Genomic DNA, 56,054 nt, shown 5'->3' on the forward strand with positions numbered 1-56,054 from the left:
GACGACAATCTCGCCAACACCGCCGGAATTCGATGCGTCTGTCTGTTGCGCCATGGCGGGCGCGGCGATCGCGATTGCCAGCGCGCCGATGGACGCGCCACTGCAATGCTTGAGCATGTATAACCCCTTGTTCTGCTTCATACGCGGTTCGAGTTGACGCAGATGCGTCAATAGGCGCTCCAGCCGTGCCGAAGCGCCACAATACCGAAGGGCATATTTGAGATATGTTGCCCTTGGGGATAACGCGTAGCAATCGGTGGGCGGGGGTCAAACGGTTTGTGCCCGATATGCGATATATCGATTTGAGACGTTGCATAATCACAACACCATGCATAAGGCGTTTATAGCGTATCCTTGTTCTCCCGGAATTCATTCGTGATAATCCGCGTGTTCAGAATTACTTAAATAATTGTCTATTGTAGTTATTTCCATGCATCAAGAATAAGGAAGTAATTCATAGGCGGAAAACTTGAGGGTCTATCCAGGTGGCAAGTCAACCTGAAAACGTGACAAGTCCCATTGCGGACTTCAAACCAACGGTCTTTTTCGGTGCGATTGCGGCTATCGGCCTGCTTATCGCCTTCGCGCTGTTCGATACGAGCGCCGCTGCAACGCGGTTCCAGGCCATCCAGTCCTGGGCAACGCATAATTTCAGCTGGCTGCTGGTGGGGACGGTGAACATCCTGCTGGTCGCGTGCGGATACCTGGCCTTTTCCCGGCTCGGGCATGTCAGGCTGGGAGGTCCGGACGCGAAGCCCGCTTACAGTGCGCTTAGCTGGTTCTCGATGCTGTTCAGCGCGGGCATGGGCATCGGGCTGCTGTTTTACGGCGTGGCGGAGCCGGTCATGCACTTCGCCAACCCGCCGATCTCCGCATTCTCCGATCCCGGGGCCACGCTGCCGCGAGGGCTAGCCCGCAACGCCCAGCACGCGATGGGGCTGACGTTCCTGCACTGGGGGCTGCACGCATGGGCCGTCTATGCGATCATCGGTCTGGGCCTGGGCTATGTGTCCTATAACAAGCGTCTGCCGCTGAGCATCGGTTCGTTCCTGCAGGCGGCCTTCCCGCGTATTCCGACCCTGCTTGTCGATCTTATCGACGTGCTGGCGATCACGGCAACGGTGTGTGGCGTGGCGGCCTCGCTTGGCTTCGGTGCGTCGCAGATCAATGCCGGGCTTCAGTTGCTGGCGGGCGTGCCGGACAGTGGCATGGTCAAGGCCATCATCATCGTTGTCATCACAGGCCTGGCCACACTGTCGGTGGCGCTGGGGCTCGATGTCGGCATCAAGCGGCTTTCCGAGGCCAATATGCTGCTCGCGCTTGGCCTTGCGCTTTTCGTGTTCCTGCTGGGGCCTACCGTCTACCTGCTTGACAGCTTCATCCAGAACATCGGCTACTACGTTCAGCGGTTCGTCTATTTCTCGACCTGGACAGAGAGCTACACCAACGAGGACTGGCAGAGTGCCTGGACGCTGTTCTACTACGCCTGGTGGATCAGCTGGTCGCCGTTCGTTGGTATTTTCATCGCCCGCATTTCCTATGGCCGCTCCGTGCGCGAGTTCATTGCCGGGGTGCTGCTCGTTCCCAGCCTTTTCACGTTTGCGTGGATGACGATCTTCGGTGACAGCGCGCTGCACATCGAACTGTTCGGGGCTGGAGGGCTTTCCCAAGCGGTCAGCGCGTCGATGCCGGATGCGCTTTTTGCCTTCCTGGGGCACTATCCGTTTAGCCAGATCGCTTCGGGGCTGGCGATCGTGATCGTCGCGACCTTCTTCGTCACGTCCGCCGATTCCGGGGCTCTGGTGACGGCCATGATCGCTTCCGGCGGCCACCACGAAGCCCGCTTCGTGCCGCGTGTGACCTGGGCGATTTCGATCGGAATTCTGGCCGGCGCTCTGCTCTATGCCGGTGGGCTGGGGGCCTTGCAGACGGCCGCGATCGTGACCGGGCTGCCGTTTGCCATCGTCTTGCTGGGGATATGCTTCGGCCTTGTGAAAATGCTGCAGCACGAAGTGGTGAAGGCTGACCATGCCAAGAGGCAGGAATAGAGTTGGGCATAGCTCGATAAAAAGGGCCGGTGGCAGCAAAGCCTCCGGCCCTTTTTACTTCAAAGCTGTCCGCAGGCGCCGTTGTGAAAGGCGCTCCGAGGTCAGCGATCGTGTCTCAGGCAAAGTCCTCGGTGTCGATCGTGTTGCGCATGACTTCCGGATAGCGATGGCCGCTGACAGTCCGCTGATTGATCAGGGCGCCCGCGCGTTCAAGCAGGGCCGGATCTATCTCCAGACCGGCGCTGGCGTTGTTCTCCCGCCAATGCCCGATGGAGCGCGTGCCCGGGATCACGTGCACGTTCTCTCCGCGCGACAGAACCCAGCATAGCGCGAGCTGCGCCGGAGCCACGTTCGCTTCGGCCGCCAGAGCATTGAACTGCCCGATCAGTTCGAGGTTCTTTTCCCAGTTGCCCGGGAGGAAGCGCGGATGCGTGCGCCGCAGATCCCTTTCGGCGAGCGTTCCGGTATCGGTCAGCTCCCCGCCCAGCGCGCCGCGCGCGACCGGGGAGAACGCGACGAGCGCGATGCCCAGTTCCTTCGTGGCTTCCAGCACGCCCAGTTCGACATTGCGCGTCCAGAGCGAATATTCGGTCTGCACCGCGGCCATCGGATGGACTGCATGCGCCTCGCGGATGTGCGCGGCGGACCATTCGGACACGCCATAGGCCCCGATCTTGCCCGCCTCGATCGCGCGGGCCATGGCGCCCACCGAATCCGCGATGGGCACTTTGGGATCGAAGCGGTGCATGTAGAACAGATCGACATGATCGGTGCCCAGCCGCTTCAGGCTGGCATCGAGCGAGGCGGTAATCGCTTCGGGGCTGCAATCGATTCCCCGGCGCGGGCCGTCGACGACGATGCCGGTCTTGGTGGCGAGGAAGAATTCGCCGCGCCGGTCCATGATCGCTTCGCCGAGAATCTCCTCGGAAGTGCCGCCGCCGTAGATATTGGCTGTGTCGAAATGTGCGCAGCCCTGGTCCAGCGCATGCCGGAACAGCGCCACGGCATCCGCGCGCGAAGGGGCATTGCCATAGGCCCAGGCCACATTCATGCAGCCCAGCCCGACGGGATTGAGAGCATGGTTCGCGAGTTGCCGCTTCATCGTCAAGACCAGCCGTCCTGTTGTTCCAGACTGGCGGCGAGTTCGCCGATCACCCGGTAGCAGTCAAGCACCGAGCCGATGGAACTGTTGGGCTCGCGCCCTTCGCGGATGGCGGCGACGAATTCGCGGTCCTGCAGTTCGATGCCGTTCATCGAGACATCGACTTGCGACACGTCGATGGCTTCCTCGCGCCCGGTCACCAGATCGTCGTAGCGGGCGATGTAAGTGCCGGTATCGCCGATGTAGCGGAAGAAGGTGCCGAGCGGCCCGTCGTTGTTGAAGGAGAGGGCCAGCGTCAGGATCTGCCCGGCTTCGGTTTTCATCTGGATCGACATGTCCATGGCGATGCTCAGTTCGGGATGTTTCGGCCCCTGCAGCACGTTGGCGGCCACCACCTTGCTGCCGGTCATGTACTGGAAGATGTCGATGGTGTGGGCCGAGTGGTGCCACAGCAGGTGATCGGTCCAGGAACGCGGCTGGCCCTTGGCGTTCATGTTCTTGCGGCGGAAGAAGAAGGTTTCGACGTCCATCGCCTGCAGCGTGAGATCGCCCGCATCGATCTTCTTCTTCACCCACTGGTGCGAAGGGTTGAAGCGGCGGGTGTGGCCAACCATGCAGGTGAGGCCGGTTTCCTGCTGCTTCTTCACCACGGCCTGCGCATCGGCCCAGCTGTCCGCCAGCGGGATTTCCACCTGAACGTGCTTGCCCGCATCCATGCAGGCGATGGCCTGCTGCGCGTGCATCTGCGTGGGCGTGCACAGGATCACGGCATCGACATCGTCGCGCGCCAGCGCATCGGCGAGTTCGGTGGAGCTGTGCCTCGCACCGTACTTTTCGGCCACGGCCGCGGCCTGTTCGCCCGTGCGGCTGATGATCGAGGTGATTTCCACACCGTCGATGTTCTTCAGGCCGTCAAGGTGCTTTTCGCCAAAGGCGCCGGCGCCGGCAAGGGCAATGCGCATGTCAGTCTCCTGTTCGTGCTGCGGGCGGCCGGCGGGCCGCCTCAGGGTATTTTGTCTTCGTCGGCGCGATAGTGATTGATCAGCGCGCGCACGACGGCTTTGAATTCGGTGGATGCTCTTCGGACCTTGCGAAAGGAATCCACGCAAAGCTCGTCATCCAGATTGATGTTCTCGACCGGCCAGCGTTCCTGGTGCTTCTCGACCCGCCAGCGGAAGGTCTCCGCAACTTCGCGCAGGTTCCGTTCGTCTTCCTCGCTCATGTTCAGATGGTCTTGCGCCAGATTCATCATCTCGATGATGCAAAGCCTTATCTGCCGGCGTGTGGACGTGTAGATTTCCTGCCAGTCCTCGGGCCGTGTCTCGAACAATGTTTCCAGTTTCTTTTCTTGTCTCTCCATTTCTTCCAGGACAGCGATCAGCAGAACTTTCTTGACCATCGAACCCTCTCCTTCTCCATCCGGCAATCAGCCGCTTATACAGTTTTGTTCCTGTTTTAGAGACGGACGAGAGTAATAAATTCTTAGTCTGGTTCTAGAACCAGATGCCCGATGGCGGTGTTGCTGCACGGGACGTGGTAGTGCCGGTGCAGGCACTTGGTTTTCTTGCCCAGCGCGCCGCGCATGATCAGCCACATGACCATTTCGATCCCTTCCGATCCGGTCTCGCGCAAGTATTCGATATGCGGGATCCAGCGGGCCTCGTCGCTGTCTCCGGTCATCATGTCGAGGAACCGGTTGTCCCACTCGGCATTGATCAGCCCCGCGCGTGGCCCCTGAAGCTGGTGGCTCATGCCGCCGGTGCCCCAGATCTGCACATTGAGGTCTTCCCCGAAGGAATCGACGGCCCGCGCGATCGCCTCGCCCAGCGCCCAGCAACGGTTGCCGGAGGGCGGCGGGTAGGTCACGACATTGACGGCAAGCGGGATCACCTTGACCGGCCATGCTTCGGGCGCGCCGAACATCATGGTGAGCGGCACGGTGAGGCCGTGATCGACTTCCATCTCGTTGATCATGGTCATGTCGAATTCGTCGAGGATCAGGCTCTGGGCGATGTGCCAGGCGAGATCGGGATGCCCTTCCACGTCCGGCACCGGGCGCGGGCCCCAGCCTTCGTCGCAAATGCCGAAACGCTCGGCGCAGCCGATTGCGAAAGTCGGGATCACTTTCATGTCGAACGCGCTGGCATGGTCGTTGTAGACCAGAACCACGGCATCGGGCTTGTTTTCGGGCTGCGCGATCCATTCGCGCGTCCAGTCGTACCCGGCGAAGATCGGCTTGAAATACTCTTCCCCGGCCTTGCCCTGATCGGCAGCGACGCCGAGCAGGGGGATATGGCTGGAGGCGATACCGGCTGTGATGCGGGCCATTTCAATAGGCTCCCTTGATCGAACGCTGGCCTTCGGGCGAGCGGCCGCCTGCGTTCATCATCGCCTGATAGTCCTCGACGCTCATGCCCGTCATTGTCGAGACGGCCTGCACGAAGCTGAGCCCGTCGGTCGAAAACACCTTGGCCATGAAATAGATATTGCCGCCCAGATCGAGCAGGCGGTTGTAATCGCGGTCGAGAACGGCCTGCTTCTGCTCTTCGCTCATCGGCCATTCGTCCAGATAGGCACGCTCGTCCGCTTTCCAGCGTTCGCGGTTTTCCGGCTTCATCAGGCTCATCGCGAACTGGTTGAGGTGATAGCCCTTGCGCGCCCGCGCGGCGGTGTAGACGCGCGTGCCGGGGATATCCTCGAAATCGGCGAGGTATTCGTGGATGTCCTTGTGATGTATCACAGCCCGCGCTCCTTCAGCTTTGCATCGAGGCGCGGGAACACGCGGCGGGTATTGCCTTCGAAGATCGCGCGGCGTTCCGCATCCGTGATGTCGAGAGCGTCGATGTAGCGTTTGGTGTCGTCGAAGTAGTGGCCCGTGGTGGGATCGATGCCACGCACCGCGCCGACCATTTCAGAGCCGAACAGGATGTTCTTGTTGTCGATCACGTCGGCCAGCAGGTTGATGCCCGGCTGGTGATAGACGCAGGTATCGAAGAACACGTTGTTCATGATGTATTCGTCGAGCGAGGGCTTCTTCAGCATATCCGCCAGGCCCCGGTAGCGTCCCCAGTGATAAGGCACCGCGCCGCCGCCATGCGGGATGATGAAGCGCAGCTTGGGGAACTGCGCGAAGAGATCGCCCTGCATCAGCTGCATGAAGGCCACAGTATCGGCGGCGAGGTAATAGCCGCCGGTGGCGTGCATCGCCGGATTGCACGATCCCGAGACGTGGATCATCGCGGGCACGTCCAGCTCGCACATCGCTTCATAGAGCGGGAACCAGTATTCGTCGGTCAGCGGCGGATGCTCGAAGTGGCCGCCGCCCGGATCGGGATTGAGGTTGCAGCCGATGAAGCCCATTTCCTCGACGCAGCGGCGCAGTTCCTTCACCGAAGCGGCAAGGTCTGCTTTCGGGCTTTGCGGCAGCATACACACGCCCGCGAAAGTGTCCGGGAAAAGCTGTGTCACCCGGTAGATCAGGTTGTTGCAGTGAAAGGCCCATTCGGCGGCCACGCCCTGATCGCCGATATGCGGGGCCATGGCCGAGGCGCGCGGCGAGAAGATCGTCAGGTCCGCACCGCGCTCCTTGACGAGGCGCAGCTGGTTGTCCTCGATCGTCCGGCGGACTTCTTCGTCCGGGATGTCAGGGTAGGGCGGGGGCGCCTTGCCGTCCTTGAAGGCCGCCTTTTGGGCTTCGCGCCAGTCCTCGTGCGCCTTGGGCAGGACGGTGTAGTGGCCGTGGCAATCGATCACGAGCGTCATGGCTCAGTCTTCTCCCTTGAATGTATCTGCCTTGGCGATGGCGGCAAGTTTGGCCGGAAGCCCCTCGGGCACCGGAGAGACAGCCAGGCTGCCCAGCGTATCCTGCCAGGCGACGGTGCCGCGGCTCATCGACGGCGGCAGGCCGAGCCCTTCCAGAGTCTTGCACACTTCGCGCAGTTCGGCGGCGCGGCGCATCCCGTGCACGAGCATGCGGTCGAAACGGTAGTCGGCGCCGGTGGCCCAGTCGTTGCCGAAGCTGGAAAGGACTTCATCGGTCACGCCCGCCCGCTCGCAAGCGATCAGGCATTCGGCGGTGAGCGCCTCTACGCCCTTGTACATCACCGAGCGCAGCATCTTGATCGTGGAAGCGCGCCCCACATCTTCGCCTGCCTCGCGCAGATCGGTGAAGCCGAGCGCGGTCAGTGCTTCTTGTCCAGCCGCCGCATGGGGGCCGGAAAGCAGCAGCGGCACGGCAAGGCATTTGGGCCGTACTGGCGCCATCACGGCAACATCGGCATAGCGCCCGCCTGCCGCGCCGATCGCTTCGGCCGCCGTGCGCTTGGTGCCGGGGGCGACCGAGTTCATATCGCAGAAGAGAGCGCCTGGCGCGATATGCGCGGCGGTATCGCGAGCCACGTCCAAGGCGGCATCGGCCGTCACCAGCGACAGGATCATGTCCGCCCCGTCCAGCGCCTCGGACAGGCTGTCGCAGGGCGTCACGCCCATGTTTTCCATGACAGCCTTCCGTTCAGGCAGGATGTCGAACGAGCGTGCGGATGAAGCCCAGTTTCCCGCAGAGGCAAAGGTCGATCCTGCTTCACCAAATCCGATCAGCGCAAGTCTCTCCATGACGGCGAGGGGTGCGCCGGGCTGCTCCGAATGGCCAATCGGAACTGCCAGCGAGTGATAAGCACTGACTAATTATGTTGGATGTGGTCTAGGGAAGGGGCCTATTTCAGCTGATCATGGGCGATAAGTTTGTCTGTTGCGTTCCGGGCAGAACGTCGCTGGCTGCCAGCAGATCGTCCATGAAGGCGCGCTGGACTTCGGTCGGGCGCCAGGATACGCGGCAGGTCATGCCGATGGTTCGGCCCAGGCCCGGCGGCAGGCTGGCAAGCTGCACGAGCCAGCCTGCCTCCAGCTCCACGGAAACCTGATCCGGCGAGAGCATCGTCATGAAATCGCTGCCCACCAGCAATTGGCGCACCATCATCACCGATCCGGATTCGATCGGCACGGCCGGGGGGCGGACGCCGGCCCTTTCGAAGAAACGTTCGAAACTGTCCCGCAAGGGTGTGCCGTGCTGCGGCACGACCCAGGGATAGCGGGCCAGTTCTGCGGGGCTTGGATCGCTTCCGGCCAACGGATGACCGGCGCGGGCGAAAACGGCGGGAAGATCCTCGAACAGCGGCGTCTGTACGAGATCTTCCTCCATCAACGGCTCGCGCAACGCGCCGATCATGAGGTCGAGCGCGCCCTGGCGTAAAGGCTCCACCAGTTCGGCGCGCGATCCCTCGGCAATGTGGAGCCGGACCTTCGGATGGCTGCGGATAAAGCGGGTGACGGCGCCCGGCAGCACGCGGGCGCGCGACAGCGGCATGGCCCCCACGGCGATGCGCCGCGTCTCGCGCCCCTTGAGCGCTTCGATCTCGGACAGGCCGGTTTCCAGCTCGATGCGGGCCAGCCGGAAAGTCCGCACCACGCCTTGGCCGGCATCGGTCAGCACGACCGCCTTGCCGCGCCGTTCGGCCAGCCGCCGCCGCATGGCCGTGGCCAGATCGGCAACTGCCCGGTGGATCGAGGGCTGCGCCAGGCCGGATATCTTGCTGGCCGCCGCATAGCTCCCCTGATCAGCCAGCGCGAGCAGCGCGCGCAGGCGGGACATGGTGACATGCGGGCTGTTGAGGTGACCCATCGCCGCTTCGATGCGCGGCGCCAGCAGACGGGCGGCATCGGTTGGCGTCATGCCGTTGAAGCAGCGTTCGAACAGCGGCAGGCCGATCTGCTTTTCCAGCCTGCCCAGCGCCTGCGTTATTGCTGGCTGGCTCAGGTTCACGGCTTCCGCCGCAGCGTTCACCGTTCCCAGTTCCACGATTTTCGCCACGGCTTGCAGGTGGCGCAGATTGAACTGCCAGATTTCCATTTCTGCATTCTTAGCGAAAACCTATAGCTTCTCCAAAGTTTCTCTTTCCGCTTCCCGCGCCCCGGGCCCATCTCGGGCAGAACACGAGAATGGAGCAGGAAGCATGGGTGTCGTCGTCCAGAACATCGAACGGGCCGATCCGGCCGTGATCGACGGGCTTGCCGCTTGCGGCGTGGCCACCGTGCACGAGGCGCAAGGGCGCACCGGCCTGCTCGCCAGCTATATGCGCCCGATCTATTCCGGTGCGCGGATCGCCGGTTCGGCGGTAACGATCAGTTCGGCGCCGGGCGACAACTGGATGGTGCACGTTGCCATCGAGCAGTTGAAGGAAGGAGACATTCTCCTTCTGGCCCCCACGTCACCGTGCGAAGATGGCTATTTCGGAGACCTGCTGGCCACCAGCGCCATCGCGCGCGGCTGCCGGGGGCTTGTGATCGACGCCGGTGTGCGCGACGTGCGCGATCTCACGGAGATGGGCTTTCCCGTCTGGTCGAAGGCGGTCTTCGCGCAAGGCACGGTCAAGAACACGCTGGGCTCGGTCAACGTGCCGGTGGTCTGTGCGGGCGCGGCGGTGCAGCCGGGCGATGTGGTGGTGGCCGATGACGATGGCGTCTGCGTGGTCCCGCGCGCCAAGGCCGCCGATGTGCTTGCCAAGGCGCAGGCGCGTGAAGCCAATGAAGCCGAAAAGCGTGAGAAACTGGCTTCCGGCATCCTGGGGCTGGATATGTACAAGATGCGCGAACGCCTTGAGGCGGCTGGTTTGAAGTACATCTGATGCCTGAAGCACGTTCGATGACTCTGTCGGCACCTGTCATGTGGATGCGGGGAGGCACGTCGAAAGGCGGCTATTTCCTCGCGGACGATCTCCCCCCCGATCCCGCAGAGCGCAATGCGTTTCTGCTGCGGGTGATGGGCTCTCCCGACCCGCGCCAGATAGACGGCATGGGGGGAGCCGATCCGCTCACCAGCAAGGTTGCCGTCGTGCGCAAGTCGGCGCGTAAGGGGATCGATGCCGATTACCTGTTTCTGCAGGTCTTCGTCGATCAGCCTCTGGTGTCGGACGCGCAGAATTGCGGCAATATCCTCGCGGGGATTGGGCCTTTCGCTATAGAGCGCGGCCTTGTCACGCCCACCGGCGATGAGACGCGCGTGACCATCTTCATGGAAAACACCGGGCAGGTTGCCGTCGCGACCGTGCAGACGCCGGGCGGGCAAGTGACATACACGGGTGATGCCGCGATCGATGGCGTGCCCGGAACCCATGCGCCGGTCCCGGTGGAATTCCGCGATACGGCCGGTTCGATGTGCGGCGCGCTGCTTCCCACTGGCAAGGCGGTGGAAGTGGTCAACGGCGTACCGGTTACGCTGATCGACAACGGAATGCCCTGCGTGGTGATGAAGGCGCAGGACGTGGGCGTGACCGGGTACGAGGATCGCGAAAGCCTTGATGCCAACAGCGAACTCAAGGCCCGGATCGAGGCCATCCGCCTGGCTGTGGGCGAGCGCATGAATCTGGGCGATGTGCGTGAGAAGTCCGTGCCCAAGATGATGCTGGTCGCGCCGCCCAGAAGTGGCGGGGCCGTGACGGTGCGCAGTTTCATACCGCACCGGGCTCACGCCACGATCGGCGTGCTTGGCGCCGTTTCGGTCGCCACGGCGTGCCTGATCGAAGGTTCGCCCGCCGCCGAAGTGGCTGCCGTGCCCGACGGCACGCGCAAGATGCTTTCGGTCGAACATCCCACCGGGGAAATGAGCTGCGTGCTGGAAACCGATGGCTCCGGTGCCGTCACCAGCGCGGCTCTCCTGCGCACCGCGCGCAAGCTGATGGATGGAACCGTCTATGTCTGATGCTTTGGCAAGTCCGTCCTGAACGGAGCCTGCCAAGTATGGAAAAACGTTCGTGCTGAGCTTGTCGAAGCGCGTTTTGGCGAGGATGAGATAAATGTCTGAACGGATTACCAGCTGGCATGCCAGCCCATCGAAACCCGCCTTCACCCCGCCGCCCGGTGCGGTGGACGCGCACTGTCACGTCTTCGGGCCGATGGCGCAGTTTCCTTTCAGCCCCAAGGCGAAGTACCTGCCGGAGGATGCCGGGCCGGATAAGCTCTTCGCCCTGCGCGATCATCTGGGCTTTTCGCGCAACGTGATCGTTCAGGCGAGCTGTCACGGCACCGACAATGCCGCCACGCTCGATGCCATTGCGCAGTCGGGCGGCAAGGCGCGCGGCGTCGCCGTTGTCGATCCCGCGATCGGCGAGGCGGAACTGGCTGCCCTGCACGAAGGCGGCATTCGCGGCATCCGCTTCAACTTCCTCAAGCGCCTTGTCGACAATGCGCCCAGGGACAAGTTCCTCGAAGTCAGCCGGCGCCTGCCCGAAGGCTGGCATGTGGTGATCTATTTCGAGGCGGACATTCTGGAGGAGCTGCGCCCGTTCATGGATGCGATCCCCGTGCCGTTGGTGATCGACCACATGGGCCGCCCCGATGTGACGCAGGGCCCGGACGGCGCCGATATGAAGGCCTTCCGCCGCCTGCTCGACAGCCGCGAGGATATCTGGTTCAAGGCCACTTGCCCGGACCGGCTCGATCCGGCAGGCGATCCATGGAACGCTTTCGCCGAAGCCGTGGCGCCGCTGGTGGCGGACTATCAGGACCGCGTGCTCTGGGGCACCGACTGGCCGCATCCCAACATGCAGGATGCGATCCCTGACGATGGCCATCTCGTCGACATGATCCCCTGCATCGCGCCCACGCCGGAGCTTCAGCGCAAGCTGCTCGTCGCCAATCCGATGCGGCTGTACTGGCCCGAAGAGCTGTAGATTTTCACGGAACCCTGACTGTGCAAGAGGGAGAGCGGCCTGGCTGCTCTCCCTCCTTTTTTGCCGGCCGGGGCGGCTTTTTAGACGAGCGGATTGTTCAGCGGCAGGTCCAGGTGCCGCCGTCCCCACAGTTCGCGCGTGACGTCCCAGTCCCAGAACGCATGCGAACACACCGTGTTGAGATCGCGCCAGATACGCTGCAGGGGCTGATCGTTGTGAAAGCTGGAAGAGCCGCAGACGGTCATCATCCGGTTCGCGGTGTCGCGGCAGTGGTTCGATACGAAGGCCACGATCCCTTTCGTGTCCAGCCGGTCTTCCAGCGTGAAGCGCCGCTTGTGCATGATCGCGGCCGAACGGTCATAGACGCCGCGCGCCAGATCCTGTGCCACGCGGGAGGCGATCTGGAATTCGCCAAGCGTTATGTGCACGTGCTGCTGATCCTTGACCACGGTTCCGGTGTGGTTGCGCACCCGCCGCTCCACGATCGCTTCGTATGCCGTCAGCGCGCCTTCCAGGCTGCCTGTCAGGACCGGCAGGATGGTGCAGTAGGCGGCGATGAAAAAGGGGATGGAATAGAACGGGTTGTCATGCAGCTTCGTGCCTTCGCTGACGCCTTCGAAAAACTCGCTCATGGGGACGGTGCGGTGATCGGGCACGAACACGTCATGCGCGGCATAGTCGTTGCTGCCGGTTCCCGACATTCCGGTGAAATGCCAGGTGTCCAGGATCTCCACGTCCTCCACCGGCATCAGGAACGCGCGCTGCCCGTCCTCGGCATTGCCGGACATCATGACCCAGTCCGCATGCACGATGCCCGATCCCCACAGCGCGCGCCCGCTGACCCGCCATCCGCCCTCGGTCTTGCGGGCGGACATGTCGGGCGCCGATGCCGCGGGAAGCAGCACATAGCCGCGTTTCCCGAACAGTTCCTCTTGTGCCTGTCCGGGGAATTTCGTCACATAGATATTGTGCATGATGTAGAACGCGGCGATCCAGCCGGTCGAAGGGCATGCGGCGCTGATCGCCCGGACCACCTCGAACATCGTCTGCAGGTTCGCTTCCGATCCGCCCCAGCGTTTCGGCACGAACATCGGGATGATCTCCGCCTCGACAAGCTCGCGGATGGAATCGTCATGCGGTCTGCGCATTCGGGCAGCCTCGGCCGAGCGCGCCTGAATGGCGGGGGCCAGTGCACGCGCCCGTTCGATGAGTTCTCTGTCAGTTGCCGGCATTCCAATCTCCCACGTTTCCGGTTGTCCTGCGCGTGCACCCGTTTTCGGGGCTGCACGCATGAAAGGCTGCGGGAAGAGGGTATCCGGGGGCGCCGGATACCGGCAGGCGCAAGCAAGCGGCATCGAGCCGGCGCCTGCCGCACATCCTCTCATCCCCATGGCATGCCTGCGCCGAATCCGCCGTTGCAGACATGCCGAATCATAATTTACAGTTTGTATGTTATGAGTATGTGTCTCGGGAGCGTCCTGTCAACATTCAGGGTTCTTCTTGAGTATGTGTCTTTTTCAATAGATTGAAAATAAAGTTTATATTTGTCGATCTTGGTGCGCTTGGGTGTCTGTAAAGAATGAGCTATGTGCATACTTTTATGCTGGATTTGCACGTTGGCCGGGTGGTGCCATAGAAAGTCTGAAAGCGCCGGAGCCGGGCGCGAAAGGATGATTTCCTCCATGCATACGGTGGACCGGGAAATGACAGGGGCGGAGAAAGCCAAGCCGCAGGATCACCGTGTGCGTGTCGCCGGGGAGCGGCGTGAACGCATGCGCGCGCGTTTGCAGGACGCGATCCTGGCATCCTGCACGGCGAACGTGGATTTCAGCATGCCTTCGGTGGAGGATGTGTGCCGCACCGCCGGGGTTTCCCGCGCGACGTTCTACAAGCACTTCGATTCGGTTCAGGATGCCGTTGGGACGCTGGGCGAGGTCTTGCTGGACGAGATGGTCAACAGTCTGGCCGCCATGTTCGATGGAGACAGCGCTCTTGAACGGATCACGATGGGGCTGCAGCTATTCCTGATGCGCAGCGTCACGGACCCGCGCTGGGCCACGTTCGTTTCCCGCGTGGTGCAGCTCGATCCGGATACGGACTTTGCCCGCAATGTCGCGAAGGATCTGAAGGCGGCTTCGGATTCAGGCGAAATCAGCATCGCCAATGCCGATGCGGCGATCAGCATGGCGCTGGGCTCGATGTTCGAGGCCATTCGTCACCTTCACAAGACGGGGGACCGCCGCCGCGAATATGTCGAGAGCCTGAGCGTGATGATCCTGCATGGCCTTGGTGTCCCCGCGGAACGTGCTGCCTCGCTCGTGCGCAAGAAATCGGCCCAGATCAGAGGGCTGGCTCCCGATTTTGCCGATTGGTGGAAGGACCCCTGGATCTGATCGGGCCCGCGGCCCGGCATGATCCGATGCCTTCGGCGGCCAGCGTCCGGTTATTCGGAGGGGAGTTCCTCGCTCTCCCGCGACAGGTCGGCAAAAGCATCCGCAAGGTTTTCCGACATGCGGCGCAGGACGGAGAGGCACAGGTCGATCTCCGCCGGATCGATACCGGCGGCGGCCACGCGATTGATCTGCGCGGCATAGTGCATCAGTTCGCCCTCAAGGGCGCGGCCGCGTTCGGTCAGCCGGATGCAGAACTTGCGCTTGTCCTGCTTGTCGCGCTCGCGGGTGACGAGGCCTTCGTTCACCATGGCGTTGATGATCGATGCGGTCGTGTTTTCGGCCACGTTCGTCATGTCGCTGAGGTATTTCTGGCTGACCCCGTCCTGAATCCACAGGATACGCAGGTAGTACCAGAAGCCCGTCTTCAGATCGTGCCGGGCCAGATAGGAATTCAGCAGGCGGTCGAAGCGCCTGTGGCAGCGGCGAACCTGATATCCGGCGCTTTTTTCCGGGTCCAGCGGGGTGGGCTTCGATGGCAAAGGTATGCTCCCTGAGCGATCGCGGGCAGGCGCGATCCTGTAGCGGGAGCATATTTCGCAGTCGGCGCCAAAACACAATGGGCCCAAACACAATGGAGAGGCGCCGCGGCTCCTTGGAAGGGCACGCGGCGCTTTTGCGAAGAGTCAGATCACGAATTCGGAGAACGTTTCCGGAGCGAACATCTCCTCCACCGTCAACTGGCGGGGGGAGAGGCCCTGTTCGTGATGATAGCGGGTGAAGGTCTCGATCACATGCCGGTTGGGCCCGGCGCCATAGGGCCACCAGTTATGGCCCATGGTCGCGATCGTGTCTTCGACCATGGCGATCTGCCAGGGCAGCATGGTCTTGAGCGAGGCGGACACCTGCAACTGCTCGTAGGTCAGCTTCTGCGCCTCGCAGAAGGCCTTGTAGAGCGCCTGTGCCACCCAGCGGTGCTTTTCGTAAACCTCGCGCCGGATGGCTACGACATGCATGATCGGGAAGATGCCCGTCTTCGCGTAATAGGCCTTCTCGACATCGACGAAATCGGGGAACAGGCGGCGCACCTTGTCCGGCTCGCTGTAGAAGGTGGAGGGCGCGCGGGCGGTGTGCAGCGCGTCGATCTCGCCATCGGCCAGCATGCGGGTGAGCGTCTGCGTGGGGCCGATTGGTTCCACCTTGAACGTGTCCGGCAGGTTGAGCTTGAGCTTTTCCTCGCGCCCCGGCGTCTCCTCGCCGCCGGTCACATAGGTGACCGAGGCGGGATCGATGCCGTATTCGTCCTGCAGGATGCCGCGAATCCAGACCGGCGCGGTCATCTGGTATTCGGGCACGCCGACGCGTTTGCCCACGAGGTCTTGCGGTTTTTCGATCCCGCTCTTCGCCGATACGAAAATGCACGAGTGCCGGAAGAAGCGCGAAGGGAAGACCGGGATCGCGATAAACGGCGGGTCTTCGCGGCCAAGCGTGACGCAGTAGGAGGACATCGAGAGTTCGGCGACATCGAATTCCTTGTTGCGCAGCATGCGGAAGAAGGTTTCCTCGACATCCAGCGCCTGAAAATTGAGATCGATGCCATCCGGACGGACCAGGCCGGTCTGCAGGGCTTCGGTGCGGTCATAGCCCCAGCAGGCAAGCGAAAGATTGAGGCGGGTCATCTGGATGACGTCTCCGATTGTTGATGATCTTGGATGATCCGGCGCGGATCGGCATCGGTGCCGGTCCGGCCGGACTGAATAAGGGCGGCGCAGCAGGCCATCGTTTCCAGGCCCCAGCGCCCGTCATGGCCGGAGGTATCCCCGCTGGCGATGGCGCGGGTGAATTCCTCGATGACAGCGGCTCTGGGAATGGCGGGGGGGGCGATCGGGATGTGTTCGCGCGCGGCATCGGCAAAGACTTCGATCCCGTCCGGCAGGACTTTCAGGTCCGCGCCTTCGCAGCTTACCAGCAGAAAGCCGAAATGTTCGTGATGCGGTGCCGGGTGGACGGGCGTTGCCGACGGGCTGCCGTAAGTGCGGGCGAGCTTCGCCTGCATCTCATCCTCGCCAGAGAGAGAGGCGAGGGCCCGGCGGGCATCGCCATAGCGCAACGGGTCCTTGTCCTGCCCCAGTTCCGAGATCCAGCCCACCAGTTCGTCGCTGTCGTAATGGGCATAGCCGCTGTAGGTCAGCGACGCGGCTGCGCCGTCCGCAAAGGTCATGAGCGCGCTGTAGGCGCCGTCGCTCGGGCGGCCGGGGTCCCAGTTGCCGGTTACGGCGCGGATCGCGGTGGCGGGCTGGCCCACGATCCGGCGCACCACATCGATCTGGTGCGCGGCCTGGCTGTAGACCACGCCGCCGCCGCGCGCCTCGTCCAGTTCCTCGGGGCGGCGGGGGCGGTACATGAAATCGGTGAAATTGAACGAGGTGATCAGGCGCACGCGGCCGAACCGTCCCGATGCCACCATTTGCGCGGCGGTGCGCACGGGTTCGTCGAAGCCATGGCTGGGGCCGGTCATCAGCACTTTTCCGGCCTGCCGTGCCGCATCGGCCATACGCAGGCACTCGCCCACCGTGGTGGCCATGGGCTTTTCGACCAGTACATGCTTGCCCGCTTCCAGAGCCGCGATCGCCTGTTCCGCGTGAAGCCCGTGCGGCGTGGCAATATAAACCGCGCCGATGGCCGGATCGGCAAGCAGCGACTCCAGCGAGAAATGCCCGCTTGCCGCGAATTCCTCCGCGAACTGCCGGACGGCATCTGCACGCAGATCGAATGCACCGGCCAGCCGGATGGAAGGATGGGCACGAAGCGCGGGGAGCGTGAGCATGAACCCGCGCCCCAGCCCCGCGATTCCCAGATTGACGGTACTCATAAGCGCGATCGTGCCTGCCTGACCCAAAATTTCCACTGCCTGTCTTGCAAAACGCATATACTTCTATATAGAAGTAATTGCAACCTGCTGATTTGATGACTTCCAGAGGGCGTTCCCATGCGAATTCGCGGGGGCGTGCATCTGTGACGGTTGGAGGGATGATCCATGACACCTGAACAAAATGATCTTCTGTGCCGCGTTGAGGGCGATGCCCCCATGGGGCAGCTGATGCGGCAGCACTGGATTCCCGCATGCATGATCGAGGAAGTGGCCGAGCCGGACGGCACGCCGCTGCGCGTGCGCCTGCTGGGTGAGAACATGGTGGTGTTCCGCGACAGCGAAGGGCGCGTGGGCGCGCTGGGCGAACTGTGCCCGCACCGCCGCGCCTCGCTGGTGTTCGGCCGTAACGAGGAATGCGGCTTGCGCTGCCTCTATCACGGCTGGAAGTTCGACGTGGAAGGCAATGTGGTCGACATGTCGTCCGAGCCCGCCGATTCCAGCATGCAGGGCAAGACCAAGGCCAAGGCCTATCCGGTGATCGAATCGGCAGGCTTCATCTGGGTCTGGATGGGCGATCCCGATAATGTGGGCGAATTTAACGCGCCCAACTGGTCGTCCGCGCCGGATGACAAGATCGCGATCATGAAGATCCACGGCGCCTGCAACTGGGCACAGATCCTGGAAGGCGCGATCGATTCCTCGCACAGCTCCAGCCTGCACTCGACCAATATGCCGACGGCAACCGATGTCAGTGGCTCGACCGCGACCGACACGGCCTGGCTGCGGCCGTCCGCCGACAAGTCGCCGCGCATCGAAGTGGAAAAGACGCCGTTCGGCTTCCGCTATGCCGCGATCCGCAAGCCGGTCCAGGATGCGGACAAGCAGGACTATGTGCGCACTTCGCTGTTCATTGCGCCGTTCACCGTGATCATCCCGTCGAACGACAAGTATCACCTGAGCCAGCTGCTGATCCCCATCGATGACGAGAACACGTTCTTCTACTGGATCGCCTGGCACACCGAAACGGGCATCACCCGCGATGCCTGGCGCAAGTTCTGCGGCGCGGAAATCGGCAAGGACGTGGAGCCGGTCACGTTCCGCAAGGTCCGCAACTACGAAAACAACTACATGCAGGACCGCGAGGCGATGAAGGCGGGTGATTTCACCGGCATCTACGGCATTCCCTGCCAGGACATGGCGATGTGGGAATCGATGGGCAAGATCGCCGACCGCAGCGAGGATCACCTGGGCACCAGCGACAAGGCGATCTTTACCTTCCGCACCCAGATGTACCGCGCCGCGCAGGCCGTGCAAAAGGGCGAGCCTGCCATCGGCACCACGGGCACGGTCCTGCCGCAGGCCAATCTGATCTCGTTCCAGGGCATGGTGCCCAAGGACAAGGACTGGCGCGAATACAATATTTCGCCCGAGGAACGTGCGCTGCGCGAACAGGGCAAGGCCACCGGCAAGCAGGAAGAGCTTGCGTGAGCGCTGCCGGTACTGTCGCAGGACTTGATGCCGGTGAACTCGACCGGTTCGTAACCTCCGTTCTTGCCGAGGATCTCGGCGAGGGCGGAGACGTCACCAGCGCCATCACGGTTCCGGCCCACGCGCGCCTGAAAGCCGAAATCGCAACCCGGCAACCGATCGTGCTGGCGGGTGTGGTGCTCGCCGAGGCGTTCTTTCGCCATGCCGATCCCGGCGTGCATATCGAACGGCTGCGGGAAGACGGAGACCGGCTGGAAGCCGGCACGCCGATCCTGCGGCTGGAAGGCGCGGGGCGGGCGATGCTGACGGCGGAACGGTCCGCGCTCAACACCTTGCAGCACCTGAGTGGCATCGCCACGCTCACGCGCACTTACGCCGATGCTATCGAGGGCACCGGGTGCCAGCTGCTGGATACGCGCAAGACCGTGCCGGGTCTCCGCGTAGTGGAGAAATACGCGGCGCGCACCGGCGGTGCGCACAATCACCGCATGCGGCTCGACGATGGCATCCTGATCAAGGACAACCATGTCGCCATCGTTGGCAGCATCGAGGAGGCGGTGCGCTCCGCCAAGGCAGCGAACACGGGCCTTGAGCTTCAGGTCGAGGTTGACCGGATCGATCAGATTGAACCGGCACTCGCGGCCGGGGCAGAGCGATTGCTGTGCGACAACATGCCGCCTGCCGTGCTTCGCGAAGCCGTCGCATTGGTCGCGGGCAGGGTGCCGATCGAGGCCTCGGGTGGTGTCCGCCTCGACACGATCCGGGCGATTGCCGAAACCGGTGTCGATTTCGTCTCGGTGGGCCGCATAACCCAGAGCGCTCCCGCCGCCGATATCGGCCTCGACTATGCGATGGCGGAAGTGGTGAGCGAAGCCTGCTGACGCGAAGAAACTCAGTTCAAAATACAATTCGTCGCCCCCGCGCAGGCGGGGGCCCCGCTTTTTCTTCTTGCGAATGCTGGCAGAAGCGGGATCCCCGCCTGCGCGGGGATGACGAAGAATAGTAGTGCGAACTTTGAGCCTGTCATACAGATGGTTGGGGCACACCTTCGTATACTTGAAGCGTATCACGGCCATTCGTGCTGAGGGCTCGACACGAATGGCCGTGATGACCACAGGCAGAGATAGGAAGGCCGGGGGAGAGCGTCCCCCGGCCTCTGTTCATGTGTTCTGATCGCGCAGGACGTTGCGTTGGATCTTGCCGGTCACGGTCTTGGGCAGATCGTCCAGCACTTCGACCATCTTGGGCACTTTGTAGCTGGCCAGCCGTTCCTTGCAGTAGGCCTGGAACTCGGCCGGATCGGCCTTGGCATCGGGTTTGAGCGAGACATAGGCCTTGACCGTCTCGCCCCGGTAGGGGTCGGCTACGCCGATCACGGCGGTCTCGCGCACGGCGGGGTGAGTGTAGAGCACGTCCTCCACCTCGCGCGGCCAGACCTTGAAGCCGGAGGCGATGATCACGTCCTTCTTGCGGTCCACCAGATAGAACCAGCCTGCTTCGTCCATCACCGCGATGTCGCCGCTGTGCAGCCAGCCGTCCACCAGCGCTTCGGCGGTCTGATCGGGCTGGTTCCAGTATCCCATCGTGATCTGCGGGCCCTTCAGGCACAGTTCGCCCGCAACGCCGGGCGGCGCGCGGTGGCCCTGCTCGTCGATCACTTTGGCTTCGGTGTTGTAGACCGGAATGCCGATGGCCAGCGCGCCCGATTCCGGATCGACCGGCGCTTCCACTTCCAGCGGGCACAGATGGGTGGGGGCGGACGTTTCGGTCATGCCATAGCTGGTGTGGATCAGCAGCCCCATGCGCTCCAGAAATTCGGTGCGCAGCGAGGGCGGGATCGGCGCGCCGCCCGAATAGACGCTTTCGAAGCAGCCGAAATCGTCCTTTTGCGCGCCGGGTGTGTTCATCAGCGCGTTGAACACGGTGATCGCGCCGATCGTGTACGTGGGCCGCGCGGAGCGGATTGCATCGAGGACGGAAGCCGCCTCGAACCGGTAGTTGAGGATCATCGAGCACCCGGCGGCAAAGGCCGCGGCGACATGGCAGACGACGCCGGTGATATGGAACAGCGGCGCGATGGCGAGGATACGCGTATCGGCATCCAACTCGCACCATTCGACGATCGTATTGCCGTTGAAAGCCAGCGCATGGTGCCGGGCCATGGCGCCCTTGGGCTTGCCCGTGGTGCCGGAGGTGTAGAGGATCAGCCCGAGATCGCCGCTTGCCGGGGAAACGGCAGGCACGGGCCGGTTCTTTCCGGCCTCGATAGCCTCAGGGAAGGAGATATAGCCGTCCGGCACTGGGCATTCGGGCGGCAGCACGCGCTCGTCATCGCGGGACTGGTAGTTGCGCGGGCTGCACACGACGAGCGCCGACCCGCTGCCCGCCGCATCCACCGCCTTTTGAACGACATCGGCGTCGTTGGCGTAACAGAAGATGAAGCGCGGCGCGCAGTCTCCGAACAGGCCGGTCAGCTCGCTGGTGCGGTACATCGGGTTCATCGGCACTGGCACCGCGCCAGCTTTCCACGCCGCGAGCATGGCGATTACGAACTGCGGATCGTTCTGCAGGACGACCGCGACCCGGTCGCCTGCCTTCGTGCCCTGTTCAAGCAGCCATCCGGCCAGCGCCTCGCTCGCCTCATCCAGTTCGCTGTAAGTCAGGCGCCTGTCGAAATAGATGATCGCCGTGGCACCGGGACTGGTTTTCACCGCGTCTCTGAACAAGTCCAGCACGCTGCCGCGCGCGGGCTGCAATTCGGCAGGGGCATCGCCGTAGAGGGAAAGCCAGGGGTGCGGGGAAAGCGTGTCGCTCATATCAGTACAATCCGTAGTTGAGTTTGAGGCCCGGTTCGTTCCAGCGCACCCGCACGATCCTGCCGCTGGCGGACAGGGTGATGTAGGCTGAGCGCATGTCTTCGCCGCCGAAGGCGATGTTGGTGGTGTATTCGTCCGGCAAGTGCAGGTAATCCATCGTGCCGTCCTCGCGCACGGTGGTAATGCCGCCGCGATAGAGCGTCGCCACACAGACCGCTCCCGATGCCGTCACCGCCAGGCTGTCCACGCCGCAATCGCCTGGAATAGTGGCCATCAGATCGCCCGTCGCAGGGCTGCCTGCGCGCGAGACATCAGGCGCGGGTTCCAGCTGGCCCGGCGCCAGGACCGGGATGCGCCACAGCCGCGATGTGGTAGTGGAAGACGTATAGAGCGTCTTGCCATCGGGGGAGAGCCCCACCCCGTTCAGTGCCACGGCGGGATAGCGCCCGCAGGTGATCAGCGAACCGTCCGGCTTGGCATAGTAGAGGCCGCCATATTCGCGGTGGCGGGCGAAGTCCTTGCCAAGGTCAGTGAACCAGAAGCCTCCGTGGCCGTCGAAAACAAGATCGTCCGGGGCGGAAAGCGGCAGGCCGTCGCAACTGTCGTAGAGCCGTTCGGACTTGCCGGTCGCCAGGTCAACGCGCTCTATGCGCCCTTCGTTGCCGGGGCCATCGAGTGCGTCCATCGTCGCAAAGTCCATGCCGCCGATATTGGCGACATAGACCGCGCCGTCCGGGCCGAGTGCGGCACCGGCAGGGCAGGCGCCCAGTTCGGCGATCGTTTCGACCTTTCCATCGCCCCAGGCGCGGGACAGCCGTCCGGCGATCAGTTCCACAAAGATGATGGAGCCATCGGGCATGACCACCGGCCCTTCCGGAAAATGCAGCCCTTCGGCAATGACATCCAACTCCATGACCTCTTCACTTTCTCTTTTATGATAAAAGGTTAGCCGGACTTGCGGAGGAGGCGCCGCGCTGTGCGTGCGCTTGCGGCATGACGGACTGGACATAGTCCAGCCCATGCCCGGCCGATCGGGGCGGTGGCAGGCGGTCTCTCGTTTCTCCCATGTTGTCCGCTGGAAGTGTCAGTGCACTTCGATATGGAACTATCTTCATTCGGATAGTGCCGATTGCAGCCGAGCGTCAAGAGGCGATCGGCGTCAAATAGCTCTGTTTCCGGAGTGGCTGCGGAAGCGTCAGGAACGGTGAAAACACCAAAAATCAACGGTAATACGTGGGTTTTGTCGCTTTCGATCCTGTAGGGCGATGGTCTTCCTTAAAAAATTTTGTAGGACAATGTGGCAAATAACGCTTGCGGAAACACTTCCATATAGTAGTGTTGATTCCATCGTTGGAGACGGATGCGGAACAGAGTCGCGAAAGAAGCGCCTCGGCTGCATCATGCAACCTGGTGGAGGAGCTTATGGCGATTGCGGCAATGACCAAGGATCAGGGGGCGGCAACGGCAGTAAAGCCTGCCGTTCGTTCGATAGAGCATCTGTCTTTCCGCTGTTTCGATCCGGAAGAGACCCGCCACTTCTATGAGGATATTCTGGGGCTTGAACTTTGCGCCGCCATTCCCACGGAAGTGGATGCCGATGGGCGCAAGGTCAAAGCTCTGCACATGCTCTTTGGCATGACCGGCGGCGGTTTCGTCGGCTTCTATCACGTGCCCGGTGATCCCCGTCCGGACATATACAAGCCCCTCGACGGGATGGATCTCCATGTGGGGATGAAAGTCTCATCGGAAGCCGATTGGAAGCGCTGGCAGGAACGGCTGACCGAAGCCGGTGTCGAATTCGCGGGGCCGCTCGATCACGACTTCGTGATTTCGGTCTACTTCCCCGATCCCAACGGGGTGATGCTCGAATTCACCTATGAGGTGGACCGCCATGAAGAGATCATGGCCGGGGAAGCCGTCAATGCGCACAGCGCTCTGGAGGCCTGGACCGGGCGGACCGGAAGTGCCGCCGCCTGAGGCGGCGCGCGCGTAAACTCCGGTTTTGGCCCTGCATCAGTTTCGAAAGGAAAAACCATGACGAGCACAGCGACAGCAACGAAGGATACCCCGGGTCTGACTTTGCCAGCGCCGCCCGTTCTTTCCATCCATCATCCGGCCTTGCGGGTAACCAATGCGGAAGTGACGCGGCATTTCTACGAAGATGTCCTGGGGCTTCCGCTGACGGCAGCCTGTCACTTCGATGATGACGGCTTCGGCAATCCGGTGGACTTCATGCACATCTTCCACCGCATGGGTGACGGCGATTTCGTGGCGTTTTTCGATATTCCCGCCAAATCCGATCCGGCCCCGCTGGCTCCCTATGCCAGCACCGATCTGCAGATGGCGCTGAAGGTCTCGGACGAGGCGGAGCTTGCCGATATCGAAGGGCGGCTTTCGGCAGATGGCCATGCCTATACCGGCCCTGTCGACAAGGGATTTTCCAGGTCGATCTACTTGCGCGATCCTAGTGGCCTGAATCTCGAAATTACGGCGCCGGTGCCGCAGTATGACGAAATTTTGAAGGCCGAAAAGGCAAAGGCGCACAACGTTCTTGATGCCTGGATTGCGGACAACGCCGCGAACTGATTTCCGGACTGCGGGCCCTTGGGCCGCCGTTTTTTAGCCCCTGCGCTCACGGTCTGCTTCTTGAGAGGCAGGCTTGTGGCCGCGCCGTCCGGCGTTGCGTGGCGGTGCCCGGGGCATAGCGCCTTCCTCTGACGGGCGGGCCCAGAGAGTATGCCGATGAAACTCGAACTCTATACCACGCCGATATCGCCTTATGCGCGCACGGTCGAAATCCAGCTTGCGATCAAGGGGGTGGAATTCACGCGGATCATCCCGGAGCGTGCCTTTGTCCGCGAGGGCGGGTTTGGCGATCTCAATCCCTTGCGCAAGATTCCGGTGCTCATGCTGGATGGGAAAGCCCTTCCGGAAACCCAGGTGATCTGCGAGACGATCGAAGACTTGTTCCCTGAGCCTTCGCTGCTTCCCGGCACGCCCATGGAGCGTTCGCTCATGCGGCTGCTCATGCGCACGGCGGATATCTATATCGCCGCGCCGTCGATCCAGCTTCTGAACATGACGGTGAATCCATACAGCGAGGATGTTGCCGCGCTGGCTGCCGGTACGATTGAGAAAGGGCTGGCGGCGCTTGAAACCTGGATCGCGCCCGGGCCTTATGCTGCCGGAAACGTGCGCAGTCTGGCCGATTGCGCCATTGCGCCTTTCCTGTTCCTGTTCCAGCAGATCCTGCCCGCGCATGGCGTGAAAGGTCTTCCCGAAGCCGGTCCGAAGCTTACCGCCTATCTCGACGCGGTGCGGCAGGACGAGCATGTCGGGGATTGCATGGCAGGCATGGAGGCCGGTCTGCAGGAGCGCATGGCAGCGGCAGGTTGATCTTCCAGGCCTGCTCGGGCAGCAAATATAATTTGATATCTAATAGATTGTAATCTACTCTATTGCGAGATAAGTATAGAACGCGATCAAGGCTCGGAAGCGGCATGAAAAGCCGTATCGATGCGGGAGAAGGAAATGAAAGCGTGAATGGCGCAGCCGGGTGGCTGGAAAACCGAAGTGATATCTAACCATTAGCGTTGAACTCTAGCTGACGCCATTCTGGCGGGTTGCGAATACGTCCTCCAACTGAGTGGTGTGTGCTGTCTTTGCGGCATGAACCGCTGTGCCGGGGGAAGGTGGATTAGCGCCAGGTTCCTAAGGTTAAAATCAATAATATCAATGTTTTGCATGAAATGCAAAACACCCGTGATGATGGCGGAATGCGGTTCTCGGGCGCATTGCGAAAAACCATGGGAGGGGAGAAAAATGCAGAAGTCACTGAAGATATGGATGACGACGAGTGCGCTGGTTGCGCCCGTTTTTGTTAGCCCGGCCGCCGCGCAGGAAGCGCCGCAGGAGTCCGCCAGCGTCGTGTATGACAGCACTACTGGCAAAGGTGCTCCGGCCGATGGGCTGGGCGATATCATCGTGACGGCACAGAAGCGTTCGGAAACATCGCAGAAAACGCCTGCCGCAGTGACTGCGGTCAACAGCGAAACGCTGGTTGCGCGCGGTGTGACAACGCTGTCTTCGGTTGAAAAGCTGGTCCCGTCGGCGAAGTTCGCGGTGCAGGGCAGCGAAACGCAGGTTTTCATCCGCGGCGTCGGGTCGCAGGTCGGCAATCCCAATATCCCGGAATCGGTCGCCACACAGTTGAATGGCGTTTTCCTGCCCCGCTACACGACGGGGGCAGGCCTGTTCGACGTCGCGCAAGTCGAGGTTCTGCCCGGCCCGCAAGGCACGCTTTATGGACGCAGCGCGGTGGGCGGTGTCGTCAACGTCAACACCCGGCGTCCGGGCTGGGACTTCGGTGTTCAGGCATCGCTTGAGAAGGGCAATTACGATTCCACCGTGCTGAACGGCGGCATCGATGTACCGCTGAACGACAGCGTGGCCGTGCGCGGCGCTGTCTATTTCGACAAGCACGATGGCTACAACAACAACGGGACGTATGACAAAAACGCTTTGGCAGGGCGTCTGTCCGTCCTGATCGAACCGACCGGCACCCTGTCCGCGTTCCTGTGGGGCAGCTACTATCGCGGGAGGTCGAAGCCGTCGCCTCTGCAGTACGTGCCCTATCCGGCAGGCGGCCCTTACGACTATCCGGAAACGGACCCCGCCTCTGCCTTCGCCTATCCGCCGGACGGCCTGGCAACGGACTATGGCAAGACCCGCTACCGCTCATGGCAGTTCGGCGGGCAGATCGATCTGGACCTTGGTGCCGTGTCGGTCACGTATATTCCCGGCTACATCTATGCCCGGGACGTGACGGCGCGATCGATCGTGGGCTTCAAGCAGGATTCGGTCATCGGCTACAAGCAGCTCAGCAACGAGGTGCGCGTTTCCAGCAATAATGGCAGCAGGCTGAAGTGGATGGTGGGTTTCTCCCAGTCGCACCAGTCCAGCCCGTTCTACTTCGTCTTCGGCCCCAACTTTGGCGGTGTCGACATGGTTGTGAAGATGGATGCGCTCGCGGGCTATGGCGAAGCGACTTATTCGGTGACGGACAGTGTGCGGCTGACCGCCGGGGCGCGCTATTCGTGGGACAAGCTGGCGGCCGACAATGCCGAGGCTTTCTTCCCGAACCCCGATTTTTCGCGCGGGATCCTGAGCTACGATTATTCCAACAGCTGGAAACGCTTCAACTGGAAGCTGGGCGTGGAGGCGGATGCCGGCCCGCAATCGCTGGTCTATGCGAATGTGCAGACCGGGTTCAATCCGGGCACCTTCCAGGTTTCCGCGCCGCTGCAGGGCGAGAATATCGATCCGCAGAAGATGATCGGTTTCACCCTCGGTTCGAAGAACCGTTTCTTTGACAACCGGTTACAGCTCAATCTTGAGGCGTTCTACTACCGTTATCGCGATCAGATCGTGCAGGCTTACGACGTGGGCACGGGCGGAACCGAGCTCTATAACGCGCCGCACAGCCGCATGTACGGTGTGCAATTGGACGGTGCCTTTGCGGTCACGCCCACGACCAAGCTGAACCTTTCGGCATCCACGCTCAATGCGAAGCTGCGCACGTTCGTCGTCGACCTGCTGAGCGGCGGGACGGCGGACTACAGCGGGCTGGTCCTGCCCTATTCGCCCAAGCTGACGCTGTCCGCCGGACTCGAACAGACCGTTCCGCTTGCCAGCGGGGCGCAGTTCCGGTTCCGGGCCGATACGTCCTACAACAGCGGGTACTGGGATACGTTCAGCCACCAGCCTGATTTGCGCCAGAAGCGCTTCAGCAAGACTGATGTCAGCCTGACGTACACGACGGCGGACAGACGGTTCGATGTAAGCGTCTGGGGCCGCAATCTGGAAAATGAAGCGACGCATGCCGCAGCGGGTGAGACGGGCCGTCCCTATCCCAATGCAGGTGCCGTCTATGTCGAGCCGCCGCGGACTTATGGCGTCACGCTGCGGGCCAACTTGTGACCCCGGCCTGCGAACGGCTTGGAACCGGCCGTTCGCGGCGCATGGCGAGGGCAGGGCGTCTGATGACGGTCCTGCCCTCAGGCCGTTTTGAATATTCGCGTTTTCGTCAGTGACCCCCAGCAGAAGCTAGTGAAAAGGAGAAGTCGCCATGTGCGTATCGGGAGATATCCCCCACGCCCGGGAATTGCTCAAGGATGCCCCCAAGAACTGGGGCAAGTGGGGCCCCGACGATGAAGTGGGCAGCCTCAACTACCTGAACGAGCCCGAAGTGCTGTCCGGCCGCGATTGCATCCGCTCCGGCAAGACCTTCACGCTAGGCCTTGAGATCGGCCGTCCCGAAGGCGATCCGATCTGGCCGGGCCGCCCGCAGCCGCAGCGCGTCCAGATCCGAGACCGGGGCGATTTTCTCGCCGGGGCCGGAAAGAACTATCCCGGCGGTCTCGAAGACTCCGATGACATGATCATCATGATGCTGCAGGGCAGCACCCAGTACGATGCGCTGGGGCATGTCTGGTACGACGATCAGATCTGGAACGGCTATCCGGCGGAAACGACGGCAGGCGGTTTGAAGAAGGCATCGGTCTGCCCGATCGGGGAGCGCGGCGTCGTCGGGCGCGGCGTGCTGATCGATATGGCGCGCCACCGCGGCAAGAAGGTTCTGGGGCGGGGCGAAACCTTCACCCACAAGGACCTGATGGAAGCCGCCGCCGCGCAAGGCGTGGAAATCCGCAAGCGTGACATTCTGGTGATCCGCACCGGCTGGATCGGCTCGTTCTATTACACTCCCGCCGAGGAGTTCTATAAGGACTTCCTGGAGCCGGGCCTGACCTACAGCCCGGAACTGGTGCAGTGGTTCGCAGACATGGAAATCCCCAGCCTGTGCACCGATACGATCGCCAACGAAGTGACGTTCGAGCCCGAGACCGGGGTGCTGCTGCCGCTGCACATGGCGCTGATGCGCAATCTGGGCATCACGCTGGCCGAGATCCTGCTGCTGGACAAGCTGGCGGACGACTGCGCCGCAGATGGCCAGTGGGATTTTCTCTACACGGCGGCGCCGCTCAAAGTGGTGCAGGGAACCGGCGCGCCGGTGAATCCGGTCGTGATTAAGTGAGGGGCTTGGCGGGGCTTTCTGGCGCCGCCAGTCTTGAACGGAAAAAACGGGGCGGAGGTGATCCTCCGCCCCGTTTTAATTTCATCCGGCATTTCGGACGTGAGGCAAAGCGCACGGAGCGTTTTCTCTCAACCTCGTCACCCTGAACTTGTTTCAGGGTCCATCAGGCGTTTTGCTTTGCCGGTCATTGTCACGCGCAAGGCCGCCGGTTAGCTCCCCGGAAGGCAGGCGAAGCGCATCAATCCAAAGGCAGAACGCGCGGCACGATGGATGCTGAAACAAGTTCAGCATGACGAGTGGGGATATGCCGTTTCACTGTCCAGGCCGCAGGTTTCGATCCTGCTGAAGGCTTGTCAGCGGCCCTTCCACACCGGCGCGCGTTTTTCGATGAAGGCCAGCGGGCCTTCCTGGAAATCCTCGGTCAGCATGATGCGGTCTTGCGCTTCCTGGCTCAGGCGCTGAAGCTCGCCATCTTCCAGATCGGCGGAGAGCTTTGCCAGTTTCAGGCTCTCTGCGACAGCGACCGGGGCATTGCTCGCGATCTTTTCCGCAATCGCCAGCGCGGCGGCAACCACTTCGCCAGCAGGGGCCAGATGATTGACCATGCCGAGTTCGGCAGCCCGCTCCGAAGGCAGGCGGTCTGCCGTCAGGATCATCTCGATGGCGATGGCGCGGGGCAGGGCGCGGGGCAGGCGGAACAGGCCGCCCGCTGACGCGATCAGCCCGCGCAGCACTTCGGGCAGACCGAAAGCGCCGCCCTCGCTGGCGACGATCATGTCGCAGGCGAGCGCCAGCTCGCAGCCTCCGGCCAGGGCCAGCCCTTCGACGGCGGCAATCCAGGGCTTGGTTCGCTCATGGAACACGAAACCGGCAAAGCCCGTTTCCGGCCGGATCAGCTTGTTGAGATTGCCTGCGGAGACTTCCTTGAGATCGGCGCCTGCCGAAAACACTTTGCCGCCGCTGCCGGTCAGCACGACGGCGCGAATATCGCCGTCCGCCTCCACGCTCTTCACGATACCCTCGATCGCTTCGGCAACCGCACCGTTCACGGCATTGCGCGCTTCGGGCCGGTTGATCGTGACGAGCGCCACGTGCGCGCCCATTTTCTCATAGAGCACGGCTTCGTGGCTCTGCTGTTCCATAAGGGTCTCCCGTTGTGTGTAAGTGTGTTTTCAGGCGCGGGCGGCGCAGGCGATGTCCCAGCCGATTTCCGCCAGCGGGCGGGCCTTGCGCCCTACTTCCTCGGCATCGGTGGCGCTGGCCTGCCCGGTCTGGGCACGGCTCCACACGCCCTGCAGGATCGCTGCGACGCGAAACAGGCTGAAGGCCAGATAGAAATTCCAGTGCGGCAGGTCCGTGCGCCCGCTGCGCGTCAGATAGCGCTGGATATATTCCTCTTCCGAAGGAATGCCCATGCCCGCGAAATCGAGCCCGGCAAGGCCGCGGAACAGATCGGGCGGAACGCGCCAGACCATCATGTGATAGGCAAAGTCCGCCATCGGATCGCCCAGCGTGGAAAGCTCCCAGTCCAGCAGGGCGATCACGCGCGGTTCGGTGGGGTGGAATACCATGTTGTCGATCCGCAGATCGCCGTGGAAGATCCGGCCCGGCTGTTCGGGCGGAAGGTGTGCGGGCAGCCAGGCGATCAGTTTCTCCATCGCATCGATCGGTTCGCCTTCGGCGGCGCGGTACTGGCGCGTCCAGGTGGCGACCTGCCGTTCCACAAAGCCCTCGCTGCGCCCGAAATCGGCGAGGCCAGCGTCGGCGGGCCGCACCTGATGCAGGTCTGCCACGGCCTGGTTCATGCCGTCGAAGATCGCGGCGCGTTCGGCGGCGGCAAGGCCGGGCATCGTCTGGTCATAGAAGATACGCCCTTCGACGAATTCCATCACATAGAACGGTGCGCCCATGACGGTTGCATCTTCGCACAGGGCGAAGACTTTGGGGGTGGGCACGGGGCTGTCCTGCAATGCGCGCAGCACGCGGAATTCGCGCTCAATCGCATGAGCCTTGGGCAGCAGCGGGCCGAGCGGCTTGCGGCGCAGGATGTACTGCCCCGATGGCGAGGATAGACGGAACGTGGGGTTGGACTGGCCGAAACCGCATTTGCTGAGCGTGCCGGGCCCACGGTATCCGGCGACGGCTTTTTCAAGCCAGCCGTCCAAGGCTGCGGGGGCGGCGTCTTCCGCCGGGGTGAGGGGTGCCTCTGCCATACATCCGTTCCATTGTGATTCGTTTTATAACGTCCTACGATTCTCGACAGAGAGATGCCAGCGATAAAGGCTGTCTGCGAGACTGTTCTGCCAGCATTACCTTCAATTGATGCTATGATTTCCGCAATATCGCGACTGCAATCCAGATGTGTGGCTTGCGCTATCCTTCCTTAAATCGTAGGACAAAAATTCTAGGAGGACATATGCTGGAACAGTCTCAAAGAAGTCAAAAGCTGGCGCAGCGATTGCACGCGTTCATGGAAGAGCACATCTATCCTGCCGAGCGCCAGTTCCAGCTCGAAGCGGAGCGGATGGGGCCCTGGAAGGTCTATCCCACGGTTGAGCGGCTGAAGGTGATCGCCCGCGATGAAGGGCTGTGGAACCTGTTCCTGCCCGCCGCGCATACCGAAGACGGGCTGACCAATCTGGAATACGCCCCGCTGTGCGAAATCATGGGCCGAAGCTTCCTTGCGCCCGAAGTGTTCAATTGCTCCGCGCCCGATACCGGCAACATGGAAACTATCCTGCGCTATGGCACGGATGCGCAGCGGGCCGAGTGGCTGGAGCCGCTGCTGGCGGGCAAGATCCGCTCCGCCTTCGCGATGACGGAGCCCGAGCGGTCCTCTTCGGATGCAAAGCAGGTGGCCAGCGAGATCGTGCCCGATGGCGATGACTACGTGATCAACGGGCGCAAGTGGTACACCACCAACGCCACGCATCCCAATTGCCAGATCATGATCTTCATGGGCCGGGTCCACCCGGAAGCCGAAGATCCCTACCGGCGCCAGTCGATGATCCTTGTTCCGCGCGCGACACCGGGGGTGCGCGTGGTCCGCTCGCTGCCGGTCTTCGGCTTCTATGGCGTGCCGGACCGGGCATCGGAAGTCGTGTTCGAAAATGTGCGCGTGCCCAAGTCCAACGTCCTGCTGGGTGAGGGGCGCGGTTTCGAGATCGCGCAGGGGCGCCTCGGGCCGGGCCGCATCCACCACTGCATGCGTCTGATCGGCCTGTCCGAACGCGTGCTGGAGCGCATGTGCCGCCGCGCCGAGTTCCGCGAACCCTTCGGACGCCCGCTGTCGGAACAGACCACCTCGATGGAACGCATCGCGCAGGCCCGCGTGATGATCGAGCAGGCGCGCCTGCTGACGCTTAAGGCCGCGCACATGATGGATACGGTGGGCAACAAGGCCGCTCGCCAGGAAATCGCCATGATCAAGGTCGTGGCACCCTCGATGGCGCAGCAGATCGTCGACTGGGCGATCCAGATGTTCGGCGGCGGCGGCACCAGCAACGATCATTTTCTGCCGATGGCCTTTGCCAACGCGCGCCTGCTGCGTCTGGCGGACGGGCCGGACGAAGTGCACCGCAACCAGATCGCCAAGCTGGAACTGCGCCGCTATCGCAATGTCTTGCCGGAAACCACGGGCGGTTTCGCCAATGTGCTGCCGCTTCAGGAAGCCGATCTCATGGCCGATGAAGGGCTCTGGCCCCGGCCCGAGGATTTTCCAGCATGAGCGGCCGCGTCGCCGGGAAGAAGGCGCTGATCACCGGCGCCGGGCAGGGCATCGGCGCGGCCGCTGCCCGCCTGCTGGCGCAGGAAGGCGCGCAGGTTCTGGTCACCGATGTGAACGAGCCTGCCGCGCGCGATCAGGCCGCGGCGATCAATGCCGATCTGGGGGAGGGCACGGCCTTTCCCGCGCGGCTCGATGTGACCAGTGAGGAGGAGTGGATCGCCGCCTTGCAGGCCGCGCGGGAGGCGATGGGCGGGCTTTCGGTGCTGGTCAACAACGCCGGGGTGGTGCTCACCGGATCGGTGGAGGATTTCGATCTCGACGAATGGCACCGGGGCATGTCGATCAATGTCGACAGCGTGTTCCTGGGCTGCAAGCATGCCATTCCGCTGCTGCGCGAAAATCAGCCGGGCTCGATCGTCAATCTTTCCTCGATTGCCGGGCTGATCGCATCGCCGACGTTCGCGAATTACAATGCCTCGAAAGCGGCGGTGTGGCTGCTGTCCAAGTCGGTGGCGCTGCACTGCGCGCGCAAGGGGTGGGATGTGCGCTGCAATTCGGTGCATCCCACCTTTATCCGCACGCCAATCCTGCAGGATCTGGTGGGAGACAAGGACGAGGCTACCGTGTTCGCCAAACTGGAAAAGCAGGTTCCGCTGGGGCGCTTGGGCGAGGCGGACGAAGTGGCCCAGGCCGTTCTCTATCTGGCATCGGACGAAAGCCGTTTCGTGACGGCGTCCGAACTGAAGATAGACGGCGGCATATCGGCAATGTGAGTGATTCCATGACGCAACCTATGTTCAGCCTTGAAGGCAAGACCGCCATCGTGACGGGCGCGACCCGGGGGATCGGGCGTGCGATTGCCGAGGCTTATGCGGCGGCGGGCGCCAATGTCATGGTGTCCTCGCGCAAGCAGGAGGCTTGCGGCGAGGTGGCCGCTGCGATCAATGCGCGCGGGGCGGGTAAGGCCGTGCCGTTTGCCGCCAATGTCGGCTCGCGTGAGGCGGTCGAAGCCCTTGTGGCCGAGACGCGAAAGCAGTTCGGTCCGGTCGATGTGCTGGTCTGCAATGCCGCGGCCAATCCCTACTACGGGCCGATGGCCGGAATCAGCGACGAGCAGTTCGAAAAGATCCTGCGCACCAACCTGCTGTCCAGCCACTGGCTGGCCGCGCTGGTGGCGCCCGATATGGAGTGCAGCGGGGGCGGCAGCATCGTCCTGATCTCGTCCATGGGCGGCTTGCGCGGATCGGCGACGATCGGGGCCTACAACATTTCGAAGGCGGCGGATTTCCAGCTCGCGCGCAATCTGGCGGTGGAATACGGCGCGCGGAACATCTGTGTGAACTGCATCGCGCCAGGCTTGATCCGTACAGACTTTTCCCGTGCATTGTGGGAAGACGACGGCAACCGGGCCAAGGCGCTGGCGGGCGTGCCGCTGGGCCGCATTGGCGAGCCGGACGACATTGCCGGAACGGCGGTGTTCCTGGCGTCCGCCGCGGCCCGGTACATCACCGGGCAGACGATCGTCATCGATGGCGGGATGACCGTGACGGTGCCGGGGATCTGAATGCGGGGGAAGGCGGGAGGCAGAGGGATGTTGATGGAATTGCGGCGGACCGGGCGTGCACTTGCGCGGCCCGGTGAACGCGGCCATTTTGCGGCGCTATGAAGACGCAGCAGAACGATGCCGGGGGGGATGCCGGTAAGGTGCAAGTGCAAGATCCACTCGGAGAGCAGGCACCGGAACCCGTGGCCAGCAAGCCGTTGAGCCCACGGGACCGGGTGATCCAGGATGTCGTGCGGGGGCTATACGAAGGCCGCCTGGAGCCGGGGCAGCGCCTGGTGGAGGCGCAGCTTACCGAACAGTACGGCATCAGCCGGGGGCCCGTGCGCGAAGCGCTCAACCGGCTGGCGGCGATGGGCGTGGTGGATCTGCTGCCGCAACGCGGCGCGCTGATCCGTATCCTGACCCTGAAGGATGCGATCGACAGCCTGCAAGTGGTGCAGGGGCTGGTCGGCATGTCGGCCCGGCTGGCGGCGGAACATAGCAGCGATGACGAGGGGCTGGAGCGCCTGCAGCATGCGGCCGCCGATATCATGCGTTTCGATCCGGCATCGCCCAGTGCGGATCATGCCAAGGCCCGCGACGCATTCTATTCCGCGCTTACCGCGATGGCGGACAATGCGGCGCTGCGCCGGGTGATGATGCAAGTGCACATTCACCTGATTCGCGTCCAGTTCCGCTCCTTGCTCCGCACCGCCGACCGGCGCCGGCATCGCGATTACACCGATATCGTGGAGGCCGTGGCCGCCGGAAATTCCAGCCGTGCCGAACGCGCGGCGCGGGCGCATATCGGCCGGTCGATATCGGCGCTGGAAGCTTTTCGCGCCGCGGAAAAGCCCGCCTGATTATAGCCTTGGGCGTGTTTTACGGCTGAATAGCCGGGGGTGTGTTGCTTGATTTCTGATCAGCGAGCAGCACTAGAATCGTAGGACAATTTCGGTATTTTCCCTTGCGTCAAATACTTCGGTATGGCAGTTGTTGTGCGGGCCAAGTGAGCGAGGTTTCTGCGTCTGATTGTAGGACGAACTGAGCCGGCTCATGTCTTGGGGAGAAGGCGGTGAATCTGCGTGGCGCATCGCTGTGCCGCTGATGGATTCGCCAAATGAAAAGGCAGAATATGCACAAGAACGTCAATGTCAGGGCCGTTTTTCTGGAATCGCCTACGAAGACGCGTATGACGCACGGGCAGTATCCCTGTAACGGCAACTATTTCTCGCCCGAAGGCGAAACGCCGACGACGGCGATTATTGCCTCTCACTATACCGCCAGTTGGGCGAACCACTATCTGGGTGAGTACGTGGCCCGGCGCGGATACGGCTTTTTGGGCTGGAATACACGCTATGCGGGCGCGCCGGTCGCCACGGGCTTCAACCTCGAAAATGCCCTCGTCGATCTTGGCGTCGGCGTGCGCTGGCTGCGCGAAGTGGCGGGCGTGGAAAAGGTGGTTATCCTGGGCAATTCGGGCGGCGCGTCGCTGATGGGCGCCTATCAGGCGCAGGCGCTTGATCCGCACATCGATCCGGGTGCAGTTCCGGTTGAGGAACTGGAGAGCCTGATCCCGGCGGACATGTACATCTCGCTGGCGGCGCATCCTGGGCGCGCGCGGATCTTCACCGAATGGCTGGACCCGTCGGTGACGGACGAGAACGATCCGCTGTCCTGCGATCCCGATCTCGACATGTACAACCCCAAGAACGGCCCGCCCTATTCGGATGAATTCCTGACGCGTTACCGCGCCGGGCAGGTCGCCCGTAATGAGCGCATTACGGCCTGGGCCGAGGCGGAGTTGGCGCGGCTGCGCGACGAGCGGCCCAAGGGCGATGGCACGCTGGATGGCAAGGGCACGTTCGGCGCCCCGTCCAAGGACGGCGTGTTCGACCGGTTCTTTGCGGTCCCGCGCCAGTTTGCCGATCCGCGCTTCCTCGATCTCAGCATCGATCCGTCGAAGCGCCGGGTGGGCTGCTACATGGGCGATCCGCGCGAATCCAACTATTCGGGCTATGGCCTGGCGCCGATTACGTCAGCACGCGAATGGCTGGCGATGTGGAGCCTGTCCAAGACGCAGGTCTGCATCGAGGAGCAGCTGCCGCGCATTACCCAGCCCGCGATGGTGATCTTCGCCAACTACGATCAGGGCGTCTACCCAAGCCACGCGCACGCGATCCACGATGCGCTGGGATCGAAGGACAAGCGTCTCGTCTTCCTGGACGGTGCCCACTACTTCGAAAGCGATGGCAGCCGGGCCGAACTGGCCAGCGTCATTTCTGACTGGCTCGAAGATCACGGCGCGCTGCCGGTCTGACAGGCCGCACGCGCGTTATCGTATAGGCAGGCGGCCTGCACCGTCTGCTGAATGAACCCAAGCCGGGGGCCGGGGCACCGCATTGCGGTGGTCCCGGTTCCTGTGCGCATGTTCGGCGTTAGAGTTGCGCTCCTTCGGGATGATCGCTAGATATCTAACTATGACTGAGCATGTTATTTCCAGAAACACCGCTGACGACGATGAATTTGCGACAAGCAAAAGCATAGGCTTTCTTGTCCGCAAGACGCACCGCTCCTTCACGCGCGCGCTGGAAAAGCGATTGAAAGAACATGATATTTCAATCAGCATGTGGTTCTTTTTGCGGCTGCTGTGGGAAAAGGACGGTCTCAGCCAGAAACAGTGCAGCGAGGAACTGAGCCTGACTCAGCCAACCACGGTTTCGGCAATGGACAATCTCGAACGGCGCGGCCTGATACAAAGGGTCCGCAATGAGCGGGACCGGCGGCTGACCAATATTTTCCTCACCGAAAAGGGCCGGGATCTGCGCGGTGAGCTGGTGCATTACGCTGGCGATGTGAACGGCATTGCGACGTCCGGCCTGGACGATTGGGAAACGCAGGCCCTGCATTCGCTGCTGACGAAGGTGAATGCCGCTCTCGAACAGGATGTGGACGGCGCATAAAAGCTGTTTCCGCAGGGCTTGAGTTTGCGGAAAACTGCGCTTCCATACAATTGCTCGATTTGATTGCGCAGCGTGTGTTTCGCACGATGACGCTTGGCGTTGGTGCAACAAGCATAAAATCTGAAACGAGCCCCCGCTGATCTGATCTTGTCGAAGGGGAGGGCAGCGCTGTGCCAGCATCCTTCGGAAAGCTCAGTGTGAGCCGAGGGCGGGATGGCCCTTGTTCGTCTTTTCACTTTCCACTCCGCGCGTCCAGCCGCGCTGTTTGGCGTGCCTGCCGCGCGGGGTGATCCCGGTTTGGACGGGCGTGCGGGATAAGATTTCGCACAATGGTCATTGACCAATATCAGTTCGATATCTAATTAATAGAAAGGATCAGAAATCTGGGGAGAGATTCGAACCGTGAGCGTCGACAGGATCGCGTTTGAAAGCCTGCAGGAGCCTCTGGCTGGGCGGCTTTCGCCCAAGGTGGAGCGCCTCGGCTATTTCGGGGAATTCTTTCAGTGCACTGCGCACCAGCCCGAAGCGCTCGATGCGTTCATGGTCTTCACCGAAGCCTTGCAGGATGCCTTGCCCAAGAAACTGGTCGAGGTGGTGTCTCTCACCGTCGCGAACTGGTGCCGCAACAGCTACGAGCGCAACCAGCACGAGCGGCTCAGCGTGCGCCTTGGCTATGGCCGTGACTGGGTAGCGGCAGTGGGAGCGCTGCGTCCTGAGGATCAGCCGCTTTTGTCCGGTGACGAACGGCTCGTGCAGCGCACGGCCTTGTCGGTTCTCGAAACCCAGGGGCACGAAACGGCCCCGTTGTTCGCCCGGCTGGTGGAGGTGCTGGGCCAGCAGCAGGCCATCGCCGTGCTCATGCTGACCGGGCGCTACTTCGTGCATGCCAGCGTGGTGAACACGCTGCAGCTTGCCGCGCCCGTCCCCTCAATTTTTGAAGATGGATTTACCGGATGAGTGATCACGCCCCCCTCTGGATCAAGGAAGCGGAAATCGTTTCGCTGATGGACCTTCACGCCGCCATCGGCGCGCTGGAAGCCGACCTGCGATCGCAGGCGGCAGGCGCGGCGATCAACATGGGCAAAACCCACGCTTCGTGGGCGGGCGGCAGCACGCTGCATGCCATCGGCGCAGTGTTTGAGGCCGATGGCGTCGTTGGCACCAAGACCTGGGCCCATACCGAAGGCGGCGCGACCCCGCTGCTGATCCTCTGGAATTCCGATACCGGCGCGCTGCTGGCGATTATCGAGGCCTTTGCAATGGGCCAGATGCGCACGGCCTCCGTCTCGGCGGTTGCCACGCGGTACCTGTCCGTGGACGCGGCGGATACCTTCGCGCTGATCGGCACGGGCAAGCAGGCGCTCGCCCAACTGGCCGCCGTGGCTGCCGTGCGCCCGCTCAAGGACGTACGGATCTGGGGACGTAACACCGAAAAGCGCGATGCCTTTGCCGAGCAGGCAAGGGGGCTGGGCTATGACTTTCGCGTCAACACGCCGGGCACGGTGGCCGAGGCGGTAGACGGTGCGGCGATCGTCACCACTGTCACCCGGGCGCGCGAACCGTTCCTGACGGCGGACATGGTCGCGCCGGGCACGCATATCAATGCCGTAGGCGCCATTACCGGCGAGCGGCAGGAACTGGCGCAGGACGTTTTCCCGCGCGCCTCCGTGATCGCGGCGGACGATCCCGGCGCTGTGCGCAGGCTTTCGTCCGAACTCATTCGCTATCTGGGGGATGCGGGTGACTGGTCCACGGTGCGGCCGCTGGCCGATGTCGTAGCGGGGGCCGCAAGCAGGCCGCAGTCATGCGATCTCACCATTTTCAAATCCATGGGCATGGGGATCTCCGATCTCTCGCTCGGCGTCGAAATCTACCGGCGCGCCCGCGCGGCCGGTCTTGGAACCGATGTCGCCACGCCCGTCCGTTCAAAGCCCCACCTCGGGCCACTCCAATCAGTAGGGGATGCATAAGATGAAAGTCGATTTCGATCAGGCCAGCGCGGGCTTCGCGCCGCTTCATGCGATGACCGAGCCGGATGCGAAGAAATGGGCGCCGGTGCTGATCTCCAAGGCGCAGATCGATGCGGAAATCGAACGTCTGGCTAGCCTTCCCAATGCCGAGGCGGGGCGCCGCTCCTCGCTGATCGTGCACCCCGATGCGCTGCCCGGCGCGCCGGGGCTGGCGCCGGGGATCTGCGTCACGCTATCGGTTCTCAAGCCCGGCGAGCGGACCGAACCGTTTCGCCACAATGCCACCGAAGTGAACTTCTGCATTCGCGGGCAGGGCCGGGCCGTGGTGGCTGGCCGGGCGATGGCGTTCAGGCAGTATGACGTGTGGAACACGCCGTCCTATGCCATCTACACGCGCGAGAACGATGGCGACGATCTCCAGGTCATGCTGACCTACAACAATTCGCCGGTCCTCAAGTTCATGAACGTCTACTTCGCCGAGCACAATCCGCCGATGCTTTCCGCCGTCGAAGAGGCGGCTGCGGAGGAAGAGGATGGCCGCAAGACAAGCCCCTACGGCACGTTCCAGATCGGTGACGACGGCGCGATGCTCATGCCTTACGAACGGCTGATCAATCCACCTGCAGTGGAAGCCAATCCGCTGTTCTGGCCCTGGGAAAAGGTAGAGGCCGAACTCGGCAAGCTGGCCGATCTGGGGCAGAACTATGTCGGGCGCCGCCTGTACCTGCTCTACAATCCGATGACGGGGCGCACCAACGGCACGACGCCCAGCTTCTTTTCGACCATCACCATCCGCCCGCCCAGGATCGTGGACCGGCCGCACCGGCACACGTCCGCTGCGATCAATTACTACTTCAAGGGATCGGGCCGCAGTTCGGTGGCGGGCAATGTCTATGAATGGAGCGCGGGAGACCTGATGCTTTCCGCGCCCGGCTGGGCCGTGCACAATCACGCCTCCTATGACGACTATGTCTATGAACTGACGGTGCAGGACCAGCCGCTCAACATCGCGATGGAATCGCTGCTGTGGCAGGAGAGCATGAAAGAGCCGCCGATCCTGCTCGGCACCCATGCTGGTTTCGATACCAACCGCGCGGTGGTGGGGTGAGGCCATGATCGAACTCAAGCCCGATTTCCTGCGCGGCTCCTATCCGCCGGTCATCACTCCGTTCACCGCCGATGGCGCGGTCGATTACGATGCTTATGCGGGCCTTGTGGAATTCCAGATCCGCGAGGGCAGCCATGGCATCGTCGTCAACGGCACTACGGCGGAACCCAGCCTGCTGACGGTCGAGGAGCGTCAGCGCTTGCTCGAAAAGGCGCTGGAAGTGGTGGACAAGCGCATTCCGGTCGTTGCGGCGACCGGTTCGCAGAGTCACGCCGAAACTGCTGCCTTGACCGATCATGCCACGAAGGCGGGGGCGGATGCGTTGCTGGTGGTGACGCCGTACTACGTGCGCCCGCCGCAGCGCGGGCTGGTTGCCTATTTCAGCGATATCGGTGCGCGCACCGATCTGCCGGTGATGATGTACCACATTCCGGGCCGCGCCGCCGTGACGGTTCCCATCGATACGCTGGAAACGATCGCGGCGGCCACGCCCAACTTCGTGGGCATGAAGCACGCAGCGGTGGACATGGGTTTGATGACCGAGGCTATCGACAGCTTCGGTCCGGACTTCCGCGTCTTTGTGGGGCTTGAGGAATTGAGCTTTCCGATGATGGCAATGGGTGCGTGCGGTATGGTCAATGCCGTGAGCAACATCGCGCCGGGCCCGATCGCGCAACTGTTCGAGGCCGTCAATCGCGGCGATCTGGCGGAAGCGCGGCGGCTGCACTACGCGCTGTTCGATCTCAACCGGGCGGTGTTCTTCGACACCAATCCGATTGCAATCAAGTACATGGCCAAGAAGCTGGGCATTCTTGCCGAAAATCACCACCGCTTGCCGATGATGCCCGCCACGCCGGACGTGGAAAGGCGGCTCGACGCCGTTCTGGCCAAGGCTGGTCTGATCTCTCAGCAGGAAACGGAATACGCCTGATGGCAGGGTCTATGGTAACGCTGACGTCCTTCGACGGGCGAGAATTCTCTGCCTATCTGGCCAAGGCCGATGCGTCCGGAGCTTCGGGTATCGTCATCCTCCAGGAGATTTTCGGCATCAACACGTTCGTGCGTGAGGCGGCGGACCGTTTCGCGGCGGCCGGGTACAACGTGATCGCGCCGGACCTGTTCTGGCGCCAGGAGCCGGGGCTGCAACTTAATCCCGGGTCTGAGGAAGACCGTGCCCGGGCGATGGGCCTGATGAAGAATCTGGACGAAGACGCAGCCATGCGCGATGCGGCGAGTTCCGCGGCCTGGCTGCGTGATGCCATGGCGTGCGAGCGGGTCGGTGCCGTGGGATACTGCCTGGGAGGCAAGCTGGCCTATCTGGCGGCGATGGACCCGGCTTTCGATGCGACCGTGGCCTATTACGGCGTCGCCATCCAGTCGGCGCTTGCCAAGGCGGATGGAATCCGGGCGCCGCTGCTGCTCCACATCGCGGCCGAGGACACGCTGTGCCCGCCGGAAGCTCAGGCGCAGATCGTAGAGGCTCTGGAGCCCAAGGGCGTCAGGATCACGACCCATGCGGGCGCGGGGCATGCCTTCGCGCGGTACAATACACCGGCCTATAACGCGGCCGCCGCAGAACCGGCTGACAGCGAGACATCCGAATTTCTGACGGAATATCTGAAATAGACATTTGTATCGAAAATTACTTCGTTGTAGAACTATGTAAAAGCATGCCGCCTGGACGGCGTTGAGCAACATGCATCATAGGGGAGAGAGGCGTGAAAGTCCTGCACATCGATAGCAGTGTTCTGGGTGAAAATTCGGTCAGCCGGAAGATTTCGGCTGGCGTCATGGTAAAGCTGAAGGCTGCACAGCCTGATGCTGACGTGCTCTATCGTGATCTTGCTGTCGATACGGTTCCCCACCTGTCGGGTGCATATCTGGCGGCCTCGCAGGGTATGACCAGCGAGCATGAGCCGGAACTGCAGGCCGATCTCGCCATTGGCGAGGCAGTGCTGGAAGAGTTTCTGGAGGCCGATGCCGTCGTGATCGGCGTGGCGTTCTACAACCTCACGGTGTCGAGCCAGTTGAAGGCCTGGCTGGACCGGATCATGATCGTGGGCAAGACGTTCAAATATTCCGCTCAGGGTGAACTGCAAGGGATGATGGGCAGCAAGCGCGTCATTCTGGGCATTTCGCGCGGCGGCATCTATCTGGAAGGTACGCCCGGCGGCGCCATCGAGCATTGCGAGACTTTCCTGAAAGCCATCTTCGCTTTCATCGGCGTGACCAACCTGGACATCATCGTTGCCGACGGCGTGAACGTGGGGCCGGAGCATCGCGCGCAAGCTCTGGAGCATGTCGACAAGGAACTCGCGTTGCTCTCGTTTTGACGAGGGATTAGTTCCTATTTTACCCGGGTTATATTGACTGAATAAAACACCCGGGTAAAATTATGGGATGATGTTACCCAGTGCCCATTCCGCCGGTATTGCCTTTGAGAGTTTCGGCGAGGAAGCGAACGAGACCATCCTGCTGATCGCGGGGCTTGGCACCACGATGCTGCGCTGGAGCGTGCCGTTCTGTGAGAGGTTGGCGGCTCGCGGATACCGCGTGATCCGCTTTGACAACCGTGACAGCGGGCGTTCCGCGCATTTCAGCTCCTTCCCGCCGCCCGATTTCGGGGAATTGGCGCGTGTGCTCATGGCTGGGGAGCAGCCGACGGTTCCCTATACCCTGGCCGATATGGCCGCCGATGCCATCACTCTGCTTGACCGGCTGGGTATTGCGCGTGCGCATGTGGCGGGACGTTCCATGGGCGGAATGATCGCCCAGATCACGGCCAGCGACTATCCCGCCCGGGTGCTTTCGCTGACATCGATCATGTCCAGCACCGGCAATCCGGCGTTACCTCAGGCGGCGCCCGGTATCATGGCGCTGATGATGCGGCCCGTACCTGTTCCAGCGGCCGATCTGGACGGATTTCTGGAACATGGCGTTGCTTTCGCCCGGTGCATTGCCGGAAGCGGCGCGCCGTTCGACGCGGCCGCGCACCGCACCTTGCTGCTGGAAGAATTGAAGCGCGGGCATGCTCCCGGGGGCGCCGCACGGCAGGTTGCCGCGATGGCCGTTAGCGGAGACCGGAGGGCGAGACTGAGAACCATCGCCGTACCGGCACTAGTGATCCATGGAGCCGAGGATCCGTTGATCCCGTCTGCTGGCGGGGTGGAAACGGCCGCGATGATACCCGATGCCGAATTGCTCCTGATCGAAGGGATGGGGCATGATATCCCTGCGCAATTCGAAGGGCGGATTGCCGATGCCATTCATCAGACCGCGCGAAAAGGGGCTACGGCGTGAAACGCGGAAGCCCCCTGAAGCATCGACGTGAAAGGGCGTGCTGTCCTTACGGCGTCGCTGTCAGCAAAGCGCCGCCATCGACATAGATCGCGCTTCCGGAGATATAGCTGTTGCGCATCAGGAAGAGATAGGCTTCGGAAATATCCTCGCAGGTTCCGACACGCCCGGCCGGGGTGGTGGCCGCCACGGTATCGTAGAGCGCCTGGCGGGCCTCGTCGGGGATGTTGGCCATCTGGTTGCTGTCCACTACGCCCGGGGCCACCGCATTCACGCGCACCGGGGCGAATTGCGTCGCCAGCACGCGCATCATGCTTTCGATGGCGGCATTGACCATCGATCCCATCAGTGCGCCGAACATCGGGCGCTGGCTGGTCGCGCCCGAGACCAGCGTGATCGATCCGCTCTTGGAGATCTTTTCGCCCGCTGCGCGCGCGACGCGGTATTGCCCCCAGAAACGCGTTTCGAAAACGGTCTTCGCATCGTCCACCGGGGCGAGGCCGCGTGCTTTCACCGGGCCGCCGACAGTCATGGCGAGGTGATCGAATGCACCGAGATCGGCGAACATGCGTTCAATCGAGGCATCGTCGTTGACATCGGCCACCAGGCCCGAGGCCTTGGGCCCCAGCGATTCCGCGGCCGCTTTCACTTTGTCCGCAGAGGGCGAGACAATCACTACGTCCGCGCCAATTCCGGCAGCGGCTTTCGCAGTGGCATAGCCGAAGCTGCCCGTGCCGCCGAACACGACCACGCGCTGTCCATCCATTCGCATGTGTTTTTCTCCCTAGGGTTTTGGCTGTCAGGGCGCCGTTCACGCGGAACAGCGCCCTGACTGTGTGTACGTTTGGAAGGCGCGCGGATCAGGCGGATTCGCGTTCGGTCTTTTCGGCTTTGGAAATGTCCAGCACCGGCATGTGTTCCTCGAAACCTTCCGGCGCCGCGACTTCGATGATCGGATCGGGCCGGGTGTCGAACTCCACCATGAAGGCGCGCGACATCTTGGCATAGCCGATGTACTGGTTCACCGCGTGGGTCAGATCGACGATCTGCTCGGCAGTGAGATGCTGTTTCAGGGCATTGAAAAGCTGATCGGGCACGCGCGCGTCCAGCACGGTCAGCGCATCGGTGTATGCGAGCACGGCGCGTTCGGCAGGCGAAAACAGATCGGAGACGGGCCAGGCCGGAATGGCATCGATCTGGTCCTGCGTCACGCCGCACGAACGCGCGATCTTGCAGCGCTGCGAAAAGACGAACTGCGATTGCACCAGCCAGCCCAGCCGCAGCAGCGCCAGTTCGCGCAAGGGCTGGGGCAGGGTGAACTTCTCAGTGTCGTACATCCACGAAATGCTGCGCGAAATGATCGCCAGCGCTTCCTGCGAATTGGCCACGGTGGTTTCCCAATTGCCTTTTACGCCGAAGGGATTGCCGGGCGCCGTATCGAATTCCTGATCGCCGAACTTGTTGTGATAGATCGCCTTTACAAAAGGATTGGTGATCGCGCGCGATCCGACTTCAGGAAGTCTGGGCATGTTGGATTACTCCCGAGATTTTATGGTCTTGATCGTCCGGCAGGGCCGCCGCCTTACCGCAAGACGGTGCTGCGCCGAGGGCAGCTCGCCTCACATCTTTCCGGCGGCCTTGGCTTCCTTCCACATCTCCAGCGCGGCCATCCAGCGCGGGGTTGTGGTCGTTTCCAGGTAGTCGGCCTGCATCTCGTCCGTGAGAATTTCGAGCATCACGCGGTTTTCCACCCAGAGCTCGACGACATCGAAGCCCATCTTGCGGCGCAGGCGCTGTGTGAACCAGCCTTCGCGCTTGCCGATGGCGAAGATCTCGTCCGCCGTCAGCTTCGTGCCGATGGCAAGGTGCGTGGCGACATAGTCGGTGGTGCTGGGATCGGGATCGGGAATGACGACCTTGGGGTCCTCATAGCTCAGGACCATCTGGTACGGGTAGACTTCCAGCGCGGTGTTGCGATCGTCCGAGGCGATGGCCATCCACGAGCCGTTGTTGGTGGGCAGAAAGGGAATAGCTTCTCCGCCCCAGAGTTCGGCCACGACTTTGGCGACATGTTCCGGATCTTTGGCGGCGATCGATGCGTGATACATCATAATCCTTCTCCTGGCGCTTTTGTTTTTCGCGGGCGTGCTGTTGCGCTTGCAGCGTCGCTTTCAGGTTCGTTCTGCTGAAAAATAGATAGATATCGTTCTATTTGATGTCAAGTTAAATGCCGGAGGCAAAGGGGTGAATTCGGCTTGCCTGCGGGGTATTTTGCCGCAGCGCTTCTGCCGCTCTGCAGAGGCGCTGAAGCGGGGGAATTACGCGGCAAAGACACGGTCCGGCAGGGCGGCGATGTCGCGGGAAAGCGAGAGCAGATAGCTGCTTGTCCGCTCGGCGGCGCGTCCGGCATCGCCTTCCAGAATGGCCGCGGCGATGCTTTCAAGCTGATCGATCCGATGGATTTCGCTGACTGCCGGGAAGGCGCGGAATTGCACGCGGACAAGGTGGATCTGCAGCGCGCCTACCACACGCTGCAATTGCAGGTTGTCCGCCGCCTTGGTGATCGAGCGGAACAGGTGGCTCACGGCGCGGCCGAATTCGAAGAAGTCGTGCTCGCCTTCGCCCTTGAACTGCGCGGCATGGGCGATGCTTTCCACGATCAGTTCGCGGTTGCCGGGCTGATCTATGTGTTCGGCGGCCAGCGATGCGGAGAGCGAAAACACCCGCTCCATCACCAGGAAGATGTCCGTGGTCTGCTTGCGCGTCAGCCGGGGGATCACCGCGCCCCGGTTGAAACTCATCGAGGCGGCGCCCTCCGCCGTCAGCCGCGCGAGCGCCTCGCGCACCACGAACCGGCTGACGTTGTATTCCTGCGAAAGATCGACTTCGACCAGCCGCTGCCCGGGAACGTAGCGCCCCTCATAAAGGCCACGGATCACGTTGCGGACAAGCTGTTCCGACGCGCTGATGCTGCGCGCGCGGCCGCCTTTGGTCTCGCCTTCAGGCAACTTCGAAGAGGCCGGCTGCACCCATTCCTCCGCCCATGCACATCGTCACCACCACGTTCTTCACGCCTCTGCGTTTTCCTTCCAGCAGGGCATGTCCTACGAGCCTTGCGCCCGACATGCCATAGGGATGGCCGACGCTGATGCCGCCGCCATCGACATTGAACTTCTCGGGATCGATGCCGAGCGTGTCGCGGCAATAGAGCACTTGCGAAGCAAAGGCCTCGTTGAGTTCCCATAGCCCGATGTCGTCGACGGCAAGGCCGTGCTGCGCCAGCAGGCGGGGAATGGCATAGATCGGGCCGATGCCCATCTCGTCCGGCTCGCAGCCCGCGCAGACGAAACCCCGGAACAGGCCGAGCACCGGCAGCCCGCGTTTGGCCGCCAGATCCGCGTTCATCACCACGCTGGCGCTGGCGCCGTCCGAAAGCTGGCTGGCGTTTCCGGCCGTCACGCTGTGCCCTTCGCCGCGCACGGGTTTGAGCGAGGCCAGTGATTCGGCCGTGGTGCCCGGACGGTTGCCTTCGTCCTTGTCGAGCGTGACGGTGCGGGTGGTGACTTCGCCGGTTTCCTTGTTGATTTCCGCCTTTTCGGTGGTGATCGGCACGATCTCCGCATCGAAACGGCCACTCTCCTGCGCGGCGGCAGTGCGCTGCTGGCTGGCGAGGCTGTAGGCATCCTGCGCCTCGCGGGAGATGCCGTAGCGCTGGGCAACCACTTCGGCCGTATCCAGCATCGGCATGTAGATATCGGGCGCATTCTCCACCAGCCAGGGGTCTTGCTGGTGGAACACATTGGTGTGCTCGTTCTGCACGAGGCTGATCGATTCCACACCGCCCGCGACTGTCACGGAAACATCCCTGCAGCGGATTGCCTGCGCGGCCATCGCAATGGCCTGCAAGCCGGAGGCGCACTGGCGGCTGACGGTGGCGCCCGCCGCCGACGCGGGAAGGCCGCCGCGCAGCAGCGCTTGCCGGGCGAGATTGTCGCTGGCGGTGCCTTCCTGCCGGGCGCATCCCAGCAGCACGTCTTCCACTTCGGCCGGATCGATCCCGGCGCGGGCGACGGCGTGCTTGATCGCATGGCCCGCGAGCGTGGGGGCAGGGGTAATGTTGAAGGCGCCGCGATAGGCCTTGCCGATCGGCGTGCGGGCCGTGGAAACGATAACTGCGTCAGCCATTGTCAGATCCTTTGAAACGCGCGGTTGAGCCGGGAAAACCGGTTCGGGCATGGTGGGATTGCAGGGGTGGGATCAGGCAGGGATCCGCTTGCCCTTCGCGTCGTAGCGGTGCCAGCCGCGCCCGGTCTTGCGGCCGCGATAGCCTGCCGCGACAATGGCCTTGAGCAACTGGCGCGGCATGAAGCGGTCGCCATAGTGGTCCTGCATGATCTGCTGCACGTCCATGCTGAGTTTGGTATCGGTAAGGTCCATCAGCTCGAACGGGCCGACCGGGTGGCCAAGGCCCAGCTTGCAGGCCTTGTCGATGTCCTCGGCCGAGACGGCGCCTTCCTCGACCAGGCGGATCGCCTCGATGAAGAAGATGTGCAGCATGCGGTTGACGGCAAAGCCCACCACATCCTTCACGTGGATCGGCTCCTTCGCGATGTCCCGCATCAATTGCATGACTTCGTCCGCCACCTGCGGATCGGTGTCGATGCCGGGAATTACTTCCACCAGCGCCATGCGCGATACCGGCGAGAAGAAGTGCGTGCCCACGAACCGCCCGCGCCGCTCTTCCGGCAGACGTCCGCCCAGTGCGGTGATCGAGATGCTGGAGGTGTTGGTCATCATGATCGCCGTTTCGGGGAGCACTTTGGCCAGACGTTCGAAGATCGCGCCTTTCACGTCGATATCCTCGAACACCGCCTCGACCACCAGATCGCGGTCGGCATAGGATTCCAGGCTGTCGCAGGCTTCCAGATTGGCCAGCGCCGCGTCCGCCTGTTCGCGGGTATAGCGGTTCTTCGCGATGCCCTGTTCGAGCACGCCTTTCAGCCGTTCGATCGCCGACTGTACCTGTTCCGCCGACTGGTCGCAGATTTTCACGGAAAACCCGGCCAGCGCATAAACCAGCGCGATTTCCGAGCCCATCATGCCGGAACCGACAACACCAACCTTGCGCGCCATCTCTTCTCCCATCGTTTCCGTCCTGCGGCAGCGCTGCGCCGGGACTCCGAATGACGCGCTTATGCCTGCGCCGGAGGTGCGGCGCAATGATTGTCTAACAATTTTGTATTGCAATAATTGACAATCAATAGAGGTAGCCGCATTTTCCGTGCCTGCCGGACACGAGTCCGGCGGCAGGCAAGCGCCAGCGTCCCCGCAAGTGCTGGGGGAGGAGAGAAACCGGTGGAACTGTGTGATCGCAGGAGGACTGATCTTCCGGGGCGTGATCGTCTTACTTTGGATCGTCATTGCGAGGCCCGCAGGGCCGCGGCCATCCAGAGCGCCGTGGCTCCGCTCTGGATGGCTTCGCTTCGCTCGCAATGACGAAGGTCTTATCCAAAAGCTATCATACCCTAGGCTGCCGCGCCGTTTGGCCTCAGCAGCACTTTCGCGCCGGTTGCGCGGGCGCAGGCGGCCGTCAGGCCGGCCGGGGTCAACAGGTCTTCCAGAGCGATTTCCCGGTTGAAGCCGCTGGCGAATGTCGTCGTCAATTCGCGCACGATGCGGTGTTTCATGGCTTCGACGGTTTCCGGCTCGATCTTGCCGAGATACGAAAACAGCAGCCAGCCGCCCACGCTCCAGGCCATGCCATAGTCCTTGTGCAGCACGGTGGGGCTGGGATCGAGCCCGCCGTAGATATAGACCTGCTTGTGGGTTTCCGATCCGTAACGGCTGTAGGGTACCTGCCGGGCACTCAGCGCCTTTTCCATCGCCGAAAGGATGCGGCTGGCGAGATCGCCACCGCCCACCGCGTCGAACCCCAGCGTTGCTCCGGTTTCGCCAATGGCGCGGGCCAGCGTTTCGTCGAAGTCCGGCGCGGCGCTGTTGCAGACGAATTCCGCGCCGATCCCGCGCAGCAGCCGCGCCTGTTCCTCACTGCGCACCACGTTGACGAGAGGAATGCCGTCCGCCTTGCATATCCGCACCAGCATCTGGCCAAGGTTCGATGCGGCGGCGGTGTGGACCAGCGCGCTGTGCCCTTCGTGGCGCATCGTGTCGGTCATGGCGAGCGCGGTCAGCGGATTGACGAAGGACGCGGCACCATCGCGGGGAGGCGTGCCGTCGGGCAGCACAAGGCAGGATGCGGCCGGAAGCTTGTGAAATCGCGCGTATGTGCCGCTGCCGACCATCGCCACGGTGCGCCCCAGCAGGGGCTGCGCAGCGGCCCCGGCGGCCACCACGGTTCCCATCCCCTCGAAGCCTACAGGCAGGGATTGTCCGGTCCGCGCGCGCAGCCGCTGGAACAAGGCGGCGGGAATGGGCGCGGAAAGGGCAGGGAATTCGCCGGTGCCGCTTGGCACGAACGCCTCCGGCTCCACCGCGCCCAGCATCAGGCCGATGTCGGAGGGATTTACCGGCGCGCCTTCTACCCGCACGACCACTTCATCATCGGCCGGAGCGGTGATCTCCACCGGTTCCAGCGTCAGCAGAAGCGTGGCGTCCTCACCCGCGCGCGAGCGCAGCTCAAGGCTTTCCAGCGGGAATGCAACGGTTTCGGCCAAGATATCCTCCTATCGCCCGGAAGGGGGCAGTTCGTAGGACAATTAGGGATGCTTTCCGGAAAGACAAATCGCTGGCGCCGAATTCCGCCACCCAAGCGCAGGACATTGCCATTATGACCGATATCATCAACCGCACGGACCTGACCTTCATGCTGCGCGACTGGCTGCGCATTGAAGACCTGTTCGAAGGGGAGCGTTTCTCCGCCCATTCGCTGGAGACGACCGAGGCGATGCTCGACACCGCCGAACGGATTGGCAGCGATCTGCTCGCCCCCGCGCTGCGGGCCGGCGATACGGACGAACCCTGGCAGGACGAGAACGGGCAGGTCCACGTCCATCCCAAAATCCGCGAGGCGGCGCGCGCGCTGGCGGAGAGCGGCCTCTTTTGCGCGGTGTTCGATGAGGACAAGGGCGGGATGCAACTGCCTTTTCTGGCCTATACCGCCGCCATGGGCATCCTGCATTCGGCCAACTGCGCGGCGGCGGGGTTCGTAATGCTGACGGTCGCCAATGCCCGCGTGATTGCCAATGCCGCGCCGGGGCCGCTGTTCGAGACCTTCGGCGCGCCCGAGGTGGCGGGCGAGACGTTCGGCACGATGTGCCTGTCCGAGCCCCACGCGGGCTCTTCGCTGGGAGACATTACCACGCGTGCAGTTCCGGCGGGGACGGACGATTTAGGCCACCGCTACCGCCTGCGCGGCTCCAAGATGTGGATTTCGGGCGCCGACCACGATGTGACGGAGAACATCGTCCATCTGGTCCTCGCGAAGATCGCGAACGAGGATGGATCGCTGCCTGAGGGATCGCGCGGCATATCGCTGTTCGTGGTGCCCAAGATCCTGCCGGGCGGGGAACGCAACGACGTCGCCGTGGCGGGCCTTAACCACAAGCTCGGCCAGCGCTGTCTGCCCAATGCCGCCTTCAATCTGGGCGAGGGCTTCGCCACGCCGGAAGGCGAGGCGGGCGCGATCGGCTGGCGCGTCGGGGAGCCGGGGCAGGGGCTGCCGCTGATGTTCCAGATGATGAACGAGGCGCGCATTTCGGTGGGCGTGTCCAGCGCGATGACGGCCTATCGCGGCTATCTGATCGCGCTCGCCTATGCACGCGAACGCCAGCAGGGCAGGCCCGTGGGCGAGCGCGGTGGCAGGCAAGTGCCGATCATCGCCCACGCGGACGTGCGCCGCATGCTCATGGCACAAAAAGCCATCTGCGAAGGGGCCTTTGCGCTGGGGCTCTACGCGGCCCGGTTGCAGGATGAAGAGACGGTGGCGGCCGATGCGGATGCGAAAGAGGCCGCAGGCAGCCTGCTCGGGCTGCTGACGCCGATCGTGAAATCATGGCCTTCCGAATTCGGCCAGACCTCGCTGCACTATGCGATCCAGGTTCTGGGAGGCTCTGGCTATACGCGCGATTTCGATGTGGAACTGCTCTACCGCGACAACCGCCTGAACCCGATCCATGAAGGCACCACCGGCATTCAGGGCCTCGATTTGGTCAACCGTAAGATTCGCAGGGATGGCGCCGCCACGTATCGACGCCTGCGCGAACGGGTCGAAGCAACACTGGCCTCGGCGTCAGGCCATGCGGTGCTGGACAGCAGCGCGCAGGCCGTGCGCTCGGCCTGGCAGGCGATCGATGCGGCTGTCGATGTCCTGCTTGGCCTGCCGGACGATGCCGCCGCTGCCGGACATGCCACGGCCTTCCTGACGGCGATGGGCCATGCAGTAATCGGCTGGATCTGGCTGGACATGGCAGCGCTGGCCAGCACGGTGACCGCCACCGCGCAAGGTGAGGCGGCGCGCCACCACCTGAGCGGCAAGATCAAGGCCTGCCGTTACTTCGCGCAGTTCGAACTGCCGCAGATTGACGGCTGGCTGGCGCCCCTCATGGCGGGTTCCGATGCGGTGGCGGTGATGACGCCGGAGGAGTTCCTGGGCGAGGCGGGGTAAGCGCGAGGCCCGCCCCCTGCCAGCCTATGCGTTTCGGGGCAGAACCCTGACCGTGGCCGCGCGGGCGCGGGGCGAGATCATCGATCCCAGATAGCGGCTGGCACCGTACTTGGCACGGTAGGCGGCATCGATGGCGTCGTTGGCGTCATCAGAAACCGGCTCGAAAGAGACGTCGTGTACTTGCCCGGCCAGGTGGATTTGTCCTGCTTTCTGCTTGAGGGCTGCCTGAAACCAGCTTGAACCGCGCCCGCTGTAGGCGCGGACGAAGAGGCCGTCCGGCGTGACCACGGACCAGATGAACGTGGGCGTTCCGGGCGTGGCGCCGTCCTCGCGGAAAGGGGCGATCCGGCAGTCGTCGGCTGCGGCGAACTGTTCGAGCTGCTGCGGTGTCCACATTTGAGTGTTCTCCTGAGATTGCGGGGGTGAGCGGAGCCGTTTTGGCACTGCCGCACTCAGGACCATATGGGATGCTGCCCAGCCGGTTTTATCCGCGCAAAGGCTGCACACGCCGGTGAATGATACTCATGCACGGGCGTGTGCAGAATGCGCCCGTGACTACTGCTCTTTGCTCAGCCGGGAGACCACAGGGCAGGCGTTTCGCCTGAACCCGCGCTGGCGAAATCGTCGAAGGCGTGGGGCGTCACGCGGATGATGTGATCGCGAATGAAGGCCGCGCCTTCGCGTGCGCCGTCATCCGGGTGCTTAAGTGCGCATTCCCATTCCATCACCGCCCAGCCGTCATAGCCGTATTGCGTCAGCTTGCTGAAGATGCTGGTGAAGTCGATCTGCCCGTCGCCCAGGGAACGGAACCGGCCGGGGCGTTCGACCCAGTTCTGGTAGCCGCCATAGACGCCGCTGCGGCTGGAGGGATGGAACTCCGCATCCTTCACATGGAACGCCTTGATGCGTTCGTGATAGACATCGATGAAGCCCGCGTAGTCCATCTGCTGCAGCAGGAAATGGCTGGGGTCATAGAGGATGGCGGCGGCGGGATGCCCATTCACCACATTCAGGAAGCGTTCGAAAGTCACGCCGTCGTGCAGGTCTTCGCCCGGGTGCAGTTCGAAGGCGCAGTGGACGCCGTTTTCTGCGAAAGCATCGAGCAGCGGGCACCAGCGGCGGCCGAGTTCGGCGAAGGCTTCCTCGACCAGCCCCGCCGGGCGCTGCGGCCAGGGATAGACATAGGGCCACGCCAGCGCGCCGGAAAAGGTGGCGTGGGACGTCAGCCCCAGACGGCGGCTGGCGCGTGCAGCGAGCGTGACCTGCCGTTCGGCCCATTCGCGCCGGGCGGCCGGATCGCCGCGCACTTGCGGAGCGGCAAAGCCATCAAACAGCGTGGCATAAGCGGGATGGACGGCGACCAGCTGGCCCTGCAGGTGGGTGGAAAGCTCGGTGATCTCCAGCCCCTTTTCGGCCAGACGGCCTTTGATGTCCTGACAATACGCGTCGCTTTCGGCGGCCGTTTCCAGTTCAATCAGGCGCGGATCGCAGGGCACCTGAATGCCCTTGTAGCCGAGGTCCGCCGCCCACGCGGCAAGCCCGTCCAGAGTGTCGCGCCCGGGCGCATCCGAAAGGAACTGGGCCAGGAATACCGCAGGCCCTTTGATCGTCTTCATGGCTCAGGCCTTTCGTATTTTCAGCGTACTGCGGAAAGATAGGCGGCGGTTTCGGCGAAGGCGGCGAAAGGGCCGTTCGGGAAGGGCGGTTCCAGATCCGCGAAGTAGCCCGATACGCCCAGCGCATCGGCGAGCTTCAGCAGCCGGGGCCAGTCGACCACGCCCGCGCCCAGCGGGGCGGGAACCTGCTGGGCGGCGAAGTTGGGTTTCATGCCGGGATCGATGTCCTTGATGTGCAGCATCTGCACGCGCTTGCCCGCTTTTGCCAGCTGCGCGATCGGATCGAGGCCTGCCGCTGCCATCCATCCGGCATCCATTTCAAAGCTCACCAGTTCGGGATCGGTCTCACGCAGCAGGATGTCCCAGCCGGTAGTCTTTTCCACTGGTGCGAATTCGAAGTTGTGATTGTGGTAGAACATCCGGATTCCCGCCGCACGGAACATTTCGCCGCGCTCGTTCAGGAACTGCGCCACACGCTGCCAGTCCGTTTCGGAAAAGGCATTGAAACGAGCCACCAGTTTAGCGAAGAAGTCGCTGCCCAACGGGGGAATGTCGTCGAACACCATGGGGATCGCCATCACCACCTTGTCCGCACCCATGGTGTGCAGATCGTCGATGATCTGCGGGACATTGTCCTGCAGGGTGTGGTCCTCGGGGGTGAAGCGGAATTGCCCGGGAACGTGCGAGGAGCGGATCTTCAGCCCGTTCGCATCTGCCGCGGCTTTCAGGTCCGCGGCGCTATGGCCGTTCAGCGCGATCGTTTCGATCGCGCGGTAGCCCAGCCGTGCAAGGTGCGCGAAGCTGCCCTGCAGGTCCGCTTTCACCTGCTCGGAGAGCCGGAACAGCTGGAGGCCGAGTTCATGGCCGCCTCGGCCGAAGAAGGGGCAGGTGTCTTTCGCAAAGGCGGGCATGGCGGCCGTCATGCAAGCGAGCCCCGCGCCGGACAGGAACTGGCGGCGGCTGGGAACGGTTCTGGCGATAGGATTCATGGTAGGCCTCTCCCTCTTCATGTCATTCCGTCAGGGCTACCCAGCCTTGCCGGGTGCGGCTGCCCGCCACGGCCCGTTCCACGAACCGCATCGAGCGGACGCCTTCCGCGATGCCGGGGATCGGGCATTGCGTTTGTGCGGCGCCGCGCAGCTTGTCCGCGAAATCGGAATAGATGTTGGCGAAAGCCTCGATAAAGCCCTCGGGATGGCCCACCGGGATGCGGGTGCCAGGCGCGAGCCCTTGGCCTGCGCGCAAGGTTTCCGTCCGCCCGTCCGCCCGGTCGATCCGCAGCGCACCGCAATTCTCGTGGTTCCATGTGAGCGTCCCGGTGGTGCCGTGGACTTTCAGCGTCAGGTCGTTGCGCTCGCCAGTGCAGATCTGCGAGGCGACCAGCACGCCCGGCTGCCCGCCCGCAAAGCGCAGCAGCACATTGCAATCATCGTCAAGCAGCCGCCCGCCGACCACGCTGGAAAGATCGGGCATGATCTCGGCGACCTCAAGCCCGCTGACGAATTCGGCGAGGTTGAAGGCATGGACGCCGATATCGCCGATGCAGCCGCCGATGCCCGCCTGCGCGGGATCGGTGCGCCAGTGGGCCTGCTTGTTGCCTTCCTCCTCGGCCCTGTCCGCAAGCCAGCCCTGGACATATTGGGCAGAGACCTTGCGCACTGTACCGATCGCGCCTTCCCGCACGAGTTCGCGGGCGCGGCGGACCATGGGATAGCCGGTGTAGGTGTAAGTCAGCGCATAGAGCCTGCCGGTGCGCGATACCGCATCGTGCAGAGCCAGCGTCCCGGCCAGATTGGTGGCAGCGGGTTTGTCACAGATCACATGGAGCCCGGCTTCCATCGCGGCGATGGCGATGGGCTGGTGCAAGTGGTTGGGCGTGACGATGGCGACGAACTCGGCGCCATCGGGCCGCGCGGCTTCTGCCGCGATCAGTTCGCGCCAGTCGGTATAGATGCGGTCATCCGGCAGGCCATAGCCGCGCCCGCCTGCCAGCGCGCGCTCCCGGTCGCTGCTGAAGGCCCCCGCGACAAGGGCGATCTTGCCGTCCAGCCTCGCGGCCATGGCGTGGACCGGGCCGATGAAGGCGCCGGGGCCTCCACCTATCATCGCCATGCGGACGGGGTTTGCGGCGCTTGCAGTGGAAGTCATGATCATAACCGTTGGCTCAGTGCGTGACGGGCGTGTGCTTCGGACCGCGCGAGGGCGGATGGAAGCCGAAGGCAAGGATCAGCGCGCAGAGCAGCGAAAGCGCGCTCGGCACCATGAACAGCAGCTTGTAATTCACTACGGTTTCAGGGCCGATGGGCCCGGCCACGGTGTGGGTGATCTGCGTCATCAGATAAGGGAACAGGAAGCTGGCGACGACCATGCCAATGCCCAGTACCAGCAGGTTCACCAGCCCTTGCGCACTGGTGCGCAAGTCTTCGGGGAAGGCATCGTCGAAGAAGATGTAGACCACCGCGAAATAGAACGCATAGCAGACGCCGTGGAAGAACTGCGCGGCCATGATCACGGGAATGCTGTCCGCGGCAAAGGCGAACACGGTGAAGCGCGCCGCGTGGCCCAGAACGCCGATGATCAGCGTCGTGCGCCAGCCGAGACGCGCGACCACCGGGCCCAGAACGAACATGGCCAGCACTTCGGCGATCTGGCCGAGGCTGAGCACGATCATCGAG

Annotated in this window: 54 protein-coding genes (1 of these 54 running past the window's edge); 26 read left to right on the forward strand and 28 right to left on the reverse strand. The window is 62.9% G+C overall.

Features of this window, described 5'->3' with window-relative positions; all coding sequences use genetic code 11:
• Window positions 1-506: 506 nt before the first annotated feature.
• Entirely contained in the window at window positions 507-2,048 is a 1,542-nt protein-coding gene (locus MTR66_RS12285; RefSeq protein ID WP_243921416.1) for a BCCT family transporter, read from the forward strand.
• 115 nt (window positions 2,049-2,163) lie between these two features.
• Here the strand turns inward: MTR66_RS12285 and MTR66_RS12290 are convergent, their stop codons facing one another.
• From MTR66_RS12290 to MTR66_RS12325, 8 genes are all read right to left on the reverse strand, one after another.
• Window positions 2,164-3,150 (reverse strand): aldo/keto reductase, encoded by a 987-nt coding sequence (locus MTR66_RS12290; protein WP_243921418.1) that lies wholly within the window; start codon window positions 3,148-3,150, stop codon window positions 2,164-2,166.
• A 2-nt stretch (window positions 3,151-3,152) separates the two neighbouring features.
• Window positions 3,153-4,112, reverse strand: coding sequence for a Gfo/Idh/MocA family oxidoreductase (locus tag MTR66_RS12295; RefSeq protein WP_243921420.1), 960 nt, complete (start codon window positions 4,110-4,112; stop codon window positions 3,153-3,155).
• A 41-nt stretch (window positions 4,113-4,153) separates the two neighbouring features.
• The gene (locus tag MTR66_RS12300; RefSeq protein WP_243921422.1) at window positions 4,154-4,549 is read right to left on the reverse strand and encodes a hypothetical protein; all 396 of its coding nucleotides are present in this window, start codon (window positions 4,547-4,549) and stop codon (window positions 4,154-4,156) included.
• An 83-nt stretch (window positions 4,550-4,632) separates the two neighbouring features.
• Complete coding sequence (locus MTR66_RS12305; protein ID WP_243921424.1) at window positions 4,633-5,478, reverse strand: class III extradiol dioxygenase subunit beta; 846 nt, start codon at window positions 5,476-5,478, stop codon at window positions 4,633-4,635.
• A 1-nt stretch (window position 5,479) separates the two neighbouring features.
• Window positions 5,480-5,890, reverse strand: a complete 411-nt coding sequence (ligA, locus tag MTR66_RS12310) for a protocatechuate 4,5-dioxygenase subunit alpha (protein WP_243921426.1) — start codon at window positions 5,888-5,890, stop codon at window positions 5,480-5,482.
• Window positions 5,887-6,912, reverse strand: coding sequence for an amidohydrolase family protein (locus tag MTR66_RS12315; RefSeq protein ID WP_243921428.1), 1,026 nt, complete (start codon window positions 6,910-6,912; stop codon window positions 5,887-5,889). The genes ligA and MTR66_RS12315 overlap by 4 nt, the downstream gene beginning before the upstream one ends.
• 3 nt (window positions 6,913-6,915) lie before the next feature.
• On the reverse strand, window positions 6,916-7,761 hold the full coding sequence (locus MTR66_RS12320; protein ID WP_243921430.1) for an NAD(P)-dependent oxidoreductase: 846 nt from the start codon (window positions 7,759-7,761) through the stop codon (window positions 6,916-6,918).
• 106 nt (window positions 7,762-7,867) lie between these two features.
• Entirely contained in the window at window positions 7,868-9,055 is a 1,188-nt protein-coding gene (locus tag MTR66_RS12325) for a LysR family transcriptional regulator (RefSeq protein WP_243921432.1), read from the reverse strand.
• A gap of 103 nt (window positions 9,056-9,158) precedes the next feature.
• On the opposite strand from MTR66_RS12325, the gene ligK reads away from it, so the two are divergent.
• From ligK to MTR66_RS12340, 3 genes are all read left to right on the forward strand, one after another.
• Complete coding sequence (ligK, locus tag MTR66_RS12330) at window positions 9,159-9,830, forward strand: 4-carboxy-4-hydroxy-2-oxoadipate aldolase/oxaloacetate decarboxylase (protein WP_243921434.1); 672 nt, start codon at window positions 9,159-9,161, stop codon at window positions 9,828-9,830.
• Window positions 9,830-10,903, forward strand: a complete 1,074-nt coding sequence (locus MTR66_RS12335) for a 4-oxalomesaconate tautomerase (RefSeq protein WP_243921435.1) — start codon at window positions 9,830-9,832, stop codon at window positions 10,901-10,903. The genes ligK and MTR66_RS12335 overlap by 1 nt, the downstream gene beginning before the upstream one ends.
• Window positions 10,904-10,997: 94 nt before the next feature.
• Window positions 10,998-11,873, forward strand: a complete 876-nt coding sequence (locus MTR66_RS12340; RefSeq protein WP_243921437.1) for an amidohydrolase family protein — start codon at window positions 10,998-11,000, stop codon at window positions 11,871-11,873.
• A gap of 80 nt (window positions 11,874-11,953) precedes the next feature.
• Here the strand turns inward: MTR66_RS12340 and MTR66_RS12345 are convergent, their stop codons facing one another.
• The gene (locus MTR66_RS12345; protein WP_243921439.1) at window positions 11,954-13,105 is read right to left on the reverse strand and encodes an acyl-CoA dehydrogenase family protein; all 1,152 of its coding nucleotides are present in this window, start codon (window positions 13,103-13,105) and stop codon (window positions 11,954-11,956) included.
• Between the two features lie 450 nt (window positions 13,106-13,555).
• On the opposite strand from MTR66_RS12345, the gene MTR66_RS12350 reads away from it, so the two are divergent.
• Entirely contained in the window at window positions 13,556-14,266 is a 711-nt protein-coding gene (locus MTR66_RS12350; RefSeq protein ID WP_243921441.1) for a TetR/AcrR family transcriptional regulator, read from the forward strand.
• Window positions 14,267-14,316: 50 nt separating this feature from the next.
• Here the strand turns inward: MTR66_RS12350 and MTR66_RS12355 are convergent, their stop codons facing one another.
• From MTR66_RS12355 to MTR66_RS12365, 3 genes are all read right to left on the reverse strand, one after another.
• Complete coding sequence (locus MTR66_RS12355; RefSeq protein ID WP_243921443.1) at window positions 14,317-14,805, reverse strand: MarR family winged helix-turn-helix transcriptional regulator; 489 nt, start codon at window positions 14,803-14,805, stop codon at window positions 14,317-14,319.
• A 144-nt stretch (window positions 14,806-14,949) separates the two neighbouring features.
• On the reverse strand, window positions 14,950-15,942 hold the full coding sequence (locus MTR66_RS12360; RefSeq protein WP_243921446.1) for a PhnD/SsuA/transferrin family substrate-binding protein: 993 nt from the start codon (window positions 15,940-15,942) through the stop codon (window positions 14,950-14,952).
• The gene (locus MTR66_RS12365; RefSeq protein WP_243921448.1) at window positions 15,939-17,135 is read right to left on the reverse strand and encodes a Gfo/Idh/MocA family protein; all 1,197 of its coding nucleotides are present in this window, start codon (window positions 17,133-17,135) and stop codon (window positions 15,939-15,941) included. Before MTR66_RS12365 ends, MTR66_RS12360 begins: the two co-directional genes overlap by 4 nt.
• Window positions 17,136-17,300: 165 nt before the next feature.
• Here MTR66_RS12365 and MTR66_RS12370 point away from each other — a divergent pair, with 165 nt between their 5' ends.
• Window positions 17,301-18,623, forward strand: coding sequence for a Rieske 2Fe-2S domain-containing protein (locus MTR66_RS12370; protein WP_243921450.1), 1,323 nt, complete (start codon window positions 17,301-17,303; stop codon window positions 18,621-18,623).
• Entirely contained in the window at window positions 18,620-19,504 is an 885-nt protein-coding gene (gene nadC, locus MTR66_RS12375) for a carboxylating nicotinate-nucleotide diphosphorylase (protein ID WP_243921452.1), read from the forward strand. Before MTR66_RS12370 ends, nadC begins: the two co-directional genes overlap by 4 nt.
• 279 nt (window positions 19,505-19,783) lie before the next feature.
• On the opposite strand, the gene MTR66_RS12380 is transcribed toward nadC, so the two are convergent.
• Both MTR66_RS12380 and MTR66_RS12385 read right to left on the reverse strand, forming a co-directional pair.
• The gene (locus MTR66_RS12380) at window positions 19,784-21,439 is read right to left on the reverse strand and encodes a class I adenylate-forming enzyme family protein (protein ID WP_243921454.1); all 1,656 of its coding nucleotides are present in this window, start codon (window positions 21,437-21,439) and stop codon (window positions 19,784-19,786) included.
• 1 nt (window position 21,440) lies between these two features.
• Window positions 21,441-22,352 carry an SMP-30/gluconolactonase/LRE family protein gene (locus MTR66_RS12385; protein WP_243921456.1) on the reverse strand — a complete coding sequence of 304 codons (912 nt, stop codon included), beginning with the start codon at window positions 22,350-22,352 and terminating at the stop codon, window positions 21,441-21,443.
• Window positions 22,353-22,861: 509 nt separating this feature from the next.
• Here MTR66_RS12385 and MTR66_RS12390 point away from each other — a divergent pair.
• The 5 genes from MTR66_RS12390 (at window position 22,862) to MTR66_RS12410 (ending at window position 28,532) form a co-directional block, all read left to right on the forward strand.
• Complete coding sequence (locus MTR66_RS12390) at window positions 22,862-23,416, forward strand: VOC family protein (protein WP_243921458.1); 555 nt, start codon at window positions 22,862-22,864, stop codon at window positions 23,414-23,416.
• Between the two features lie 57 nt (window positions 23,417-23,473).
• A complete protein-coding gene (locus tag MTR66_RS12395) occupies window positions 23,474-24,025 on the forward strand; it encodes a VOC family protein (protein WP_243921460.1) in 552 nt (183 codons plus the stop codon).
• Window positions 24,026-24,181: 156 nt separating this feature from the next.
• Entirely contained in the window at window positions 24,182-24,835 is a 654-nt protein-coding gene (locus MTR66_RS12400) for a glutathione S-transferase family protein (protein WP_243921462.1), read from the forward strand.
• 426 nt (window positions 24,836-25,261) lie between these two features.
• Entirely contained in the window at window positions 25,262-27,418 is a 2,157-nt protein-coding gene (locus MTR66_RS12405) for a TonB-dependent receptor (protein WP_243921464.1), read from the forward strand.
• A 148-nt stretch (window positions 27,419-27,566) separates the two neighbouring features.
• Window positions 27,567-28,532, forward strand: a complete 966-nt coding sequence (locus tag MTR66_RS12410) for a cyclase family protein (RefSeq protein WP_243921466.1) — start codon at window positions 27,567-27,569, stop codon at window positions 28,530-28,532.
• Window positions 28,533-28,885: 353 nt separating this feature from the next.
• Here the strand turns inward: MTR66_RS12410 and MTR66_RS12415 are convergent, their stop codons facing one another.
• Both MTR66_RS12415 and MTR66_RS12420 read right to left on the reverse strand, forming a co-directional pair.
• Entirely contained in the window at window positions 28,886-29,674 is a 789-nt protein-coding gene (locus tag MTR66_RS12415) for an enoyl-CoA hydratase-related protein (protein WP_243921468.1), read from the reverse strand.
• Window positions 29,675-29,704: 30 nt separating this feature from the next.
• On the reverse strand, window positions 29,705-30,745 hold the full coding sequence (locus tag MTR66_RS12420) for a phosphotransferase (RefSeq protein WP_243921470.1): 1,041 nt from the start codon (window positions 30,743-30,745) through the stop codon (window positions 29,705-29,707).
• 203 nt (window positions 30,746-30,948) lie between these two features.
• Here MTR66_RS12420 and MTR66_RS12425 point away from each other — a divergent pair, with 203 nt between their 5' ends.
• From MTR66_RS12425 to MTR66_RS12485, 13 genes are all read left to right on the forward strand, one after another.
• Complete coding sequence (locus MTR66_RS12425) at window positions 30,949-32,259, forward strand: acyl-CoA dehydrogenase family protein (RefSeq protein ID WP_268740477.1); 1,311 nt, start codon at window positions 30,949-30,951, stop codon at window positions 32,257-32,259.
• The gene (locus MTR66_RS12430; protein ID WP_243921474.1) at window positions 32,256-33,032 is read left to right on the forward strand and encodes an SDR family oxidoreductase; all 777 of its coding nucleotides are present in this window, start codon (window positions 32,256-32,258) and stop codon (window positions 33,030-33,032) included. The genes MTR66_RS12425 and MTR66_RS12430 overlap by 4 nt, the downstream gene beginning before the upstream one ends.
• An 8-nt stretch (window positions 33,033-33,040) precedes the next feature.
• The gene (locus MTR66_RS12435; protein ID WP_243921476.1) at window positions 33,041-33,823 is read left to right on the forward strand and encodes an SDR family NAD(P)-dependent oxidoreductase; all 783 of its coding nucleotides are present in this window, start codon (window positions 33,041-33,043) and stop codon (window positions 33,821-33,823) included.
• 98 nt (window positions 33,824-33,921) lie between these two features.
• Window positions 33,922-34,665: a GntR family transcriptional regulator gene (locus tag MTR66_RS12440; RefSeq protein ID WP_243921479.1), complete on the forward strand. Its 744-nt coding sequence runs from the start codon at window positions 33,922-33,924 to the stop codon at window positions 34,663-34,665.
• Between the two features lie 257 nt (window positions 34,666-34,922).
• Entirely contained in the window at window positions 34,923-36,122 is a 1,200-nt protein-coding gene (locus tag MTR66_RS12445) for an alpha/beta fold hydrolase (RefSeq protein ID WP_243921481.1), read from the forward strand.
• Between the two features lie 139 nt (window positions 36,123-36,261).
• Complete coding sequence (locus MTR66_RS12450; RefSeq protein ID WP_243921483.1) at window positions 36,262-36,765, forward strand: MarR family winged helix-turn-helix transcriptional regulator; 504 nt, start codon at window positions 36,262-36,264, stop codon at window positions 36,763-36,765.
• 402 nt (window positions 36,766-37,167) lie between these two features.
• On the forward strand, window positions 37,168-37,722 hold the full coding sequence (locus MTR66_RS12455) for a carboxymuconolactone decarboxylase family protein (RefSeq protein ID WP_243921485.1): 555 nt from the start codon (window positions 37,168-37,170) through the stop codon (window positions 37,720-37,722).
• On the forward strand, window positions 37,719-38,735 hold the full coding sequence (locus tag MTR66_RS12460; protein ID WP_243921487.1) for an ornithine cyclodeaminase family protein: 1,017 nt from the start codon (window positions 37,719-37,721) through the stop codon (window positions 38,733-38,735). Before MTR66_RS12455 ends, MTR66_RS12460 begins: the two co-directional genes overlap by 4 nt.
• The gene (locus MTR66_RS12465; protein ID WP_243921489.1) at window positions 38,728-39,843 is read left to right on the forward strand and encodes a cupin domain-containing protein; all 1,116 of its coding nucleotides are present in this window, start codon (window positions 38,728-38,730) and stop codon (window positions 39,841-39,843) included. Before MTR66_RS12460 ends, MTR66_RS12465 begins: the two co-directional genes overlap by 8 nt.
• A 4-nt stretch (window positions 39,844-39,847) precedes the next feature.
• Complete coding sequence (gene dapA / locus MTR66_RS12470; protein ID WP_243921492.1) at window positions 39,848-40,774, forward strand: 4-hydroxy-tetrahydrodipicolinate synthase; 927 nt, start codon at window positions 39,848-39,850, stop codon at window positions 40,772-40,774.
• The gene (locus tag MTR66_RS12475) at window positions 40,774-41,469 is read left to right on the forward strand and encodes a dienelactone hydrolase family protein (protein WP_243921494.1); all 696 of its coding nucleotides are present in this window, start codon (window positions 40,774-40,776) and stop codon (window positions 41,467-41,469) included. Before dapA ends, MTR66_RS12475 begins: the two co-directional genes overlap by 1 nt.
• 92 nt (window positions 41,470-41,561) lie before the next feature.
• Complete coding sequence (locus MTR66_RS12480; protein WP_243921496.1) at window positions 41,562-42,176, forward strand: FMN-dependent NADH-azoreductase; 615 nt, start codon at window positions 41,562-41,564, stop codon at window positions 42,174-42,176.
• A 67-nt stretch (window positions 42,177-42,243) separates the two neighbouring features.
• Entirely contained in the window at window positions 42,244-43,143 is a 900-nt protein-coding gene (locus tag MTR66_RS12485; protein ID WP_243921497.1) for an alpha/beta fold hydrolase, read from the forward strand.
• A gap of 46 nt (window positions 43,144-43,189) precedes the next feature.
• Here MTR66_RS12485 and MTR66_RS12490 read toward each other — a convergent pair whose 3' ends face one another.
• The 7 genes from MTR66_RS12490 to MTR66_RS12520 all read right to left on the reverse strand — a co-directional run bounded on the left by MTR66_RS12490 (window position 43,190) and on the right by MTR66_RS12520 (window position 49,814).
• Complete coding sequence (locus tag MTR66_RS12490) at window positions 43,190-43,912, reverse strand: SDR family oxidoreductase (protein ID WP_243921499.1); 723 nt, start codon at window positions 43,910-43,912, stop codon at window positions 43,190-43,192.
• Window positions 43,913-44,000: 88 nt separating this feature from the next.
• Entirely contained in the window at window positions 44,001-44,669 is a 669-nt protein-coding gene (locus tag MTR66_RS12495; RefSeq protein WP_243921501.1) for a carboxymuconolactone decarboxylase family protein, read from the reverse strand.
• Window positions 44,670-44,759: 90 nt separating this feature from the next.
• Window positions 44,760-45,251: a hypothetical protein gene (locus MTR66_RS12500; RefSeq protein WP_243921503.1), complete on the reverse strand. Its 492-nt coding sequence runs from the start codon at window positions 45,249-45,251 to the stop codon at window positions 44,760-44,762.
• A 207-nt stretch (window positions 45,252-45,458) separates the two neighbouring features.
• The gene (locus MTR66_RS12505) at window positions 45,459-46,169 is read right to left on the reverse strand and encodes a GntR family transcriptional regulator (protein ID WP_243921505.1); all 711 of its coding nucleotides are present in this window, start codon (window positions 46,167-46,169) and stop codon (window positions 45,459-45,461) included.
• On the reverse strand, window positions 46,141-47,325 hold the full coding sequence (locus tag MTR66_RS12510) for an acetyl-CoA C-acyltransferase (RefSeq protein ID WP_243921507.1): 1,185 nt from the start codon (window positions 47,323-47,325) through the stop codon (window positions 46,141-46,143). The genes MTR66_RS12505 and MTR66_RS12510 overlap by 29 nt, the downstream gene beginning before the upstream one ends.
• Before the next feature lie 72 nt (window positions 47,326-47,397).
• On the reverse strand, window positions 47,398-48,285 hold the full coding sequence (locus MTR66_RS12515) for a 3-hydroxyacyl-CoA dehydrogenase family protein (RefSeq protein ID WP_243921509.1): 888 nt from the start codon (window positions 48,283-48,285) through the stop codon (window positions 47,398-47,400).
• Window positions 48,286-48,665: 380 nt separating this feature from the next.
• Window positions 48,666-49,814 (reverse strand): zinc-binding dehydrogenase, encoded by a 1,149-nt coding sequence (locus tag MTR66_RS12520; RefSeq protein ID WP_243921511.1) that lies wholly within the window; start codon window positions 49,812-49,814, stop codon window positions 48,666-48,668.
• Between the two features lie 113 nt (window positions 49,815-49,927).
• On the opposite strand from MTR66_RS12520, the gene MTR66_RS12525 reads away from it, so the two are divergent.
• Window positions 49,928-51,763 (forward strand): acyl-CoA dehydrogenase, encoded by a 1,836-nt coding sequence (locus MTR66_RS12525; protein WP_243921513.1) that lies wholly within the window; start codon window positions 49,928-49,930, stop codon window positions 51,761-51,763.
• A gap of 24 nt (window positions 51,764-51,787) precedes the next feature.
• Here the strand turns inward: MTR66_RS12525 and MTR66_RS12530 are convergent, their stop codons facing one another.
• The 5 genes from MTR66_RS12530 to MTR66_RS12550 form a co-directional block, all read right to left on the reverse strand.
• Window positions 51,788-52,159, reverse strand: a complete 372-nt coding sequence (locus tag MTR66_RS12530) for a DUF2255 family protein (protein WP_243921515.1) — start codon at window positions 52,157-52,159, stop codon at window positions 51,788-51,790.
• Window positions 52,160-52,332: 173 nt separating this feature from the next.
• Entirely contained in the window at window positions 52,333-53,379 is a 1,047-nt protein-coding gene (locus tag MTR66_RS12535) for a sugar phosphate isomerase/epimerase family protein (RefSeq protein ID WP_243921517.1), read from the reverse strand.
• A gap of 20 nt (window positions 53,380-53,399) precedes the next feature.
• Entirely contained in the window at window positions 53,400-54,368 is a 969-nt protein-coding gene (locus MTR66_RS12540) for a sugar phosphate isomerase/epimerase family protein (protein WP_243921519.1), read from the reverse strand.
• Window positions 54,369-54,390: 22 nt separating this feature from the next.
• Window positions 54,391-55,527 carry a Gfo/Idh/MocA family protein gene (locus tag MTR66_RS12545; protein ID WP_243921522.1) on the reverse strand — a complete coding sequence of 379 codons (1,137 nt, stop codon included), beginning with the start codon at window positions 55,525-55,527 and terminating at the stop codon, window positions 54,391-54,393.
• A gap of 16 nt (window positions 55,528-55,543) precedes the next feature.
• Window positions 55,544-56,054, reverse strand: the 3' portion of a protein-coding gene (locus tag MTR66_RS12550; protein ID WP_243921524.1) for an MFS transporter. 725 nt of this gene lie beyond the right edge of the window; only the last 511 of its 1,236 coding nucleotides appear in the window; its start codon lies off the right edge, out of view — the gene reads right to left on this strand; it ends in the stop codon at window positions 55,544-55,546.

Origin of the sequence: Novosphingobium beihaiense, from assembly GCF_022832375.1 — a bacterium.
In the GTDB taxonomy this organism is placed as follows: Bacteria; Pseudomonadota; Alphaproteobacteria; order Sphingomonadales; family Sphingomonadaceae; genus Novosphingobium; species Novosphingobium beihaiensis.

What these genes read in the sequence shown, in the direction of transcription:
- MTR66_RS12290 (WP_243921418.1), bottom strand. Translation starts at nt 3,150, where the DNA reads ATGAAGCGGCAACTCGCGAACCATGCTCTCAATCCCGTCGGGCTGGGC.
- MTR66_RS12295 (WP_243921420.1), bottom strand. Translation starts at nt 4,112, where the DNA reads ATGCGCATTGCCCTTGCCGGCGCCGGCGCCTTTGGCGAAAAGCACCTT.
- MTR66_RS12300 (WP_243921422.1), bottom strand. Translation starts at nt 4,549, where the DNA reads ATGGTCAAGAAAGTTCTGCTGATCGCTGTCCTGGAAGAAATGGAGAGA.
- MTR66_RS12305 (WP_243921424.1), bottom strand. Translation starts at nt 5,478, where the DNA reads ATGGCCCGCATCACAGCCGGTATCGCCTCCAGCCATATCCCCCTGCTC.
- MTR66_RS12315 (WP_243921428.1), bottom strand. Translation starts at nt 6,912, where the DNA reads ATGACGCTCGTGATCGATTGCCACGGCCACTACACCGTCCTGCCCAAG.
- MTR66_RS12320 (WP_243921430.1), bottom strand. Translation starts at nt 7,761, where the DNA reads ATGGAGAGACTTGCGCTGATCGGATTTGGTGAAGCAGGATCGACCTTT.
- MTR66_RS12325 (WP_243921432.1), bottom strand. Translation starts at nt 9,055, where the DNA reads ATGGAAATCTGGCAGTTCAATCTGCGCCACCTGCAAGCCGTGGCGAAA.
- ligK (WP_243921434.1), top strand. Translation starts at nt 9,159, where the DNA reads ATGGGTGTCGTCGTCCAGAACATCGAACGGGCCGATCCGGCCGTGATC.
- MTR66_RS12335 (WP_243921435.1), top strand. Translation starts at nt 9,830, where the DNA reads ATGCCTGAAGCACGTTCGATGACTCTGTCGGCACCTGTCATGTGGATG.
- MTR66_RS12340 (WP_243921437.1), top strand. Translation starts at nt 10,998, where the DNA reads ATGTCTGAACGGATTACCAGCTGGCATGCCAGCCCATCGAAACCCGCC.
- MTR66_RS12345 (WP_243921439.1), bottom strand. Translation starts at nt 13,105, where the DNA reads ATGCCGGCAACTGACAGAGAACTCATCGAACGGGCGCGTGCACTGGCC.
- MTR66_RS12350 (WP_243921441.1), top strand. Translation starts at nt 13,556, where the DNA reads ATGCATACGGTGGACCGGGAAATGACAGGGGCGGAGAAAGCCAAGCCG.
- MTR66_RS12360 (WP_243921446.1), bottom strand. Translation starts at nt 15,942, where the DNA reads ATGACCCGCCTCAATCTTTCGCTTGCCTGCTGGGGCTATGACCGCACC.
- MTR66_RS12365 (WP_243921448.1), bottom strand. Translation starts at nt 17,135, where the DNA reads ATGAGTACCGTCAATCTGGGAATCGCGGGGCTGGGGCGCGGGTTCATG.
- MTR66_RS12370 (WP_243921450.1), top strand. Translation starts at nt 17,301, where the DNA reads ATGACACCTGAACAAAATGATCTTCTGTGCCGCGTTGAGGGCGATGCC.
- MTR66_RS12380 (WP_243921454.1), bottom strand. Translation starts at nt 21,439, where the DNA reads ATGAGCGACACGCTTTCCCCGCACCCCTGGCTTTCCCTCTACGGCGAT.
- MTR66_RS12385 (WP_243921456.1), bottom strand. Translation starts at nt 22,352, where the DNA reads ATGGAGTTGGATGTCATTGCCGAAGGGCTGCATTTTCCGGAAGGGCCG.
- MTR66_RS12390 (WP_243921458.1), top strand. Translation starts at nt 22,862, where the DNA reads ATGGCGATTGCGGCAATGACCAAGGATCAGGGGGCGGCAACGGCAGTA.
- MTR66_RS12395 (WP_243921460.1), top strand. Translation starts at nt 23,474, where the DNA reads ATGACGAGCACAGCGACAGCAACGAAGGATACCCCGGGTCTGACTTTG.
- MTR66_RS12400 (WP_243921462.1), top strand. Translation starts at nt 24,182, where the DNA reads ATGAAACTCGAACTCTATACCACGCCGATATCGCCTTATGCGCGCACG.
- MTR66_RS12405 (WP_243921464.1), top strand. Translation starts at nt 25,262, where the DNA reads ATGCAGAAGTCACTGAAGATATGGATGACGACGAGTGCGCTGGTTGCG.
- MTR66_RS12410 (WP_243921466.1), top strand. Translation starts at nt 27,567, where the DNA reads ATGTGCGTATCGGGAGATATCCCCCACGCCCGGGAATTGCTCAAGGAT.
- MTR66_RS12415 (WP_243921468.1), bottom strand. Translation starts at nt 29,674, where the DNA reads ATGGAACAGCAGAGCCACGAAGCCGTGCTCTATGAGAAAATGGGCGCG.
- MTR66_RS12420 (WP_243921470.1), bottom strand. Translation starts at nt 30,745, where the DNA reads ATGGCAGAGGCACCCCTCACCCCGGCGGAAGACGCCGCCCCCGCAGCC.
- MTR66_RS12425 (WP_268740477.1), top strand. Translation starts at nt 30,949, where the DNA reads ATGCTGGAACAGTCTCAAAGAAGTCAAAAGCTGGCGCAGCGATTGCAC.
- MTR66_RS12430 (WP_243921474.1), top strand. Translation starts at nt 32,256, where the DNA reads ATGAGCGGCCGCGTCGCCGGGAAGAAGGCGCTGATCACCGGCGCCGGG.
- MTR66_RS12435 (WP_243921476.1), top strand. Translation starts at nt 33,041, where the DNA reads ATGACGCAACCTATGTTCAGCCTTGAAGGCAAGACCGCCATCGTGACG.
- MTR66_RS12440 (WP_243921479.1), top strand. Translation starts at nt 33,922, where the DNA reads ATGAAGACGCAGCAGAACGATGCCGGGGGGGATGCCGGTAAGGTGCAA.
- MTR66_RS12445 (WP_243921481.1), top strand. Translation starts at nt 34,923, where the DNA reads ATGAAAAGGCAGAATATGCACAAGAACGTCAATGTCAGGGCCGTTTTT.
- MTR66_RS12450 (WP_243921483.1), top strand. Translation starts at nt 36,262, where the DNA reads ATGATCGCTAGATATCTAACTATGACTGAGCATGTTATTTCCAGAAAC.
- MTR66_RS12460 (WP_243921487.1), top strand. Translation starts at nt 37,719, where the DNA reads ATGAGTGATCACGCCCCCCTCTGGATCAAGGAAGCGGAAATCGTTTCG.
- MTR66_RS12465 (WP_243921489.1), top strand. Translation starts at nt 38,728, where the DNA reads ATGCATAAGATGAAAGTCGATTTCGATCAGGCCAGCGCGGGCTTCGCG.
- dapA (WP_243921492.1), top strand. Translation starts at nt 39,848, where the DNA reads ATGATCGAACTCAAGCCCGATTTCCTGCGCGGCTCCTATCCGCCGGTC.
- MTR66_RS12475 (WP_243921494.1), top strand. Translation starts at nt 40,774, where the DNA reads ATGGCAGGGTCTATGGTAACGCTGACGTCCTTCGACGGGCGAGAATTC.
- MTR66_RS12485 (WP_243921497.1), top strand. Translation starts at nt 42,244, where the DNA reads ATGATGTTACCCAGTGCCCATTCCGCCGGTATTGCCTTTGAGAGTTTC.
- MTR66_RS12490 (WP_243921499.1), bottom strand. Translation starts at nt 43,912, where the DNA reads ATGCGAATGGATGGACAGCGCGTGGTCGTGTTCGGCGGCACGGGCAGC.
- MTR66_RS12495 (WP_243921501.1), bottom strand. Translation starts at nt 44,669, where the DNA reads ATGCCCAGACTTCCTGAAGTCGGATCGCGCGCGATCACCAATCCTTTT.
- MTR66_RS12500 (WP_243921503.1), bottom strand. Translation starts at nt 45,251, where the DNA reads ATGATGTATCACGCATCGATCGCCGCCAAAGATCCGGAACATGTCGCC.
- MTR66_RS12510 (WP_243921507.1), bottom strand. Translation starts at nt 47,325, where the DNA reads ATGGCTGACGCAGTTATCGTTTCCACGGCCCGCACGCCGATCGGCAAG.
- MTR66_RS12515 (WP_243921509.1), bottom strand. Translation starts at nt 48,285, where the DNA reads ATGGGAGAAGAGATGGCGCGCAAGGTTGGTGTTGTCGGTTCCGGCATG.
- MTR66_RS12525 (WP_243921513.1), top strand. Translation starts at nt 49,928, where the DNA reads ATGACCGATATCATCAACCGCACGGACCTGACCTTCATGCTGCGCGAC.
- MTR66_RS12530 (WP_243921515.1), bottom strand. Translation starts at nt 52,159, where the DNA reads ATGTGGACACCGCAGCAGCTCGAACAGTTCGCCGCAGCCGACGACTGC.
- MTR66_RS12535 (WP_243921517.1), bottom strand. Translation starts at nt 53,379, where the DNA reads ATGAAGACGATCAAAGGGCCTGCGGTATTCCTGGCCCAGTTCCTTTCG.
- MTR66_RS12540 (WP_243921519.1), bottom strand. Translation starts at nt 54,368, where the DNA reads ATGAATCCTATCGCCAGAACCGTTCCCAGCCGCCGCCAGTTCCTGTCC.
- MTR66_RS12545 (WP_243921522.1), bottom strand. Translation starts at nt 55,527, where the DNA reads ATGACTTCCACTGCAAGCGCCGCAAACCCCGTCCGCATGGCGATGATA.